At 43.4% G+C, this 57671-nt stretch carries 59 protein-coding genes (1 of these 59 running past the window's edge); 39 read left to right on the top strand and 20 right to left on the bottom strand.

What is annotated here, in order from left to right:
• The first annotated feature begins 154 nt into the window (after nt 1-154).
• Nucleotides 155-463, top strand: a complete 309-nt coding sequence (locus tag LQ227_RS18135) for a hypothetical protein (protein WP_230150337.1) — start codon at nt 155-157, stop codon at nt 461-463.
• 57 nt (nt 464-520) lie between these two features.
• Here the strand turns inward: LQ227_RS18135 and LQ227_RS18130 are convergent, their stop codons facing one another.
• Together LQ227_RS18130 and LQ227_RS18125 are read right to left on the bottom strand one after the other, a co-directional pair.
• On the bottom strand, nt 521-1987 hold the full coding sequence (locus LQ227_RS18130) for a GntR family transcriptional regulator (RefSeq protein WP_230150335.1): 1467 nt from the start codon (nt 1985-1987) through the stop codon (nt 521-523).
• Between the two features lie 361 nt (nt 1988-2348).
• On the bottom strand, nt 2349-2771 hold the full coding sequence (locus tag LQ227_RS18125) for a hypothetical protein (RefSeq protein ID WP_230150333.1): 423 nt from the start codon (nt 2769-2771) through the stop codon (nt 2349-2351).
• Between the two features lie 55 nt (nt 2772-2826).
• On the opposite strand from LQ227_RS18125, the gene istA reads away from it, so the two are divergent.
• From istA to LQ227_RS18105, 4 genes are all read left to right on the top strand, one after another.
• Nucleotides 2827-4371, top strand: coding sequence for an IS21 family transposase (gene istA / locus LQ227_RS18120; protein ID WP_230150329.1), 1545 nt, complete (start codon nt 2827-2829; stop codon nt 4369-4371).
• A gap of 15 nt (nt 4372-4386) precedes the next feature.
• Entirely contained in the window at nt 4387-5148 is a 762-nt protein-coding gene (istB, locus tag LQ227_RS18115; RefSeq protein WP_230150327.1) for an IS21-like element helper ATPase IstB, read from the top strand.
• A 688-nt stretch (nt 5149-5836) separates the two neighbouring features.
• The gene (locus LQ227_RS18110; RefSeq protein WP_230150325.1) at nt 5837-6220 is read left to right on the top strand and encodes a hypothetical protein; all 384 of its coding nucleotides are present in this window, start codon (nt 5837-5839) and stop codon (nt 6218-6220) included.
• 23 nt (nt 6221-6243) lie between these two features.
• Entirely contained in the window at nt 6244-6396 is a 153-nt protein-coding gene (locus LQ227_RS18105; RefSeq protein ID WP_230150323.1) for a hypothetical protein, read from the top strand.
• A 40-nt stretch (nt 6397-6436) separates the two neighbouring features.
• Here LQ227_RS18105 and LQ227_RS18100 read toward each other — a convergent pair whose 3' ends face one another.
• Nucleotides 6437-7153, bottom strand: a complete 717-nt coding sequence (locus LQ227_RS18100) for a hypothetical protein (RefSeq protein WP_230150320.1) — start codon at nt 7151-7153, stop codon at nt 6437-6439.
• A gap of 42 nt (nt 7154-7195) precedes the next feature.
• Nucleotides 7196-7609 carry a hypothetical protein gene (locus tag LQ227_RS18095; protein WP_230150318.1) on the bottom strand — a complete coding sequence of 138 codons (414 nt, stop codon included), beginning with the start codon at nt 7607-7609 and terminating at the stop codon, nt 7196-7198.
• A 113-nt stretch (nt 7610-7722) separates the two neighbouring features.
• Here LQ227_RS18095 and LQ227_RS18090 point away from each other — a divergent pair, with 113 nt between their 5' ends.
• From LQ227_RS18090 to LQ227_RS18030, 13 genes are all read left to right on the top strand, one after another.
• Nucleotides 7723-8322 (top strand): UPF0758 domain-containing protein, encoded by a 600-nt coding sequence (locus LQ227_RS18090; protein WP_230150316.1) that lies wholly within the window; start codon nt 7723-7725, stop codon nt 8320-8322.
• A 280-nt stretch (nt 8323-8602) separates the two neighbouring features.
• Complete coding sequence (locus LQ227_RS18085; RefSeq protein WP_230150314.1) at nt 8603-8995, top strand: single-stranded DNA-binding protein; 393 nt, start codon at nt 8603-8605, stop codon at nt 8993-8995.
• A 19-nt stretch (nt 8996-9014) separates the two neighbouring features.
• A complete protein-coding gene (locus LQ227_RS18080; RefSeq protein WP_230150312.1) occupies nt 9015-9446 on the top strand; it encodes a hypothetical protein in 432 nt (143 codons plus the stop codon).
• Nucleotides 9447-9497: 51 nt separating this feature from the next.
• Nucleotides 9498-9719: a hypothetical protein gene (locus tag LQ227_RS18075; protein ID WP_230150310.1), complete on the top strand. Its 222-nt coding sequence runs from the start codon at nt 9498-9500 to the stop codon at nt 9717-9719.
• On the top strand, nt 9719-10237 hold the full coding sequence (locus tag LQ227_RS18070) for a PRTRC system protein E (protein ID WP_230150308.1): 519 nt from the start codon (nt 9719-9721) through the stop codon (nt 10235-10237). Before LQ227_RS18075 ends, LQ227_RS18070 begins: the two co-directional genes overlap by 1 nt.
• Before the next feature lie 13 nt (nt 10238-10250).
• On the top strand, nt 10251-10469 hold the full coding sequence (locus LQ227_RS18065; protein WP_230150306.1) for a PRTRC system protein C: 219 nt from the start codon (nt 10251-10253) through the stop codon (nt 10467-10469).
• Nucleotides 10466-10651, top strand: coding sequence for a hypothetical protein (locus tag LQ227_RS18060; RefSeq protein WP_230150304.1), 186 nt, complete (start codon nt 10466-10468; stop codon nt 10649-10651). The genes LQ227_RS18065 and LQ227_RS18060 overlap by 4 nt, the downstream gene beginning before the upstream one ends.
• A gap of 146 nt (nt 10652-10797) precedes the next feature.
• Nucleotides 10798-11652 (top strand): hypothetical protein, encoded by an 855-nt coding sequence (locus tag LQ227_RS18055; RefSeq protein ID WP_230150302.1) that lies wholly within the window; start codon nt 10798-10800, stop codon nt 11650-11652.
• A complete protein-coding gene (locus LQ227_RS18050; RefSeq protein WP_230150301.1) occupies nt 11636-12337 on the top strand; it encodes a PRTRC system protein B in 702 nt (233 codons plus the stop codon). The genes LQ227_RS18055 and LQ227_RS18050 overlap by 17 nt, the downstream gene beginning before the upstream one ends.
• Nucleotides 12334-13128, top strand: coding sequence for a PRTRC system ThiF family protein (locus LQ227_RS18045; RefSeq protein WP_256450306.1), 795 nt, complete (start codon nt 12334-12336; stop codon nt 13126-13128). Before LQ227_RS18050 ends, LQ227_RS18045 begins: the two co-directional genes overlap by 4 nt.
• Before the next feature lie 158 nt (nt 13129-13286).
• A complete protein-coding gene (locus LQ227_RS18040; protein WP_230150298.1) occupies nt 13287-13895 on the top strand; it encodes a bifunctional 2-polyprenyl-6-hydroxyphenol methylase/3-demethylubiquinol 3-O-methyltransferase UbiG in 609 nt (202 codons plus the stop codon).
• Nucleotides 13896-14180: 285 nt separating this feature from the next.
• Nucleotides 14181-14864 carry a hypothetical protein gene (locus tag LQ227_RS18035; RefSeq protein ID WP_230150296.1) on the top strand — a complete coding sequence of 228 codons (684 nt, stop codon included), beginning with the start codon at nt 14181-14183 and terminating at the stop codon, nt 14862-14864.
• Nucleotides 14865-15030: 166 nt separating this feature from the next.
• Entirely contained in the window at nt 15031-20070 is a 5040-nt protein-coding gene (locus LQ227_RS18030; RefSeq protein WP_230150294.1) for a hypothetical protein, read from the top strand.
• 28 nt (nt 20071-20098) lie between these two features.
• Here the strand turns inward: LQ227_RS18030 and LQ227_RS18025 are convergent, their stop codons facing one another.
• Nucleotides 20099-20812 (bottom strand): hypothetical protein, encoded by a 714-nt coding sequence (locus LQ227_RS18025; RefSeq protein WP_230150292.1) that lies wholly within the window; start codon nt 20810-20812, stop codon nt 20099-20101.
• Nucleotides 20813-21235: 423 nt separating this feature from the next.
• Between LQ227_RS18025 and LQ227_RS18020 the strand changes: the two genes are divergently transcribed.
• The 4 genes from LQ227_RS18020 (at nt 21236) to LQ227_RS18005 (ending at nt 26532) form a co-directional block, all read left to right on the top strand.
• Nucleotides 21236-21835, top strand: a complete 600-nt coding sequence (locus tag LQ227_RS18020) for an RNA polymerase sigma factor (protein WP_051691706.1) — start codon at nt 21236-21238, stop codon at nt 21833-21835.
• Between the two features lie 74 nt (nt 21836-21909).
• On the top strand, nt 21910-22902 hold the full coding sequence (locus tag LQ227_RS18015; RefSeq protein ID WP_230150290.1) for a FecR family protein: 993 nt from the start codon (nt 21910-21912) through the stop codon (nt 22900-22902).
• Between the two features lie 188 nt (nt 22903-23090).
• Nucleotides 23091-25736, top strand: a complete 2646-nt coding sequence (locus tag LQ227_RS18010) for a TonB-dependent receptor (protein WP_230150288.1) — start codon at nt 23091-23093, stop codon at nt 25734-25736.
• 4 nt (nt 25737-25740) lie between these two features.
• A complete protein-coding gene (locus LQ227_RS18005; RefSeq protein ID WP_230150286.1) occupies nt 25741-26532 on the top strand; it encodes a DUF4249 domain-containing protein in 792 nt (263 codons plus the stop codon).
• An 89-nt stretch (nt 26533-26621) separates the two neighbouring features.
• On the opposite strand, the gene LQ227_RS18000 is transcribed toward LQ227_RS18005, so the two are convergent.
• Nucleotides 26622-26744 (bottom strand): hypothetical protein, encoded by a 123-nt coding sequence (locus tag LQ227_RS18000; RefSeq protein ID WP_371824748.1) that lies wholly within the window; start codon nt 26742-26744, stop codon nt 26622-26624.
• A gap of 1434 nt (nt 26745-28178) precedes the next feature.
• Here LQ227_RS18000 and LQ227_RS17995 point away from each other — a divergent pair.
• The 8 genes from LQ227_RS17995 (at nt 28179) to LQ227_RS17965 (ending at nt 38493) form a co-directional block, all read left to right on the top strand.
• Complete coding sequence (locus LQ227_RS17995) at nt 28179-31517, top strand: hypothetical protein (protein ID WP_230150284.1); 3339 nt, start codon at nt 28179-28181, stop codon at nt 31515-31517.
• 39 nt (nt 31518-31556) lie between these two features.
• Nucleotides 31557-35006, top strand: coding sequence for a DUF6443 domain-containing protein (locus LQ227_RS17990; RefSeq protein WP_230150282.1), 3450 nt, complete (start codon nt 31557-31559; stop codon nt 35004-35006).
• 372 nt (nt 35007-35378) lie between these two features.
• Nucleotides 35379-35453 carry a hypothetical protein gene (locus LQ227_RS17985; protein WP_230150573.1) on the top strand — a complete coding sequence of 25 codons (75 nt, stop codon included), beginning with the start codon at nt 35379-35381 and terminating at the stop codon, nt 35451-35453.
• Nucleotides 35454-35774: 321 nt separating this feature from the next.
• Complete coding sequence (locus LQ227_RS25660; protein ID WP_371824747.1) at nt 35775-36161, top strand: peptidoglycan recognition family protein; 387 nt, start codon at nt 35775-35777, stop codon at nt 36159-36161.
• A 1032-nt stretch (nt 36162-37193) separates the two neighbouring features.
• Nucleotides 37194-37490, top strand: a complete 297-nt coding sequence (locus LQ227_RS17980) for a hypothetical protein (protein ID WP_230140073.1) — start codon at nt 37194-37196, stop codon at nt 37488-37490.
• A 92-nt stretch (nt 37491-37582) separates the two neighbouring features.
• On the top strand, nt 37583-37849 hold the full coding sequence (locus LQ227_RS17975) for a hypothetical protein (RefSeq protein ID WP_230140075.1): 267 nt from the start codon (nt 37583-37585) through the stop codon (nt 37847-37849).
• A gap of 155 nt (nt 37850-38004) precedes the next feature.
• Nucleotides 38005-38217: a hypothetical protein gene (locus tag LQ227_RS17970; protein ID WP_230140077.1), complete on the top strand. Its 213-nt coding sequence runs from the start codon at nt 38005-38007 to the stop codon at nt 38215-38217.
• Between the two features lie 63 nt (nt 38218-38280).
• On the top strand, nt 38281-38493 hold the full coding sequence (locus LQ227_RS17965) for a hypothetical protein (RefSeq protein WP_230140079.1): 213 nt from the start codon (nt 38281-38283) through the stop codon (nt 38491-38493).
• A gap of 112 nt (nt 38494-38605) precedes the next feature.
• On the opposite strand, the gene LQ227_RS17960 is transcribed toward LQ227_RS17965, so the two are convergent.
• The 9 genes from LQ227_RS17960 to LQ227_RS17920 form a co-directional block, all read right to left on the bottom strand.
• A complete protein-coding gene (locus tag LQ227_RS17960; RefSeq protein ID WP_230140081.1) occupies nt 38606-39088 on the bottom strand; it encodes a hypothetical protein in 483 nt (160 codons plus the stop codon).
• A gap of 304 nt (nt 39089-39392) precedes the next feature.
• On the bottom strand, nt 39393-40244 hold the full coding sequence (locus LQ227_RS17955) for an alcohol dehydrogenase catalytic domain-containing protein (protein WP_230150280.1): 852 nt from the start codon (nt 40242-40244) through the stop codon (nt 39393-39395).
• 231 nt (nt 40245-40475) lie between these two features.
• Nucleotides 40476-41303: a cyanophycinase gene (locus LQ227_RS17950; protein ID WP_230140091.1), complete on the bottom strand. Its 828-nt coding sequence runs from the start codon at nt 41301-41303 to the stop codon at nt 40476-40478.
• A 105-nt stretch (nt 41304-41408) separates the two neighbouring features.
• Nucleotides 41409-41606, bottom strand: a complete 198-nt coding sequence (locus LQ227_RS17945; protein WP_230150278.1) for a hypothetical protein — start codon at nt 41604-41606, stop codon at nt 41409-41411.
• A gap of 188 nt (nt 41607-41794) precedes the next feature.
• Nucleotides 41795-42643: a manganese catalase family protein gene (locus LQ227_RS17940; protein ID WP_230150276.1), complete on the bottom strand. Its 849-nt coding sequence runs from the start codon at nt 42641-42643 to the stop codon at nt 41795-41797.
• A 77-nt stretch (nt 42644-42720) separates the two neighbouring features.
• Entirely contained in the window at nt 42721-42912 is a 192-nt protein-coding gene (locus LQ227_RS17935) for a hypothetical protein (protein ID WP_230150274.1), read from the bottom strand.
• Nucleotides 42913-42961: 49 nt separating this feature from the next.
• Nucleotides 42962-43483, bottom strand: a complete 522-nt coding sequence (locus LQ227_RS17930; RefSeq protein ID WP_230150272.1) for a DUF4142 domain-containing protein — start codon at nt 43481-43483, stop codon at nt 42962-42964.
• 225 nt (nt 43484-43708) lie between these two features.
• Entirely contained in the window at nt 43709-44413 is a 705-nt protein-coding gene (locus LQ227_RS17925) for a DUF421 domain-containing protein (protein ID WP_230150270.1), read from the bottom strand.
• 2 nt (nt 44414-44415) lie between these two features.
• Nucleotides 44416-45198, bottom strand: a complete 783-nt coding sequence (locus tag LQ227_RS17920) for a DUF421 domain-containing protein (RefSeq protein ID WP_230150268.1) — start codon at nt 45196-45198, stop codon at nt 44416-44418.
• Between the two features lie 402 nt (nt 45199-45600).
• Between LQ227_RS17920 and LQ227_RS17915 the strand changes: the two genes are divergently transcribed.
• From LQ227_RS17915 to LQ227_RS17905, 3 genes are read left to right on the top strand one after another with little or no spacing between them, the layout of a single operon-like run.
• The gene (locus tag LQ227_RS17915; protein ID WP_230150265.1) at nt 45601-46356 is read left to right on the top strand and encodes an SDR family oxidoreductase; all 756 of its coding nucleotides are present in this window, start codon (nt 45601-45603) and stop codon (nt 46354-46356) included.
• Nucleotides 46357-46374: 18 nt separating this feature from the next.
• Nucleotides 46375-47460 (top strand): lactonase family protein, encoded by a 1086-nt coding sequence (locus tag LQ227_RS17910; protein WP_230150263.1) that lies wholly within the window; start codon nt 46375-46377, stop codon nt 47458-47460.
• 29 nt (nt 47461-47489) lie between these two features.
• On the top strand, nt 47490-48554 hold the full coding sequence (locus LQ227_RS17905) for a zinc-binding dehydrogenase (RefSeq protein ID WP_230150261.1): 1065 nt from the start codon (nt 47490-47492) through the stop codon (nt 48552-48554).
• 83 nt (nt 48555-48637) lie between these two features.
• Here the strand turns inward: LQ227_RS17905 and LQ227_RS17900 are convergent, their stop codons facing one another.
• The 4 genes from LQ227_RS17900 to LQ227_RS17885 form a co-directional block, all read right to left on the bottom strand.
• On the bottom strand, nt 48638-50818 hold the full coding sequence (locus LQ227_RS17900; RefSeq protein WP_230140123.1) for a hypothetical protein: 2181 nt from the start codon (nt 50816-50818) through the stop codon (nt 48638-48640).
• Between the two features lie 235 nt (nt 50819-51053).
• The gene (locus LQ227_RS17895) at nt 51054-51413 is read right to left on the bottom strand and encodes an SPW repeat protein (protein WP_230150259.1); all 360 of its coding nucleotides are present in this window, start codon (nt 51411-51413) and stop codon (nt 51054-51056) included.
• Between the two features lie 329 nt (nt 51414-51742).
• The gene (locus LQ227_RS17890) at nt 51743-52381 is read right to left on the bottom strand and encodes an MgtC/SapB family protein (RefSeq protein ID WP_230140126.1); all 639 of its coding nucleotides are present in this window, start codon (nt 52379-52381) and stop codon (nt 51743-51745) included.
• Nucleotides 52382-52569: 188 nt separating this feature from the next.
• Nucleotides 52570-53700, bottom strand: coding sequence for a Gfo/Idh/MocA family protein (locus tag LQ227_RS17885; protein ID WP_230140128.1), 1131 nt, complete (start codon nt 53698-53700; stop codon nt 52570-52572).
• A 183-nt stretch (nt 53701-53883) separates the two neighbouring features.
• Here LQ227_RS17885 and LQ227_RS17880 point away from each other — a divergent pair, with 183 nt between their 5' ends.
• The 6 genes from LQ227_RS17880 to LQ227_RS17855 all read left to right on the top strand — a co-directional run bounded on the left by LQ227_RS17880 (nt 53884) and on the right by LQ227_RS17855 (nt 57343).
• Nucleotides 53884-54333, top strand: a complete 450-nt coding sequence (locus tag LQ227_RS17880; protein WP_230140138.1) for a BLUF domain-containing protein — start codon at nt 53884-53886, stop codon at nt 54331-54333.
• Nucleotides 54334-54531: 198 nt separating this feature from the next.
• A complete protein-coding gene (locus LQ227_RS17875; protein WP_230150257.1) occupies nt 54532-55053 on the top strand; it encodes a ferritin-like domain-containing protein in 522 nt (173 codons plus the stop codon).
• Between the two features lie 96 nt (nt 55054-55149).
• Nucleotides 55150-55986, top strand: a complete 837-nt coding sequence (locus tag LQ227_RS17870; protein ID WP_230150254.1) for a transporter — start codon at nt 55150-55152, stop codon at nt 55984-55986.
• Between the two features lie 139 nt (nt 55987-56125).
• Nucleotides 56126-56326, top strand: a complete 201-nt coding sequence (locus LQ227_RS17865; protein WP_230150252.1) for a hypothetical protein — start codon at nt 56126-56128, stop codon at nt 56324-56326.
• Nucleotides 56327-56480: 154 nt separating this feature from the next.
• The gene (locus LQ227_RS17860) at nt 56481-56771 is read left to right on the top strand and encodes a hypothetical protein (protein ID WP_230150250.1); all 291 of its coding nucleotides are present in this window, start codon (nt 56481-56483) and stop codon (nt 56769-56771) included.
• Nucleotides 56772-56851: 80 nt separating this feature from the next.
• Nucleotides 56852-57343, top strand: a complete 492-nt coding sequence (locus LQ227_RS17855) for a hypothetical protein (RefSeq protein ID WP_230150248.1) — start codon at nt 56852-56854, stop codon at nt 57341-57343.
• Nucleotides 57344-57481: 138 nt separating this feature from the next.
• On the opposite strand, the gene LQ227_RS17850 is transcribed toward LQ227_RS17855, so the two are convergent.
• On the bottom strand, nt 57482-57671 hold the 3' portion of the coding sequence (locus tag LQ227_RS17850; protein ID WP_230150246.1) for a hypothetical protein. It continues 149 nt past the right edge of the window; only the last 190 of its 339 coding nucleotides appear in the window; the start codon falls outside the window, past its right edge; its stop codon occupies nt 57482-57484.

Raw genomic sequence — 57671 nt, 5'->3', positions numbered from 1 at the left:
GATGCTCTGGCTAGTGGTCAGGGCATTTTTTGTTTTCCGCGCAAGAAGGTTATACAACCACAGGTGCTACAAGAGCCTAAAATTATTTACGCTCATTTCCAGTGTATTGGGAGCGGAGGCTTGCAGTAATCACGGAGGCTGATATATTTGTAATATGACGGTAACCGTATTAGCGATCCTCGAAACCGATTTTGTGCCTGCCAAGAACCTGGCGAAGGTGATGAATGACCGACTTGAAAGGGCGGCAATGGAACTAAGGAACAATCACCTCAAAGCACTATATGGCCGTGGTTTTTCCTGCGAAGACCTTGTAATTTATATCAGTTATAACAGTAAATACAAAATCCGTTATCGGATTGTGAACGATGTGCCAGCGGATATCGAATATTTTGTGGCCGAAACTTGCGGCAGACTGGGTTATATCCTTTGGAGGTCAGTTTCGGTTGAGATTCTGCCTGGATAACCGTTAAGTTTAGCCTGAAGATCAGGCGCATACCATCTACACTTTTTGGTGCCGCTATTATCTGATTCGCTTTTTCAATATGCTGCGCAACTTTATGGCCACCTTCTTGCAGTCACGGAGATCAAACCTGCCGAAATCTAGCCTCATGTGGTAAATAGGCTGTTCGGATTTCACCCTGCTAATTACCGAACGGATCACTTGTCCATCACTTTTTAATAGCTCAATAAGGGTTACCAGATCGGTTTTGGCTGGAAACCGGATCCAGAGTGCTGTACCGGATTCAGGAAGATCGTAGCTAATATATTCACCCAACTGGAGCTGGAGTAATTCGTGCAGGTTTTTAAGGTCTTTCTGCTTTGCGGCCTTGGCCTGTCTGGAGAACCAGAGCAGCTCACTGTTCACCAAAAAACGGGAGATTGCCTTTTCCTCAGAGAAATCCCGGTAGCCATAATGGGCATTTGGTATTGATTTAAGTATTTCGATGAGCTGTGCCGGTGCGACAACGGTCCTAAGATTCTGCATGTACGGGCTTACCCGGCTTAACGCCGCGCTGTGGATAACAAATCCCCCGTGCGCATAATGTGCCAATGGCATAAAGGGATATTTCCCCCACCAGAATTCATGATCATCATCTTCTTCTATGATGTAAAATTGGTGTTTTTTGGCCAACTCGACCAATCTGGAGCAACTGGCCTCATCCAGGTTCCTGCATTCGGGATAACTGCAGTTGGGCCTGATATAGACTGCCATTATTCTCTTCCTTATAATGATTTCCTCTAATTGCGATATAAAATCGTTCTGGACTGCGTTGAGCGCAATCATGTTAATCCCACATTCCTGCAGGACGGAATTGATCAGCGGATCAGATGGAGAGGTGTTGATTACGGTATCGGAGGATGCGCAAAGTGCCTTAAAAATAGCCCTCATGCATTCACTTCTTCCGCGTATCACCAGTAAGTGGTCTATTCTGATGTTAAAACTTCTTAGGTTGAGCTGCTGCAGGATTGCCGCCTGTATCGATTGGGAATGGATACCGTGCTGTTTTTGAGGAGTAGCTAAACCGGTATTGGACCGGGAAAATTCACGGACATATTTGGAGACTATCCTTTCCGGCCAGTAAACCTTATCGATAAAGGGAAGGCCAACGGAAATGAAACCCCGCCCACTATCCTTTTCCGCGCGCTCATCATTATGCCCATTTAATCCGGGTGCAAGCGGTAACATCTCCGGCATCGATGATGGCCTGCTTTTACGCGAGTCACCGGGTAAAGGATCGGCGACACAGGCTTTGCTGCCTTTGTTATGGGTGAGCCACCCGGTTGCGATCAGTTTGGTATAAGCGCGCAGGGCAGTATTTCGGTTTACTTTGTTCAGCCGGGCCAGTGTGCGGTGCGATGGGATACCTTCATGTGGCTGGACGGTTCTGTTCTGAATCCGCTCGATTATAAATTCCTCTATCTGTAAAGAGTTTGGTTTTTTTGCGGTAACTGGCATTACCCATACCGACAAATCGTATTGACGCATAACACGGTAGTTGATTACAAATCAAAAATTTAAAGGTGCGAATGTATGCTATTTCTTTTCAATGAGAAAAACCACCAACTGCCCTAGTTGAGAATGCAATAACTGCCCTAGCAGGGAATGGCTTTAAAGGCGATACATATTTGGCAATATGTGGCGATTTTTAGAAAATTAGCATGAAATGAAAAATTTTCCATTGATAATCAAACCCTTAAGAGTGCCATAGCCGGCATATCAAAAACTGGCCTAAGCAATTGCATCCGATTGTCTTCAAATTTGGCCAGCCCGATGTAGCGGCCTTAAAATCAGGCGTATTAGGGGGCAGATAGGAAATGGAGGTATTATGTATTAAAAGTTCATCAGATTAATTGGGACATCTTGAAAGTTCCAATTCCAATTCTAACCAAAAAAACAAATGATGTTCATCCGGATCCAGCATTTTTTGAATCTGATGCGCAGAATAGCGCGGATGAGGACAATTATTTACTGGGATAACGGGCATGAGAACTGCAATTGTTGACGTGACGGGTTTTTCGGCGATGGCCGCAAAACAGGCACAAGGTTTTCCCAAGAGTGGTATGAAAAGACTGGCGAAAAAAGTATTGACAGTGGCTGGATAGTCAGATAAAAAAACATTGTTTTTTGGTGTATGGATATTATGCTGATCGTGGCCATCGTTAAGCGCCCGAAGCTGAACACCCGTTTTCGGGGCAAAGTGGTCACAGATATTTACACCAAAATGTTCAGTCTGACCAGATCCTGACCCTGATGCTTTTAGCAGTAGCAACCATCTTGGAAAAAATTAATAATTCAATTAATTAATGGCCAATATTACTATTAGCATGAATAAAATTAGAAAAATCCTAAGGCTGTATGACCAGGGTAAAGGAAAGCTCACGATCGCGGGCTATTTAGACCTGTCTCGTACAACAGTCAGGAAGTACATTACCGCGTTTGATACCTGTGGGCTTTCGCTGAAGGAAGTTGATTCCCTGGGAGACGCGGAACTGGAAGAGCTTTTCGGAAAGGTCCAAGAAAAAAGGCCCTCTTTGGGCAGCCAGCGCATGCAGACACTCCAGCGCTGTTTTCCAAAGATTGAAAGGGAACTTAAACGGACAGGGGTCACCAGGATGCTGCTCTGGGAAGATTACATGAAGGAGTTTCCTGACGGATATCAGTATACCCAGTTCTGTAGGTACTTCAATGACTGGCTTGCCAAGGTTAACCCCACGATGCACCGCACGCATAAAGTCGGAGATAAACTCTTTGTTGATTATGCCGGCGAGAAACTGAGCTATATCAATAAAAAAACGGGGGAAGTAGTTTCTGTAGAGGTTTTTGTGGCCATCCTTGGGGCAAGCCAGCTCACCTATGTTGAAGCGGTACGCAGCCAGCAAAAGGAAGACTTTATTTCCGCCTGCGAAAATACCCTGCATTTCCTTGGTGGGGTGCCCTCAGCGATAGTCCCGGATAACCTGCGGGCTGCCGTCACCCGGAGCCATAGGTATGAGCCTACCGTTAATGAAACTTTTGAAGATTTTGCGTTGCATTACGATACCTGTGTACTGCCTACAAGGGCTTACAAGCCAAGGGATAAAGCACTGGTTGAAGGTGCTGTGCGGATTATCTATACCAGGCTTTATGTTCCCATAAGGCAAAAGGAATACTTCTCCCTTTCGGAGCTGAACGTTGCGATATGGGAATATCTTGCCAAACACAACAATCAGCTGCTCAAAGGCAGGACCTACAGCCGCCGTATGCAGTTTGAAGAAATTGAAAGAAAAGAACTTAAACCCCTGCCAGTAGACCGCTTTGAGCTTAAGCAGTCCTTCCATGCCAAGGTGAACAAGGATAGCCATATCCTTTTGGGGACCGACAAACATTATTACAGCGTTCCTGTGCGGTTCCTGAGCAAGAAGGTCAAGATCATCTATTCGGCTTCGGTGGTTGAAATCTTTTCCAAGTTCGAAAGGATTGCTATCCATAAGCGAAGCAAAGTCCCGCATGCCTATACCACCAATAACAGCCACCTGTCCAGTACCCATAGGTATTCAGCTGAACGCACACCGGAAACATTTGTGGAGCGTGCTGAGGCCATCCATAGCGATGTGCTGACAGTGATCAAATCAATACTGGAAAGCCGTCGCCATGAAGACCAGAAGATAAAGACCTGTGAAGGGATCCTGGGGCTGGAGCGTAAATTCGGCCGTGATCGGTTGGCAGGGGCGTGCAGACGGGCCATGGACTATGGCATTGATGTCCGTGTTTTCAAGACCATACAGTCGATCCTGGAAAATAATATGGACAGCCAGCGTGAAAATGTCTTTTCACAGGACCTGCCGATGCCTTCCCATGAAAACATCCGCGGCGAGGAATATTATAAATAACCTATAACCAATAAAATGAATAACTCAGATACATTAGATAAACTCAGATCCCTAAAGCTCTATGGCATGTTCCATGCCTTTAAAACAAACCTGGAAACCGGTAGTGTTGAGGGATATACTCCCGATCAGTTGCTTGCAGAACTTGTTGATGCGGAATACGAAGACCGTATGAACAGAAAGATCAACAGGCTCATTGACGGCGCAAAGTTCCGCTACAAAGCTTCCATTGAACTGATCAACTTTAACAGGGACCGTAACATTGACCGCTCACAGATCCTCAGGCTTGCTGAATGTGCATTCATTGAAAACCATGACAATATACTCATTACCGGTCCCACAGGGATAGGTAAGAGCTATATAGCTTCAGCAATAGGACACCAGGCCTGCGCAAAAGGCTTTCGGGTAGTTTATTGGAGCGCACCAAAACTCTTTGCCAGGCTTAAGCAGGCCAAAGCTGATAACAGTTATTTCAAAGAGGTCGCAAAGATCCTCAGGGCAGAACTGTTGATCCTGGATGACTTTGGATTGCATCCACTGGACAACCAGAGCAGGCTTATGCTGATGGAGATAGTAGAGGATCTGCATGGCAAGACCTCCATGATCTTTACCTCCCAGCTTCCGGTAAGTGCATGGTTCGAGATGATTGGAGAGAAGACCATTGCAGATGCAGTGCTGGATAGGATCGTTCATGATGCCCACAGGATCGAAGCCCTTGGAGAATCGATGCGGAAAGTGAGACCGAAAAAATTAGAGGATCTCGAGAACACGTTTCAATAATAGGCGCTGAACAGGGCGTTTTACCGCCTTCATGTTTTTTTATGTGGGGGTTCCGCTAAAAGTGGCCACTGGTTTTCATCCATCGTGGCCATCTTTTTCGGCCTATATTGTTCACTAGATTTCGCTTGAAAGTGGCCACTCGGCTCATTTTAAGCGGTTTTAAGCTTCTGAAAAGCGGGGGTGGATTCAATGATTGTTTCGCCTAGAGAAATCGAAACGGAGATGTTCTAATAGCCTTAAAATCAAAAATTATATTTCTTATTCTAATGTGTTTTTAAAAGCGGGTTGATTTGCTGTAAATCTTGTTCTGGAAGGCCGTTTTTGTTGCAAAACCATCTTCTGTGGAGGATTGGTTGATCAAATGCAGGAAAGATAGATTGGAAAATGAAGGGAAGGAATCTGGGAGGATTTAATATATTTGGCTCAGTCTTTACGATTCCATCAAGACCGGATGGTAAAAAGCGGGGTGTACAGTTTGGAATGAAAACTGGTGCACACTTTTAGCGAAATCCCCAACACTTAAAAACAGTGATTTTTTTGCTCTTATATTCTGTTTAACTAATTGATTTACTGTGTATTACGTGTTTAATTCTTATTTTGTAGTTTAGTTTACAACTCCACTTTAATTTTATTCTGGAAGAAGGAATTTATTTAAAGTTCCTTCATCCAATTATTCTACAGCATTGTGATGAAAATAATCTTGGAAGATTTAACTGAAAGAATGGAATCATTACTCAAAAAGGTAAGCATAATAGAAAAAAAGCTGGAAATGAAAAATTCCAGAAGGCTAACAGGTACCGTGCTAGAACTTCCACTAAATGATCTACTTGCATTTAAAATCGAGCTTGAGGAAATCAGACACAGCTTGGCCTCGCTAAATCAGCAGGTAAATGAGATAACAATATTTGAGACGTTGAAGCAGATAGAGGCCACAACCAATGAGATTAAAGAATCGAGCGGATTTCTGAAAAATATCTTTGTCCGGGAAAAGGTTAAATCGATGAAGGAGAAAGTGCCCAAACAAGATGCCGTAAATGACTTCATAAAGAAGTATATGAACTCAATGAAGTAATCAACATTGAAACCTTTGAACATATGTTCACCAAGTTCATATCGGGTATGTTAAAGGATGAATGGCATGTAAATTTCCGAGTATACAATAGTGGCTTTAGCAGCGATTTTATGCTGGAGGCTAAGGGTAAAAGGGAAAAGCTGAGTGATGATCCCATCAGTAGATGGCAGCTTTAGAAAGGTTATGGTACTCCCGGCTTCGCAAGCTATATTATGATCAGGGATTAAGTTTAATCAATTTAAGGATCCGTTCAACATCATCATGGAGTACCGTTTCATTCCTATAGTAGGTTATGATGAATCTGCCTCCGTTTTCTATGAAACGATAACCATGATCAATATACCACTGTATTTTTTTCTCCGCATAAATCTCATATGAGGGATCCTCAATCATCCCGAAATGTTCCCAGTGGTAAACAGTTCTGCTCTGGAGAGCTATTATAGTGAAATCGGGAATCTTGTTATATCCCTTTATATCAAATGGCCTTTCGTAGTAAAACTTTAAACCATTTTCTTCCAGCAACCTGTTATATATGTATTGTTCTTGATAGGACCTTACTGCCCCGCCATCGTTGGTGGCTATGTTCCGCTCGGATTTAAAATATATAGCTGAAGGTCTTACCGATTCCGAATTCAGTTCCGTCGGTATTTTAGCTTCCTTTCTGAAAAACCTCCATTGATAGAAGTTGGGATTGGCTACGTCCACATTACAGTTGCTGATAATCTGGCGCAGTATGCCATCCTGCTCCATCTTTCTCAGAAAACGGCTGAAGTCCCTTCCGGTAGGAAATTCCTTTCTGATCACTTCTTTACGACGGGCGAAATCATATACATCTGTCGAACGGGCAACCGTAATTTGACTTGTGGTGTTGAAAAATTCATCAATTTCCCCGGATATGATTCTCAACAAACTGATTGCTTTTGGTAGGTCCATAGACCTAATGTTGCGAGGGTGATTGAACATAAATCAGCTGTATTAGAGATCTATCTGCCGTTCATTTTTGACAAGTAGGATTTTCCCATTTTCTACCTCCAGCCAACCGTAGTCGTAGCAGAAACGGTAAATATTCATCTCCTTGCTGAATACACTTGTACAATACCCGAAATGGAAACCTGCCTCGATCAGGTCAGCTTTACTGATGATGAGTTTGGTTTCATCGCCCAGTCTTTCCTTTAATATCTGCCTGTTGTGGCGCAGCATGCGGTGGATCTTTTCGACAAAGGCTGGTTCCTGCCAACCACTTATCCGCTGAACCTGTCTTTTGTTAGCATTCCTGCAGGCATCGCTGCAGAAGCGCTTATCCGAGCGGCCCTCGAATGAGAGCCCGCATACCTCGCATTTGCGGTATCCGGTATCTGATCCGTTATTTTTCTGTGTCTGTTCTGTCATGAATTATCCGGTTTTTATCCGGTAACCATGCCTGTTACGGCTGGCAACCGAATATTGGTTTCGTCCATTCCCAACTTTGTCCTGCACTAAAGCATAAAGTTATGAAAAATAGGATGATAGCAACAGAGTCATTCCGTTCAGGAAAGGACATTTATTTTTTTGATTACCTGGAAGCAGTGAACGGCAGGCATTACCTGCGCATCGCCAGGATGGAAACCTGCTCCGATGGTCCGGTAAAGCGGACCAAGGTGGTGATTTTTGAAGACGTGATACAGCCGATGATATCCGCTTTTGCCTACCTGCTGCATTCGGGCGCATACTCGGAAAACCAGGAGGAGACGCCCAGGGATATCCGTGAAAAGGTACAGGAGATCAGGGCGATCCGGGAAAGCATGGATCCTGATATGCCCCTTCGCGAGCGGCTTGGCCTTTATGGTGCAGGAACACTTACCGAGCATGAACTGGTTTCGTTGCTGTTAGGCCTTGGAACTACCTCGGATGATGCCACTCACATGGCGGATGAACTGCTAGGCCACCTTGGTGGTAATATCGCAAAACTGATCGGCATGACCCAGGCAGACCTTTGCAGGATGCCGGGTATCGGGATGGCAAAATGTTCGGTGATACTCGCAGCCATGGAACTGGGCCGGCGCTCCTTTCTTGCCGCGCCCATTACCGGTAGCCCTGCTGATTTCCGGTACTCCCGGAATTGAAGATGCTGTCTTTACCTGCGCCTTTTTTTAAGAGCGTGATTTGTCACCCGGAGAAAAAAATAAAATAAAATGATGCAAATATTGTGACCTCCGCCCAGCTGCGCACGCATAATGGTCCCGCTGCGCGGTCCCACCCTCCGGGACTTATAGTGCTGCGCTGGGCTTATAAGGTCACGGCCGGGATCCGGCATCTTTTATTCCATTTTTCCTCAGGGAAACAAATTTTTTGGAAACGGACGAAAGGATGAATTAATTAAATTTTAACTAAAAAACTTTAATCATGGAGATTACAGGAAGATTGACCGCAGATGCCGTAACAAGGATGGTAAGCGGAGACAGAAAAGTTACCGGTTTCAGACTGGTAGTAAATGACAGCTATATGAGCGGAGGGGAGAAAAAAGAAGTGGCAACATTCGTAGAATGTTCCTATTGGCTCGGGACAGGCATTGCGCCTTATCTAAAAAAAGGGGGTGTTGTGCAGGTTTGTGGCCGTATCGGCGTGAATGCATGGATTTCAAATGATGGGGAGGCAAAGGCTAGTATTACCATGCATGTATCGGACATCAAAATGTTTTCGGCTTCTGCGCCTGCCAGTGCTACTGCACCTACCAGTGGTTCACGGCCTTTGATGGTGGTGGATAAAGGGGATGAAAACGGGGATTTGCCATTTTAAATTCTAGGAGGAAATAGGGATGGAAAATCTGGAAAGGGAAATCGGGGAATTTAGGGAGGCTTTCTGTCCCTATGGATACCTTGATATTAAAATGGCCGTGGAGAATGCATTATCGGCAGGCCATGATTCGGGTTGGGCTTATGAGCAGGTCGAAGCATTTGCCGATGAATGTTGCATGAAAATCAGTGACATCGATCCGTGTTACGTGGTGATGGATTCCATCATGCAGGAAGCAAGGAATGAAATTGAGGGGCTTACGGGCTTTGACTTGCAGAACGATGCAGGATTCGAGGTTTACGGCAACTATATGTGTACCTGCTACGATTGGAGGGATGAAGATATCGAAGGCTTAAAACAGGCACTAAAAGAAAACGAGGTAACCTCCGATGACCTGTCCGATGCCACAATGCATTGGTTGGGAATGATTGATGTCAATATTGAGGAGTTATAACTAGGTACAAACAGGGGGGCGGTTATCCGCTCCCCATTAAAAGAAAATATTATGGGTATTATATCAGATAAAACAGAGCGTAAAGCCTTACTGGAGATTGCAAAGGCACTTCGATTTTTTCAAAGTCTGGAATTTCTGTGCATTTCGGCAGGGGACAGCGTGCGCATCGCGCATGCCGAGCATATCATCAGGGATGTGATCGCCAACAACGGTTACGGGGTAAGGTTCACTGGAAAACGGGGGACAAGGATCAATAAAATAAATATAAGGTAATGGGCGGATTTTTTAGCAATATCAAAAGCCTGCCGAGCGCAGGCGGATGGAAGATCAATATCGCTTTCGATGGCGATGAACAGATGGTGGTATCGGTACTTTTGGAGACAGACGGTAAGGGCAGGCCACTGCCGCCCATGCTCTTGAAAGGCACGGCCGAGGAACTGGACAATGCATTTTTTGAGGTCATTGCCACGCCAGTGGCCAATACCGTGGAACTTTTTGCCAACCGTGACAGCTTTGCAAAAGAACTCGATAAGGCAAGGGAAGAAGTCAAAAAGAAAGCAGGGGAATCCAAGAGTGCAAAAGTGGCATCGGAAAAAACGGATATTGAACAGGAGCCAAAACGGAAGTTTGAGGATGTGATGAAAAAAATAAGCGAACTGAATGCCATCTGTAGGTATGCGGATGCACTGGATATACTGCCTCCAAATTCCGAGTTTCCCGAAAAAAAAGAGGAACTGGAAAAACTGCGCAGGGAACTGGAATGGAAAAGAAACCAATTGACTTTATTATAAAAAAGGAGGGAATATGTTACAGAGCGATATACTGCCGCGTGCTTTTTATTTTAAGCAGGGTGGCGAGGAAACAAGGTTGGCTGATCCCAATACAGATTGGACGGCAGAACAGGTCATGGGTTTCTATTCGGGGACTTATCCGATTCTGACCAATGCCAAGATCGAAGGGCCCGAAATCAAGGGGGACGAGGTACGCTATAGTTTTATGACCACACTGGGCACAAAGGGATGAAAAAAACAAGGCAGGTGCGGAAAATCCGCACCGCAAAAAACACAGTAAATTTACAATTATGGAACTTACATCAACATATCGGACGCTTTGCACAACACCTTTCAAAAGCAAACGACCTTGCAGAGATCAGCTCGGACAGGCATGGAACTGCCCCGATCAGTCTTTTGGCACTGCTTTTTTAAGGCAGTCCCATCAACCGCTCTTTCGGTCTAGGGATAGCGCAATTAAGGATTACCGCAGGATAGAATGCAGGTTTTACCATTCGCTCGAAAACTTGTGCAGGCTTTACGGCTTGGAAAAGCCCCAAAAAAACACAGCCATTTTTCCAATGAACATAGTGGCAGACTTTGGTCGGATAAAAGCGGAACTGACTTTGGTTGACGATAGCCTTGAACTTATATTAAACAGGTACGAGGACAGTAAGGTAAGCCTTGCAACGGTCAAAACCTTTGGAACAGGCAATACGCTTTTTTACCTGCCCGTTGCGCCACTGTACGACCTGCTGACTGGTGAGGGCAATAAAGCCCTTGCAGGACTTTTACTTTCTGTAATGGCTTATCTGCACCAGATTACGGGCATTCCCCACTTTAGGGAGGATTATGTCTACCTGGAAAGCATATACGCAATGATTGAAGAATATACTGCTGATGGTGGGTATTGGGAAGATAAAGACGAAGAAAAATATATACTTGATCATTTTGAAATGATCCATGTAAAAGGGGATTATACGCTAAAGCGGATGTCCGATAAAAAAGCCGCTGATTGCCTTGGTAAAAGAACAGAAAGGTTTAAGGGTAGAAATGGGACAGATAAGGAATTATTGGCCTGCGCCAAAAAACTGGCGGCACTTCATATCGACTATCCCTACAGGTCGGTCATGGATGGGATGCAAACGCCCAATGAAACAGATTATGATGATGGCTATATCAGGGCAGAACAGTATCTCTGTTTTTATTGGAGCAGTGTCGACTGCCTGCAGGATCAGCTATTAGAAACGGTTAACGCAGAACTGAATGAATACGGCGCAATCGAAGAGCCTCTCAGCATCCAGTATTTTGACAGGGTACAGGAAATGCCTTTACACGATATGGATTATGAACGCAGGTTGTTTGAAATCCTGCATGAACTTAGTGATATATTATACGATTTGGAACATGGAAAACTTAATGGAAAAGATCAATGATCTATATATCCCCTTTAAGGCGCTGATGGTCTACAGGGCGGAGAGCAATAACAGTTATTATGTGGAAAGCCACGACCTTGACAGTAAAGGAGTGGCCATAAATGCACATCCGCTTTCCGTAAAGGAAAGCCAGTCTTTGGCAGAGGCACTTGATTCTTCGCAGAGGCAGGCAGAAAACTTCCTGCACCACAAAGGGCTGATGGCTGGAAATGTATTGCAACTCGAAACGGGCAGGAACGGCAGTGCAGTGTGGTTTACAGAAATGGTGAAGAAGGAATTACATTTTGTAAAGGGGCTTAATATTCCCGATGGAATGGCTTACGTTCCCCCGATGATATGGAAAGCGGATAGAAAACAACTCTCGGTGTGGGCTATGGATATAACTGGAAGACCGAATGAAAGAACGCCTTTGTACCATGCACCTTTTTATAATGTATATGAAAATGGCTTGGTATGTTTTGGGAACGTAAAGATCGAAATACCGATTGATTGTTCTTTGTCTGCATTTACAGGTTCTTGGGAGCATTATTTCTTTGGCAGTTCCTTTAGCCATTTAATCGGTGGCGAAGTTCCGATAAGGGGAATTTTAAATGATACATGGAAACGGCAAATCGCCACTGGTCGGAAATTTCCACTCATAGCCATGAAGAAAACAGGTAGAAATTTAGCGGAGGTTTTGTTATGAAAATTAAAGAAAACATCCATATCGTTCCACACTATCTTTTACAGCCTACCAATCCGATCTCTGTCAATCTCATTGGCGTGGGTGGTACAGGTAGCGTACTATTGACCGCACTAGCAAGGATCAACCATGCGCTTTTGGCACTTGGCCATGCAGGGCTTATCGTGAGGGCATTTGATTCCGATAACGTGGAAGAAGCCAACATGGGAAGACAGCTTTTTTCTCATGGGGAGGTCGGCATGAATAAAGCGGTAGCGCTCATTAACAGGGTGAACCGTTTTTTCGGGACAGCTTGGAAAGCATTTGACTGTGCTTATGCTGATCATGGCGACAAGGCTAAACCCGAATTTATGGCCAATATTTCGCTTTCCTGCGTAGATATAGTGAGTTCAAGGTTCGGTATTGCCAGTCTGTTAGAAAGGATTTCTACCCAGGGGAATCATCGGGACAGCCCAATGTACTGGATGGACTTTGGAAACAGCAGGGATTCGGGACAGGTACTGCTGTCTACGCTTGGTGAGATCAAACAGCCCGATTCCAAAAAGTTCTGCACAGTTGGCAGGCTTCCAACAGTAATAGAAGAATACGGAGGCGTGTTAACGGCTGACCAAGAGGACGAAGCGCCGAGCTGTTCTTTGGCACAGGCTTTAGGCAAACAGGATCTGTTTATCAATTCAAGTCTGGCAGATCTTGGTGCATCGCTTTTGTGGTCAATGTTCCGTACAGGGATGCTCTCTTACAGGGGATTCTTTTTGAATCTTTCTGGTTTTAAGACTACGCCTATAAAGATATAACAGATCAAAAATGGGGTTAATCTGGCGAGGTCACCATTTACAGGTGGCCTCGCATCCTAGCGTATGCTCGGCCGGCCTGGATCATGTGAAACCACAGAAAAAATACGGATTCGGGTTATGGGCACCAATGGTGCGGGGAATATCATTATTTTTGTTTTATGAAAGAAAGCCTCCGAGATCAGTTTGGTAATATTGACATCTATTTATTTGACCAGCTGTTAAAAGGTACATACGATGATTGCCATACCATTCTTGATGCTGGATGCGGACAGGGAAGGAACGTGGATTATTTTTTGCGTTCGGGGTATGAGGTTTACGGCCTGGATTCCTCGGCAGGCAATATCGCCAAGATCAAGCAGCTGGCTGCACCATTTCCTGTTACTTCCCCTTCCGAAAATTTCAGGATTGGATTGGTCGAAGAACTTCCGTTCGAAGATGAAAAGTTTGGCCTGGTGATCAGCAGCGCGGTACTTCATTTTGCAAACAATGTGCAGCATTTCGAGGAAATGTTAAACTCTATGTGGCGCGTAATCCGCCCCGGAGGCTATCTGTTCTGCCGCCTGGCGTCGGATATCGGTATTGAAAACCTGGTCCGCTCGATCGGTAACGGGAGATATATCCTGCCGGATGAATCTGAGCGCTTTTTGGTCAATCAGGAAATGCTGTTGAGGTTTACGGCAAAACTTGCAGCTACACTGCATGAGCCTATTAAAACAACCAATGTCCAGAATCTGCGGTCAATGACTACATGGTGTTTAAGGAAATAGAGTAGATCGTCAATTTCAAACGTACGGGTGCTGCTCAATTAAAAACTGCGGGACAAAAAAACAGGGGAACAGCTTTCACCGTTGCCCCTGTATCTAAATTAACGCTCTCAGGACAAATGTAGTAAAAGCAATATTATTCTTGGCATTTGAGAGGTATGTTCTAGAAAACTTTATCTGTTACCATTAGGTTGGAAATCTAAGGAACAAAGGAGACTGAAAGTTTTAAACATCCATTGCTTTGCTCATGATTTGAAGTAAATTCGGCTAAATACAAAACGCTTCTCTATGATGGACTGGTTTAAGACTATTACACCTTTTATTACCCTGATCATTGGTTTTTTCCTTTCTTCTCTAACTGGTTTTTTCCAAGGAAGAAAACAGGATCGCCGTAAGGTCAAAAAACTGCTTTATCATCTGCTCGAACTCCGCCATCAACTTCAGCAGGAGACTAGCATTACACAGGGCCTGCTCGGGATTAGGCCGAGACTGATCCAAATGCTTGAGAGTGAAACCGGAGAGGAAATCAACATAAACGAGGACGAATTTTTGTCCATGATAATACCTATGTTCAAGGATGGAAAGACCGAGGATCGTCTAGAGCAGTTAAGTAAGACTGTAGATATGGTGCTACAGGAGCTTGCTGAAATAGAACCGCTATTAGCTTACGAACTCACTGGGAAGTATAGTATAAAGGATAGGTTGTCCCATCTTGGAAATCTGGGAGATTTCGGAGAAATGCCTTTTGATATTGGAGCCTGGATGAAGCCATTGCTTAAAGACGATCTTGGAAAGGAACTTGACAGAACCATTTTGCTTATCTCAAGAAAGGTATCCAAAAAGACATGGAAATCAACCCGCGTTCAGCTTGAAACGGTCCAAGAGGTGGATGACGAAAAATTAAAAGACCTCGTTGCTAGAATCATCAAGAAAATGCACCAGGTTCTAGGGGAATCGGAGCCAGTCGGATAAACACAGGACAGGATAAAGATGCAACCGTATGGAGATATCTGTTTTTCTTTCTTGTCTTTAGTTTAGCCCATTTGCTGCAATCTGCATAACAGGATTTAGGCTTCCATTCCCAGCGGAGTTTAAAATTAGATTTAATAATATTTTAAGTATAGAAAAGACATAAGGGATGTCCAAAAATAGCAATATATATTCCCAAGGCGGCGGAGGAAGCAGCTTTGAAACTGAGGTTCAGACCGCTTTCCTGTTTAGTTTCCTCTTGCGGCTGCACCTCCCCGGTGGAGCTGGCGTTATTTCTGGTTTTAGGCAACAATCTTCTTCTCTTGGTTATTACACCGATGACCTGTATCTGGAAAGCCAGGTTGGGGATGGAGTTTCTAGGATTCTCTGCCAGGTCAAGCACAACTTGACTATATCCACAAATGGAGAAGAGTTCAAGCAGGTGATCATAAATGCTTGGAAGGATTTTAATAACAGTGAAGGCTTTAACGAAAGCCGTGACCGTATATTTATCATTAAGAGCGACCTGATCCTAGATGAGAAAAACCATCTGAACGTGATGCTTGATTGGGCCAGACGCAAAAGTTCTTTCGTCGATTTTTTTGGAGAGGTAAACCGGATCAAGGCAAAAAAACGATATCTGGATATATTCAGGTCAATAGTATCTGGCGAATGCATTGATCTAACAGACGAGAGCCTTTTTAATTTTCTGAAGGTCATATATGTCCTTGAAATGGACTTTGGTAGTTCAACAAGCTTACAGAAGGCCGCCATTCTTTCCCTGATCGCCCGTTACAAGACCAACACCGCGCACTCTGCATCCGAAATTTGGGCAGTTGGCTATGAACTTGTAAGTACTGGAAATTATAATGGGCAGCAGATCAGTGATAACATGCTCCCCCCTGAATTGAAAGGGTACTTTGGCGTCACCTCTACAGCCGAGCAGGTCAGTGAGATCGAGCGGCTGGGTAGACAGAATAATGAGATCATCGGCAATATGGAAGATACTATTGGCGGGTATTTTTACCCCAGAACAGGACTCTTTGATGCTTTCTCTAGTACTCTGGAGGTAGGGCGGGGGTTGCTCGTCTATGGAAATCCCGGAGCGGGGAAGTCTGCGCTGGTTAAACATATGCTATTGAACGGCCCATTTAACAACAGCGGCCTTACGCTCAGTTTTAAGGCAGACGAGCTCGGTGAAGGTAATCTTAGGGACTATTTCGCGGATAAGGGAATATATCTCACGCTAGAAGAAATCTTTGGGTATTTCGCACTCTGTGATAGCAATATCATTTACATAGATGCGATGGAGAAATTACTGGAAGGTACAGGTACGGCCTTTTCTCAGTTATTATCGGCCTCCAGAAAGCTGCCACGCACGAAATTTATCATTTCGGTAAGAAACTCAGACCTTGCACTCCTGGAAATGAAATATCCTGATATAGTGGATTTTGGTCGGCTTGAAGTACCAATCCTTGAAGATTTTGAGCTGGAATCTATTGCAGAACATCTTCCCGAGCTTAAAGCGGCGATAGCAAATCCTAAGCTACGTAAGCTGTTACGAATACCTAAATACCTCGATTTTGCCTTAAGGGCAGCTAGATCATGGCCGACAATTGGTGAAAATATCGATGAGACAGTATTTCGGCAAATTCTCTGGGATTGTATAATAGAGAATAAATTAAATGGGTCTACAAAGGGTTTTCCACAAAAAAGAAGGGAAGCTTTTATTGGCCTTGCTGTTTCGAGAGCAAGATCAATGAGACCATATGTGCGCTCTGTTGCAGATCCCGAGATTTTGGAAGTACTGGTCAAAGAACAGGTGATTGTTGAAGGCCGCGAAAATGGAAATTTTGCCCCTGCACATGATATCCTGGAGGACTGGGCCCTGATCAGGTATGTCGATGGAATATTTGATATCCATGGATCTTCGGCGGGTTTCTTTGATGAGTTAGGCACTGCCCCTGCCATAAGGAGGGCATACAGGCTATGGGTCAATTTTATACTTAAGGAAGAATACCGTAATAGGATAAACCTTGTTACCGATACGGTTATCAAAAATACAGGCAAAGGGGGAGGTTATTGGCGTGATGAAAGCATAATAGGGATACTTCAGTCGGATTACTGTGCCGCTTTTTTTGCACGTCATGACGCCGATCTCAAAAAAGACTCGTTCTCCCTTCTATGGCGTATCATACACATCATGCGGATGGCGTGTAGAGAAAGTCGTGGTGAAATCGATCAACGGAATTATGTGCCAATTGGCCAGGGATGGGCATCGGTAATTACCTTTTTGCGGCAAAACATTGCCATGCTCCCCCAAGAGAAGTCTGCCCTTATATTTACCGTTGTGCAGGAATGGGCAAAACTGGTTGCATATGATGAAATACTTCCAGCGCCCACACGGGATGCTGGGCTAATTGTGATCGCTCTATTAAAAAGTCACTATAAGCCAACCTATTCGAATAAAAATGAGGTAGATCTTGTCGTAAAGGTGCTCTGTTCGTTGGTAGGAGGCGTAACTGAAGAGATAAGGGCACTTTTAGAGGACCCGGCAGAAGAAGATGATGATGACGATTGGGATGATGACACAATTAGAGGGAGACTGATCGGGCATGCGTTGTCGGGAAAATATTCTGAAGAGATTTCTAAATATCTCCCAGACATTGTTATCGGCCTGGCTGAAAAAAAATGGTTACGGCTGAGCTGTGAAGTGGATTACCCCGATGAGAATTCCCATATGCCTTTATCGCGCATGTTGGGTGGCAGGAGGGAAACCGAGGTCGAAGGTCATTTTGGGCTGATAGAACACTATAGAAGATCCTACTTTCCACCAAGCAGCCTTCAAACCCCTCTACGTTGGCTGCTAAGGTACCACGAAGAGAAAGCCATGACTTTTATTATCAGGCTGCTTAACTGGAGTGCCGAGAATTATTTTCTTTCAGATTTTTCCGACGATGACGATTGTGGATACATTGAATTGATACTACCTGATGGATCAAAAGTAAACCAATTAGCCAGTAACCCACTTTGGGAACTTTTTCGGGGAGGACAGAAAGTATCCCCTTATCTTTTACAGAGTGTTCTGATGGCGCTCGAGGCATATCTACTGGATCTGTGCTCCACAGGCATAGAAAACCGTGAAAAGATTGATCAGATCGTTCAGCGGTTAATCAGGGAGAGTATAACGGTATCTACTACCGCGGTCGTGGCCAGTTTATATATGGCCTATCCGGAATTTGCAGGCGAGTACCTTGCCACGCTTTATTCCCACCGTCGGTTGATGAAACTGGATACGGAACGTTACCTTGGGGATATGACCAAGTTTGAGTTAGGTTCAGAGGATGCAGAGTTGGATAGGGAAAGGCATTTATCCAATAGGCTTACCCACAGAAAGCGTTACAATCCAGGGCTCCGTGGTTTTATAAATGAATACTGCTTCAGCTACGGCTATGCCAATAACAAAATCTTCGAAATGATTGATATGCATCGGGCAGCGGCGGACAGTTCCGATTTTGCCTGGCTTAGGATACTGGATGAAATTGACAACAGGACATGGAGGGTAACGGAGAAAGTCGACTTGGGTGATTCCTTGAGACTGCAGATTGCCCCTACATACAAGGACGAAATTGCCCCTTATGTTGATAAAATTAAAAAAGAGGCCCAGGCGCGTGACATTGACTCAGAATATAGATGGTGGTTGATACAGGGAAAAAAGCATGAGATTTCGGTAGCGGTGGAGAAATGGCGTGAGGTGTTCCAATATTACAATGGGATGCCTGAATATTCGCCCATGCTGCATAATCCAGGAATGCTTGCCCATCTTGGGATCAGGGATCTCTGGGAACAGCTTTCGCAAGAGGAAAGGATATGGGTGGAAGAAACAATATTCCGGATCTTTGAAGCAAAGATCAAAAGATTTTTTACCCCCTACGACTGGGAAACAAAAATATCTGTCCATGACACTGATGCGGTAATGGAAGCTTACCTTTTATTGGCATTAAAAAAAGATATCCAAAATCATAGTGAGCATACCCTGAACGTAATCGCATTCCTAACTTCACCGTTCCAGGAAAATGATCCGGATGCTGGGATATTCATGGCGTCATTTTCGAAGTTCATATGGAAAGATGACCCGGAGTTTGGAAAAAAAGCGGTACGGTGCATATTGCGCTACTCGCAGTTCAGTATGAAAAACTCTTTTTTCCGAGTTAGGGAAAAAGGACAAGGGGCCGTTGATGAATACTGGATGGCTTATGATGCCGTCGTTTCGAAGGCACTGGAGGAAGAGGAAAGCAGTGAAATCACAATGGAAGCATTTGATATTGAATCGGATAATTTTGATATCCTTCTTAGGGTGATCCATATACTGCCACGGGATACGGGGGAACAATGGGTATTTGACCTTTTGAAAAATCTCTATGATTTAATCGTTGCCGAACTTTTTAAAGAGGGGAAACGCAGCTACCGCGGTCGGCAGGAGGTTCACTCACTGCGGTACGCCCTTTCCAAGAAAATTTCGGAAACAGTATTCTGGAACGAAGGAAATAACGCCCAATCGTTTTTTACGTTGATATTGGAAACTGGGTCATTATCCATGCGTACTGCTTTCACTGAGAAACGCAGGGACTTTTATGAGGTCTTTAACTTTCATAAGGATATTCTGGTCAAGATTATTCTCCTCGCTGATAATAATCTGCCGGCGGATAATGAAGAGGAAGTTGAAGCTACTGCCAGACGTTTCTTTGTTGCGTGGACCACGTTAAGGAACTTTACACTTATAAATAATTTTCCGCTGTTCGGAAAGTTTCTCTTTTTGGACATTTCATGGCAACAGACGGCAACTGACTGGCCTCCATTGGAAGGGAGGGAAAAATTTTTCCTTGATATGATGGAGGTGGCCGGAGATCTGCACATGCGGTCACTGATCAATCTGGCAGCCTTTATCGGCGATCAGCGGATGCTCGTGGATATTTTGATATGGCTTATCCCAAGGCTTATATCCCCAGAGGCTGCCGAACTTTTGCCTGCGTTGGAAAATTTGGATAGGCTTGTGTTGAGGGCGTATAAAAACCATCTTAGTGAAATCATGGATGACAGGGTATTACAGTATGATTTTCTTGCCCTGCTGGATGTTCTGGTAGAAAACGGGTCATCAGATGCATACTGGATCAGGGAATTTATGATCTCGTTTTCTAACCCATTATGACTATAAGGTGGAATGATAACTGGGCCCGTCAGGTGCTACATGCGCAGCACCTGGCTGTTTTGTTCTGGTAATACTGTCTGGCATGTTGGTCATAAAGGAGATCGGTCGGATGGCTATGGCCGATTATACAGTCAGCACCCAATGAAGGCTCAATAATAATTGTGTAGTTCGAAAAGATATGCAGGCGCCGCTGTTCCATGCTTCCGTTTGAGCTCACGATCTGTTGATATAGACTAACAAGCTCACAGTCGGATATCCTTGCAAGTGGCACTTTAAGATGGAATATTGTCGGGATACCAGTGTTTCTCAGTCGCGTTTTTATTGTGGGCGAAACATTTTCGGCAAGTGAAAGCATGGTTTCACTTCCATAAATTATATAGTGGGGAGCCCTATCTATAAAATCTTCGTCGTCGAGTATTACATAAACAAATCTGTTGGTTTTTCCCTGATAGGTTTCCAAAACATGGGAAACATCATAAGGGAAATGATAACCGGTATCATCGAGCAGCTGTTCAAACGCCTGCATTGTTTCGGGGAAATTCGATGGGAAGAACCCCTTCCTATAGTATTCGCTTACATCTTTAGGCCTGCAGCCATGATAGCAGATTATGAAGTCATATTGGCTGCGGAACCAGCGGACAAACTCCCGTTTTTTAATGTTTTTTTTAATGAAATGAAGTTCTTTCCATTTAAGCGTGTATTTGGAAAATGTTTTATGGTCTGCATAGTTTAGGCCGGACATTGGGAGCAAGTTAGTTTTTTTGCCAAACACTAAACTGGTGCGTTAGCAAAGAGCTAAAGGCATCTGAAAGTTATTTGGTTTGGATTATATTTTATTTAAGATATTAAAATTTATTCCATTTTTTCCAAGCACCTAAAGGTTTTTTATTCCATTTTAAGTATTGATAATAATTTGGTAGTCAGTCCTTATATGCATGTACTTTTATTTTAATGTGGTTTGGATTCTGAAAGCCCGCTGTGTCTAAAAGTTGCGTTGATAAGTGTGGGTATTTCAGGGGAAATGGCCGCTCGTTCCGTTTTCAAACCGACGCTCCATTCCGCTTTAACTTTCACCGGAATATACAGTCTATTACCAGTATTGACCATTAACTAAAATGCAATCCCAATATTATGAATTTGATATATATATATGTCAACCAAATATATGAATCCAGTTCCAGCCAAAGACATCGAATTATTGCTCCAGCTTAGAAACGGAGATGAGTCTGCCTTTGCCGAAATCTATAACCAATACCGGAGCAAAATTTTTGTTTACGCTGCCAGTTTATGCAAATCAACAGACCTTGCCCAGGAGATCGTACAGGAAGTATTCATCAGGATCTGGCAAAAGCGGGAACAGATCAATACCGACCTGCACTTTGGAGCCTACATCAAAAAGATCACACTTAACCATGTGCTCAACCACCTGAAAAAAGTGGCCAGGGAGAAAGTTCTTCAGCAGGAACTCTTCGGTTATATCGAAACGCTCAGGAACAGTACCGAAGAAAGTCTGCTTGAAAAAGAACTGTTAAAGACCTATGATGAGGCGATAGAAAACCTGCCTCCCCAGAAAAAGCTGATTTATCAGATGAGTAGAACCCAGGACCTCACTCATGATGAAATCGCCCAAAAGCTCAACATTTCTAAAAACACCGTAAAAAACCATATGGTTGAAGCAACCCGCTTTATCCGGAACTACGTGGCTAAAAATGACAGCGTCATCTGTTTTTTAATTGCAGCTTCAAATTATTTTCATTCCAACTAGTCCCATCGCTTTCCGCAGTTGTATTAGGTACAAACAAGCCGGGCAAGGCAGCCCGTTTTGGCTATTGAAACATTGTGAAAGAAAAGCAGCAGTTAAAAGACCTTTACCAATTGTACCTCAGTAACGAGTGCAGCAGGGAAGAATTCGAACTTTTTTTTAAGGCACTAAACGATCAGCAGCAGGACAATGAAATTTTAGATCTCATGTCGGCCAGCTGGGACAATACCCACACCGTGCCAGATGTCGGACTCAGACCCGATTTTCTGCCGTTGGAGGCCAAACAGGTTAAACTCAAAGAACGCACATCCCCCGCTGTACCGCTACGCAAATGGATCTCGGTCGCTGCGGCAATCGTTGTATTTACCATGGGCCTATACTTTTTCAGGTCTTCCTTGCTCCATTTTATTGACCCAGTTCACCAGCAGCAAGCCTGGAGCGCAGCGGGTGAGCGAAAAAAAATACAGCTTGCAGATGGTTCCCTTGTATGGCTCAGCCCTAACAGTAAGCTAAGTTATCCAGATCAGTTTAACGACAAACAAAGAAGCGTTAGCCTGGATGGTGAAGCGTTTTTCGAAGTTGCCCATGATGTGGAGCACCCCTTTATCATCAAAACAGGCAAGGTCAATACCGTTGTACTGGGTACAAGTTTCAATATTTCTGCTTATCCCAAACAGAAAACAATCAGCGTGACCCTGGTAAGCGGAAAAGTGGCAGTAGCACTTCATACCAAAAATAGCACCCATACCGAGATGATAATGCCCAACCAGCAGGTCATTGTTGATAAGAACGATGAAAAACTCAGGAAAATAGACTACCCGGATGCCGCTTCTTTTTTGGACAGGAGGCTGGGTAAATATGAATATAAGGGCAGCACCTTACAACAGGTTGTCCAGGACATCGAATCTCAGTATAACGTGCGGATCAACCTGGATGGCAGTTTATCGGATAAAACTTTTTACGGCAACCTGGATATGAACGCTCAGTTAAGCCAGGTCCTAAACAAACTATGTCTAATTATGGAACTTAAATATGAAAAGAAAGGGGAGGGCTATGTTATCATAAAATAAATGCCTGCCTCTGTAGAACAGAACCAGGCAAATATCCAATCAATTAAAAATGTCCGAGCCTTGAGAACTTTGGGACATTAGAAATTAATATTAACCATAAAGTTATGAAACGCTTCGCGCTTATCGTCAATAATTGGAAATAATTCCAATAGCAAAAAGCGATAAGTCATAACAGCAAAATAAAAATAATGAAAAAAAAAGCATCTGTAAAGATCCTGACCCTAACCGCACTGATCCTGTTTTTAATGGCATTGGTACAAACACGGGCATATGCCCAGGATCCCCTGGATAAAAAACTGAATATAAACTTAGCTGACGAACAGCTTAAAAATGCCCTGGATAAGATCACAAAAGCATCCGGCGTTAAATTCACTTATAACGAGCAGGTCGCCACCAGTAAAACCAGGATAAGTGTTCAGGCAACAAACAAAACTTTAAGAGAAATCCTATCTGCTGCATTTTCAGATAAATCCATACAGTTCAGTGTACTGGATAAAGAGGTCTTTGTCCGCATCAATACCCAGGCCGTAAAAAAGCAGGGAGCCGGTCCGGCGGCAGATCCCGGTCAGAACAAAGAAAAGTATACCCTGAGCGGAACCATTAAATCCAAAGGTTCCGGTGAAATATTGATAGCCGCCTCGGTAAAGGTTGCCGGCACTAACCTGGCTACAATGACCAATGAGTATGGTTTTTATTCCATCACGCTAAACAAAGGAACCTATACGGTTGAAGTAAAGGGCGTTGGTTTTAAAACCTATAACACACAGGTAGAGCTAAACCAGGATGTAAAGCTCAACGCTGCACTGGAAGATGAAAACAATCAACTGGAAACCGTTACCATCAAAGGCAGCTCCAATAACCAGGACATCAAAAGCACGCAGATGGGGATGGAACGTTTCAGTATCCGCGAAACCAAAGAAGTACCCGTGTTATTGGGCGAACCGGACATCATCAAAACACTGCAGTTATTGCCGGGCGTAAAAACAGCCGGAGAAGGCAACGGCGGGATGTTTGTGCGTGGAGGCAGCTCCGACCAGAACGTCATCCTGCTCGATGAGGCGCCGGTATACAATGCCACCCACCTACTGGGATTCTTTTCCACTTTCAATTCAGATGCGATCAAAAACGTTACCCTTTATAAAAGCGGTATGCCCGCCCAGTATGGAGGAGGCCTTTCATCGGTCCTGGATGTAAAAATGAACGATGGAAACAACCAGAAACTAGGCGTTAGCGGTGGGGTTGGACTCATTTCAGCCAGGGTAAATGTTGAAGGCCCCATCCAAAAAGATAAATCCTCTTTCCTGATTTCGGCCAGAAGAACTTATGCCGATATGTTCCTAAAGCTCTCCAGCGATAGCTCGGTCCGCAACACCCAGTTATATTTTTATGATATCAACCTTAAGGCAAACTATATCCTTGGAGAAAAAGACCGCCTCTACGTTTCGGGCTACTTTGGAAAAGACGTGCTGGCCTCTGAAAACCTATCGGGCATCAACTGGGGGAACGCCACCTCGACGCTGCGCTGGAACCATGTTTTTAACAACAAACTGTTTTCCAATACCTCGCTTATTTTCAGCAATTACAACTATAACGTCAAATCAAACAGCGATGAAAACTCACTAAGCCTCTTCTCCCAGATCAGGGACTGGAGTTTTAAAGAGAATATGCAATGGTACCTTAATGAAAAGAATACCGTTACTTTCGGCTTGAGCGCGACCTATCACAATATCAAACCAGGAGAAGTACAGGCCTCTGGCGATTCAGGTTTTCTTTCCCAGCAGTTCCAGAATAGGTTTTCACTGGAAAATGCGGTATACGCCAGCAATACCTGGAAAGCAAGTGATGCCCTGAACATTACCTATGGATTGAGGTTATCTGCCTTTAGCATATTTGGAAAGGGAGACTTTTATGACCTGGATAACAATGGAAATGTAACAGGAACCACAAACTATAAAAGCGGTGAAATGGTGAAGACCTATATCAACCCTGAGCCGCGTCTTGCCCTGGCCTTGCAACTGAGTGAACAGTCTTCCCTTAAGGCCTCATATGTGCGCAATGTTCAGAACCTGCACCTGATTTCCAACTCCAATGCATCGTCACCGACAGATAGATGGGTGGCATCGACCAATATCATCAAACCAGAATTAAGTGATCAGTACTCCATAGGTTATTATAAAAACTTCAGCGGGAATGCATACGAGTTTTCGGCAGAAACCTATTACAAAAGCCTGCAGAACCAGATCGATTACCGGAATGGTGCTGATATCTTTACCAGCAAACCCATAGAGACCCAGTTGCTCTTCGGCAAGGGCCGCGCTTATGGTCTGGAACTGCTGATCAAGAAAAAAACCGGAAGGTTTACCGGATGGCTGGGTTATACGCTGTCTAAAACAGAGCGAAAAATAGACGGCATCAACAACGATGAATGGTATAATGCCCGTCAGGATAAAACCCACGATATCTCTTTTGTCGGGATGTATAAACTGAGCCCACGATGGACAGTTTCTGCCAACTGGGTATACTCGACCGGAAACGCGGTTACTTATCCAAGGGGGAAATATACCATGATGGGCAAAAGCTATTTTTATTTTTCAGACCGCAATGGCGACCGTATGCCAGCCTACCACAGGCTTGACCTGGGTGCCACACGCCTGTTAAAGCAGACCAAACGCTTTTCATCTGAACTTAACTTTAGCCTGTACAACGCCTATGGAAGAAAAAACCCTTTCCGTATCACGTTCAGCGACAATGAAACCGACCCAAGCAAAACCGAAGCCATCAGGACAACATTATTCCAGTTTGTTCCTTCCATATCTTATAATTTTAAATTTTAAGCAGATGAAACCTATAATTTATTTAATTTTCATGCTCCTGTTTTTATCTTCATGCGATGATGTGATAGAGCTAAACCTGAAAGATCCGCAGATCAAGTATGTAATCGAGGGCATGATCACCAACCAGCCTGGGGTTTGCAGGGTAAAAATCAGCCAGACCAAGGATTTCAATGAAAACAACCAGTTCAACGGGGTTAGCGGCGCACTGGTTCAAGTAGAAAGCAATGGCGTAACAGTTACATTATCCGAAAACACAACAGGAATCTACCAGACCGATAAAATAAACGGTGCGCCTGGTGTGACTTATCGACTTACGGTTAAAATCAATAATGAAGTGTTTACGGCAAGCAGCACCATGCCAGATCCTGTTCCGCTTTTGGATTTTACGCTTAAACCAGGGGACTATGAACCTACAAGGGCAACTCCAAAAATCAAGTTTAAGGATGTCGCTACAGCCACAAATTACTACTGGTTCCAGCAGTACATCAATGATGTGATCCAGCCCCAGTATAAAGTTTTCAGTGATGAATTTACCTCAGGTCAGGAAATTAACGAATACCTTGTCTTTGAAAACAGGACAAAGGACATCAGTAAAGACATGGTTAGGGGGGACAGGCTGACTGTAGAAATGCATAGCATTGAAGCCCCGGTATATACCTATTTATCCAGTCTTTTCAATGCCAACGGCTCAGCCGACGGCGCGGCTCCTGCCAATCCGGTAAGTAATATTAATGGAGGAGCAATTGGCTTTTTTAGTGCCCATACCGTAGAGCGCAAGACCATTGTGATCCCATAAAAGCCCGTCAGAAAAGAATAACAAACTAAAAAAATAGCCCTGCTCCAAATGAAGCAGGGCTATCATTTCCCAAAACAGTTTACCTGTTTTTATTTACTTTCTTTGTTTTTAAGCTCGGTTACTTCAGCTCTTCCAGCCTGGGCCAAAACTTTGATTTCCTGATAAGCCTTGCGAAAACGCGTTCCAGCCGCTTTGTTTCCCTTTTTGGGTATTTCAGCAAAAGTGAGGAAGAAACAGTTTCATTGAAATATGCAATTATCCCATTGTCTTTAAACCAAGTTTTTGTCTTATTAAGATTTAAAAAAACGGATAAAATATTTAGCTCAAAATGTATTATTTTGATTAACTTTACCTCAGTTAAAACAGTTTTAGACTTGGGAAAATGCCCTGGTAAAAATGCGGTTTTGCATGCTGAAAAGTGGGCCAAAAATGGCAATCCCTTATTATGGCACCACTAACAAAATATAGGTTTAAAATACTGATAATCAATTTATTATATGGGAGTTTTTCGTCCTGCCATCCCGACTATAAAACAGAGAGCCTTTAGATCGTTAGATTTAAAGGCTTTTTTGTGCACGCACGGATCAAGCGGAAAAGGGATCAAGCGGAAAAGTTGGGGGGAATTAAATAATTTCGGATCAAGCGGAAAAGTTGGGGGGAAGTAAATAATTTCTTTCTTTTGTAGTTTACAACAATTACGAATCCCCTTGAATCAAGCCGAACAGACCCTTATCCGTTTTTTTCCTAACTATAAATAGTTATCGTACCCTTCGGGCTCCCTTATTTAAATACATTCATTATACATTTTTAGACAAACCAACTAACGAATTAGGTTTTTTGGCGGTAATTTTGGATTAGATGCATTGCACCTTTTAATAATATAGGCTATCGGCATCAGTGATATATATATCATTAGGTTTTTTATTTCTTTAATCTCAACATTATAACCAATGAAAAAGACTAAAATTAGCAATCTCATCGCTGTAGTCTATCTGGGAACAAATTTGCGTTCTCAGCAAATGACAAAAACATTAATACACAATCGGTATCTATCGTTGTTTTTTTGCGCTGCCAGCTATGCACTTTGATGTATTTACCCGTCTAGAAACTCTAGACTATCTTATCAGGCTCAAGTGCACCGGCACCCCCAAGTTATTAGCCCGACGACTGTCAATTTCCGAACGATCGCTATACAATTTTTTGGATTTGATGCGCAGTTTGGGCGCTCCGATCGTGTATTGTAAAGTTCGAAAGTCGTATTATTATGCAGAAGAAGGTATGCTCAATGTCCGCTTTACGCGTAAGGAACGGAAATAATTACGAAATTCCATGTCAAGCAGTCAGCCTGTTATACCAAGGGTGGGTAAGAAAAACTTAATGCTTAAATTATTTTTTGCATTTAACGCACGACTGCAGTGTTGTTGCAGTGGCACAATTTAGATTTGATTTTAGGCAGGCAATGAATTGGAATACCTTGAAATAGTCAATGTGTCTATGGAACTGATCATGCCAAGGCCAAATAATGTATATTATCCATCTTAATCTCTCAAACAATTATGAACGGGACGACACTCACCCTAACGAAGAGATATCTGTTCTGCTTTCTCTCATTGATCCACATCGCCAGCATGCTGAAAGCCCAAGACATGCAGTCCCTCGTGCCACAAATTCCAACATCTCCCCAAGCTGAAGCTTTTAAGTTATACGGGGACTATGCGATCAACTATTCAAACGGTACACCTGATATATCAGTTCCACTCTACGAGATCAATCACAGGGGCTTTAAGCTTCCGTTAAGTTTAAAGTATAATGCCCAACCGCTAAGGCAGGGTTATAATTACGATGTTTTTGGCGCGGGTTGGGGTCTATCGATAAGTTCTTCGATATCAAGAACCGTTGAGTATGTGCCCGATGAAGCCAGAGACTTTAACCTCGACCTTCCATCAACAAATCAATATCTCCCATATTGTGCCCTTTGCTTAAAGGACTACAACTACGCGCGTGACAAATTTAATGCGGTGCTACCGGACGGCTCCTCATTTGATTTCTTTATTGAGAATGTAAATAATGTGCCAAAAGCCGTTGTTAGCAACCGGCAGATGGTGGTCAATGTGGCGGCTTCCAACGCAGAGATACACTGGTTCACAGTGTTAGATGGAAAAGGCATTAAATACACTTTTTCACCTGCTGATTTTACTTATAGTGGACCCTATACTACGTATGGTAATGTTTACGTTTCTTGGCAGCTCACACGCATCGATCTGCCTAACAGCACCGACCCGATCCTCTTTTCTTACGATTACCTGATACAACCGCCTTCCGGCACCTGTGCAGAACCGAGCGTTACTATATCACATTCATATGTACATGATAGTTATGCAAACAATTTTGTAGACACGAAAACGGCGACAAGAGGAACAAATTATGTGCCTCACTACTATAAAATGAAACTGTTGTCGCAAATTAGCTACGGTACATCGGGAGACAACGTTATACAATTTTCTTATCAAAACGCTTCAGGTGCCCAGTATAATTATATCGATAAGATCAAGGTATTTGAGAAAAACGCACTATTGAGAGAAATAGAGCTAGAGTTAGATGTACAAACCTTGACCAATTCCTGCAATTCTACCCAGCGCGGCAGATTAGACCAGATCCTGATTAAGGGGGCTGATGCGTTAACGGTCCAAAAATACGAATGTACCTATGAATCTGCCTACGGCCTGAACGGCACGGACCATTGGGGCTATCTTACACAGTACCCATCAGATATGCCTAACTTTTCCATTTTTACCGAGTGGAATCTGGCTGCTACGGGACATACTTATAGTGCGGCGATGTTTACCGCTGCACGGACTTCGCTTGACGTAAATTCTTTCTACAAGTTTAAATTTTCGAATTATCCTGTGAATGCGCGCCAGCCATCAGGCCCCGATCACCACGGCATACTCAAAAAGATAAAATATCCCACAGGTGGTTATACTGAATTTGTATACGAGAACCACAAGTTCTTGAGTTCCACTGACACTAATGGCGACTACATTCCAGATGGTCAGCCCAAAACACCTACCGCCGCCGCTGGATTTAGGATCAAAACTATTACCAATTATGCTACCGATGGAATCATCGCCGGTCAAAAGCATTATCGGTACGGTAAAACGAATCATGAATATTATGGGGCGAGCTACGCCGGAAACAATGCCTATACTGGCCTTGGCATAGCTGTTGTGGATCCGAACGTACTAACATATATGAATTTTGCCGAGCGGGTAAATTTCTTCTCCGTTAAGAATTTAGTAGTGGGGCTAGATGGATATGGACAACGTACAGCATTTCTGAATCCCTACGAAAACAACCCTTATTCAGAGTGGGCATATGAGTCTACCTTCAGTCCCGCCAACTTTCAAAGGCTCCTCGACGGCAGGCAGCCGGTGGTATATGCCGAAGTAACAGAATTTGAAGGACCGTTAGACGAATATGCCAATGTGTATCCAAATGGAAAGACCATTTATAGATATGATCTTGGGGAGAATGAATATCCTGGAGGTTTTTTCGAGCCACTAATGTACTACGGAAATAGGCTCGGAGCAGAAAGTAAGAAATATAAATACAACCGGCTTAAGGAAAAGGCCGATTACACTTTCGATACGCAGCTGCAAGAGTTTAAACTGATAAAAAAACAGCAGAATAAATGGTCTGAGTATGTCGCCTCTTCAATAGATTTTCAGTTTATGAATCTTCACCCTGTTGCATACACCCCCCAATATTTTACCGTTGCCAGTCTATTTACCAACAAATACCAACTTATTGGGCAGGCAACACTGAGCAGCCAAGTCACTACCGAATATATGCCTACGGGCGAAACGAGCTCTACAATTGAAGAATTTAAATACAATAATAGGGAGCAACTATCAGCTAAGAGGATAAAAACCAACGATTACAAATGGATGGATGAAACATACATCTATCCTGGATTTTCCGCCAACGTCGGCACCTCAGTCGTAGAGCAGGATATGATGACAAAAAACATCATTTCACCCATTATAGAGAAACATACTACGGTAGTAGATTCGGCGATGCAAACGCAGACTTTCGTGAGGTCGGTGAAAACAGACTTTGCTAAGTTTGGAGCAGCACAGACCATCCTTCCATCGAAAATGTATGAGTTGGAAGTTACACCAACGGGATCTCAATATGTGACGAGAAACGAAATAACGAAATATTCGGTCAACGGTAATCCGCAAGAAGTTTTGGCGCGCAACGCGGTAAAGACGGCTTATCTGTGGGGCTATGATGATCGGTATATGATCGCCGAAGTAAGGAATGCTTCGCAAAATGAAGTTTTTCTAGCGAATTTTGAAGCGCTCGGAGAGTGGGATGGCGGTTTGACTACGTACGATAGCGCTACAAAACGTACCGGTAAAGCCAGCGGCAGAATCGATAAGCCAGACGCTGGAGAACAGGTTTCTCACAGTAATACCTGGTTAAATATATCACTCGCTGGAACTAAAAAATTCAGGTATTCAGGCTGGATCTATAGCAATGGGCCATCCGCTCAAATTTTTCTTTTCATGAAAAGGACTGGCGAAACAGGTTATTTTTCTTATATAGACAATGTCTCTACCGATGTAACTGGAAAATGGATTTATCTTGAAAAGGAGTTTGAGGTGCCTGCTGACGTTGTGCAGCTGGGCATCAGAGTTGACAATAATGGTGGGGGCTCTGTCTGGTTCGATGATATCAGGTTACATCCGGCAGAGGCATTAATGAGCAGCTATACGTATGATCCCCTGGTTGGAGTAACTAGCCAAAGCGATGCCAATGGACGACCAAGCATTTATGAGTATGACAGTTTCCAGCGGCTAAAAGTAGTGCGGGACCAGAACGGAGATATCGTGAAAAGTTACTGCTACAACTATGCAGGACAGTTAACGGATTGCAACGGTTATAATACTAGTGTGGCTCCGACTGCCAGTTCACATTGACCGTTTCTTGATGATCTATTAACCTCTTAAGCACATCCAATGAAAAGACCTCTTCTTTATATATATACGCTATGCTTCCTGCATCTTGGGGCAAAAGCACAGGCGCCGACGTCATCGCGTAACTACGTGGTGGAAACGATTGTAAAAACTGCCGGCAAAAAAACTGTAACATCACTTTCGAGCCTTCCCGTTGAGAGTGCCAATCGTAATATTAGGTATATGGACGGTCTCGGTAGACCAATCCAAACTATTGGATGGCAGGCTAGTCCAACTAAAAAAGACGTCATCAGCTTCCAAGTATACGATAATATGGGCCGCGAAACGCAAAAGTATCTGCCTTATGCAGAACAAAGCGGAAACGATGGTAGCTACAGGTCTACGGCATCAACGAATCAAGCTGCATTTTACAGTACCTCTGGTTGGGATCCGAATGTTATTAAAACCGCTTATCCTTACAACAGTACAATAGTTGAGGCATCTCCATTAGAAAGAATTTTAGAGCAGGGCGGTACAGGTGGCGTATGGCAACCACAAACTTTTGGCCCTACCGGATCTGGACATACGGTGAAGTTGGAGTATAGTGCCAATACTGCTGATGATAATATACGTACGTGGGGGTTTTCGCCCGATGGTTCGGTTATCGGAGTAGGAGCTAGCCTTTCGCCCGGGGCGGCGATCAAAACAAGCTCGAAGGACGAGAACTGGGTGTCGGGGAAAGCAGGTACGATTGATGAATTTAAAGATAAGCTAGGTCGGGTGTTCTTAAAGCGAGTATGGGAGACGGAGAGCAAAAAGTTAGATACGTATTACTGTTATGACGATCGAGGGCGGTTGCGATATGTGATGCCGCCCGCAGTGAACGAGTCTGGCCTACATTTCAAAAACTTCTTCTATTTAGTAGATACTGAGCCCAATGTCGATCTGATCTATATCTATGAGTATGACCAGCGCGACCGGATCATCCGAAAGAAAATTCCCGGCAAGGGCTGGGAGGAAGTAATCTACAATCCGCTGGATCAAGTTGTTTTTACTCAGGATGCCGTGCAGCGGGACGGCGCGACCAGGAGCTTCATCAAGTATGATGTACTGGGCCGAACGGTGATGACGGGCATAGAGATCGGCGAACATGGAACACGTGCCGAAGTGCAGACCACAGTGAACACCCTCGTTCCATACTGGGAGACACGAGACAATACGGCGGCAAATTACCATGGGTATAATAACCTGAGCTGCCCATCATTTTTGCCTAACCTTCAGCCCCATTTGGTAAATTACTACGACGACTACAATATCCCGGGCATTCCCTACCAGCCATCGGGCTATAGCACGATGCTGCGCGGGATGCCGACCGCAACAAAGATAAAAGTGCTTGGTAGTACCGATAAATGGCTGTGGACAGTTTTTTGTTATGACGACATGGGCAGGATTGTGCATACATGGACACAGAACAATGTCGATGGCATAGACATCATTGATAATGCCTATAATTTTGCAGGAGAACTTACAGCAGTTACCAGAACACACGTTGACGGTGCGCTAACGCCTCATACTACTATTATTGAGAATACCTTTACCAACGATCATATCGGCAGGAAATTGACAACCACTTCGAATATCAATAAACAAGGAGCAGTAGTGTTGAACAAACTTGAGTACAATGAGATTGGGCAGCTTAAGAAAAAGAGCCTGCATGGCAGTGTCGCCCCAAGCGATGCGAATGTGGTTCTAGGCAGTACAGATGCCTTGTCTGGTGGCCAGTCTCGCACTATAACGGCCTCGACCAGCATTACCTTATCGGAGGGCTTTGCTGCGGCCCAAGGAAGCACCTTCGTCGCTCAGATCTCGTCCGGGTCGTTCATGCAGGAGACAACATTTGGATACAACGAACGGGGATGGCTCAGAACCAGCAGTTCCAACGAATTTAACTTAGAACTGAAGTATGAAGATGGAACATATCCGCAATATAACGGCAACATCAGCAACCAGCGTTGGGGCAGTGGCCTCGCCAATGTTTTTACCTACCAATACGACAAGCTGAACAGATTGGTAAACGGTTCAACAACAGCTGGATCGTTTACCATGAGCGAAATCGTTAGCTATGATGAGATGGGCAATATTGCCAGCCTGACCAGGACTGATGGAGCCTTGACAAAGACGGGAACATATAATTATAATGGGTACCAGCTGGTGAATATCTCTGGCGGGCAGCTTGCCACAGGGCAATATGCATACGATGTGAACGGCAATGCGACCACCGACGGGCGTACGGGAGCGGGACTAAGCTACAACTACCTTAACCTTCCGCAAACGGCCACGATCGGCAGCACCGTGGTTGCCTATACCTATAACTCCATGGGGCAGAAGCTTAAGAAGGTGAGCACAGCCACCGGAACTACAGATTATGTGGGCGGTATACACTATACCAACGGGACGATAGATTTTATCCAGACTGAGGAGGGCAGGGCGCTGAACAACGGCGGCACCTACAGCTACCAGTACGATCTGACCGACCACCTTGGAAATGTGCGATATAGTTTCGATATTTATGCAGGAGCCGTAAGGAAACTGCAGGAAGACAACTATTTTGCTTTTGGAAAAAGGAGCCCTGCTTACGGAGGTGGTAATAAATATCTTTTTAACGGCAAAGAGGAACAGGAGGAACTAGATGCTTACGACTACGGTGCAAGGTTCTATGATCCGGTAATAGGAAGGTGGAGTGCGGTGGATCCGCTTGCCGAACTGGGCAGGAGATGGTCTCCGTACGTTTACGCGATGAACAATCCCATCCGCTATATCGACCCTGACGGAATGTGGGCAGTCGATACTAAAGGGCATGAGGTGATTACCGATCCAGACGAGATTGAGGCCGTATTGAGGCCGCTGAAGATTGCCGCAGCTGTGGAGGGGGATGAGGACGACGAAGGAGGTTCAGAAAATAGATGGGCTTCAAAAGGAGGCTTCTTTGTTCATCAAACAGCTAATAAAAATGCTGTCTATAGAAAAGGAAGGCCAAAAAATATCAACGAAGCGAAAGCAAATGTTTGGGCATTAGAGGCACTTGACAGAGCAACTGTTTACGCAGATGGTGATGAGTTTCAGACAGGTGCATACTCTTATAGGCATGGCATGAGAAATAACGGGGAAACTATTGAACAAGCGATGGCAAAAGCCGATAATTTTGTTAGGTCCCAGTTTACAAAGGCAAAGACCTTGCTCAAAGAAGGAAAGATAGCGGAAGCTTATTTTGAGTTCGGTGTCGGCCTGCACACGTTACAAGATGCTACGTCCCCAGCTCATGGCGGGTTTCAGCAGTGGGATGGAAAAGAAACTGTCTGGCAACAAGTTACTCATGTACAAAAAGAATTGATATATCCTGGAAAGCAAAGTAATCTTCAAAATATAACAAATATTTATTTAGCATGGTTTCAGAACAGTAACTCTCCCCTTCCCAAAACCAATTTATTTAAAAACATAAGAACTGATAAATGAAAGAGATAATTATACTAATTGGATTGTACCTAGTCTTTTTAATCCTGTCGGTTTTTTTTAAAAAAGTCTTACTAAAAATAAACATTTTATGGTCTATTTTATGTCTTCCAGCCTATCTGATAGGCATCTATTTTTATATCGAAGGGTTGATTAATATTCATCAAATTCTCCGAGAGAAACATATTCATCTTGAGTTTGGGCATGCCGAAATATTATTGTTGGAATTGGGGCTCGCCTGTTACGCTACTGCAATATTTATTATAATTAATGTTTTGTATGGCAAATATAGGATGAGAAAAAAAACTAGCTGATTGTTTATTACTCAGATACGGAGCAAGGTTCTACGATCCGGTAATTGGCAGGTGGAGCGCCGTGGATCCGCTTGCGGAATTGGGCAGGAGATGGTTGCCGTACGTGTACGCATTGAACAACCCGTTCGTTTTATAGATCCAGAAGGAATGTGGTCGATTGATGCAAACGGGCATGATGTGATCACCGATCCAGATGCGATTAAGGCCATATTGAGATCGCTGAAAATTGCTGCGGCTGCACAGGATGATGACAAACCGGATAAGCCTAAAATTATAAGTAGGAAAGCTTTGGGGTGCAAAAGCACCAATTACTACGGGAGGTCGTAAATGGGAAAAAGTAAATGAAAATCTATCAGTTTATTACGATCAGATTAGAGTACTTCATTCAGGAAACGGGAACAATTTCATGAACATAAAAGATCTTTAAGATAAAGAATAGGGAGATAAGTATGCCGATATTCCCTACCATTTTGCCATCGACAAGGATCGAAAAATATATGAGGGACGTCCAATAAACATCAAGGGCTCTCATGTAGAGAATGGCAATACTGGGAATATTGGTATTGTGTTAATGGCCGATTTAGACACGCAAGAGGCGGGGCTGTCGCTAGTCAAACGTTATGTGGAAAAGTTCATGGGAGATGGGGAGGCAACTGATCCAATGATAGAATCATTATTTCAGCTATCCAGGTATCTCAAATCAGAATATGGCATCAAATATCTTGGTGGCCATCAAGAGTTTTTGCCCGCTAGGCCATGCCCTGGGAACATTGGGATGGAATGGGTAGAGAAAATCAGACAAACGCTGAAAATGCAAAAGCCGACCGAAATCAAATTAAAATGAATGCAATTTCTTACTTCTTAAATATTTGCGTGTTATTAATAATTTTTTTAACACCAAGATATTTTCATAATGACTACACTAGATTAGTAGATTATGTTACCATTTTTTTTATGCTATTCAACTATCTTGTACTAAGATATGCTAAAGTCACATTGGGCAAATTATACTTATGGGTCAGCATTGCTCAATTACTCAGTTGTTTGTTGACGATTACCTCAAATGAGGAGATCGGGTTTAAAACAACAAGGATTCAATATCTGATTACCAATCAACTTCATGACAACTTGAATGATTTCACGGAAGGTGTCTTGTCAATAGCGATTTTAATTTATTTTGCACTACAGATTCTATATATATTCAGGTTAGTGAAAGCAATGGGGCCAGCAAAGTTGATATAATTCTTTGGTGAAAGCCAGGCAGTTTGATCTTTTTTAAAAAAACAGATCAAACCTAAATACCAACGGAATAAAAGTAATCAACCCGGATGGCATACCCTTCACTTTAAAATACAGCTTTGAATATAATTCGCTATCGAATAATGATTGATCTGTATTGTTCAGCTTATTAAGGTTCGCCTGCTCCTTGGGCTGTAATGCAATTGGTATAGTCCATCCTTTTGCCGCTGCGAGAGACTTCATTTCGTTTCCGACGGCGGTATTTGAAGTTTTCCACCGCTTTTAAATCTCGTAATTTTGTTTGCTTGTTTTGTCACGGTGATTTTTGTTTTTTATTGGGATTAGTTTGGGATCAAGAATATTAACCATTTTTAAGCTAAATCCTAAAGAACCTCATTAAATAACATTTTGATATAACCTGGGATTTATGTCTGTAGGAACATTCAAGAACTATTATTCAACAGAACAGTCAACCATTTCCATCTCCCACAATGGGATTAGCTCCAGGTACGCCAATTTTAATCTTTCTTTGAAATTTTTGAATTCAATTGCACGGTAACATACCGGATGTTTTTTTACGGGAACTAATAGAATAAATACTTCGTCAAGCCTGCGGTTAACCCCCGTTTTATAAGCTTTGCATCCGAAAAAAAAACTTTTTGATCAGGTAAAGGATTTTTACTATAACAATTTATCAGATATGAAAAAGCAGATTTTATTACTCGCAGCCGCATTAACTTCAATAGTAATGGCCTGTAACTCCGAAAATCGCTCATCAAGCAGCGATTCAACTTCCAGTGATACTTCAATGAGCTCAATGAGTGCTACAGACCCTATGCAGGACAGCACAAGCCGTGATAGCACGAGTACAAGCACCACCACCGATTCCACTGCTCAGAATGGAAGTACAGGTACTCAACAGCAAAGACAATAGGCTAGCTGGGTTGCCAACCAGGTAGACCATACCGGGCTGTTGTTCTGCCCTTCACTAAACATTGGCATATTTTAAACTTAAATCACAAAAAAATGGAACAGGAAGATCAATCTACATCGCAAGAGACAGAAATCGGACAAGACGGTGGTACAGACCAAAATTCTGGACAGGATATTGGCAATGAAGAAACCCAGGAAAACAATACCCTTGGAGGAGATTCAGATAACGAACAGTCCCCAGAACAGTCATCAGGGGACACAGAAAATGTTGAGGGCACGGACGGATCATCCGAGGATGAACAGCCTGACCCCAGTGAGCTTGACATCGATGAAAGCACGGGAAATCCAGGGCTCGGTTAACCGGGCCAGAATGGTAATCAAAACCGATATCTCAGGTGGATGACATCACATCAGAAAGCAGAATTCTGCTTTCTGATGTTTTTATTGTTATGTACTTCAGCTCAAATTGAATTGTGAGGTATCAGGAGATTCATTGTTGTCTTAATTAATAATTTATGAGAAAATATATTTTTGCTATAGCAACAGCTGCAGTGATGGCCAGTATGGGCTGCCACGCTGATCGAACAGAAAACGATCGCAAGTCGACAGGTGCAGATTCTAGTCTTCAGGATAGCAGCAGGCTCGATTCTTTTGGAGGTGATGGTACTGCAAAAAGCAGGAAAGGAACCACCAAGGATAGTACGGTGATGGGCACCCCTCCAGATTAAAAATTATTTGGCCGCAAGCTAGTATTAATTATGCCCACAACGATGTAGAAATGAATAAAAATTATGGAAAAGCGTAAAGATGATCATCTAAAAGAAGCATCCGAAAACGGATCACTTACACCAGTGAGGCCACCCGCAGAAGATATAATCAAAGGAGCGGGAGAGGATGATGCAATTACTGAACTGAGGAATAACCGTTCGGATAAAGACGTAGATAAGGAAGAACAGCGCGGTACTGACCCTCGGGCTTATCCGGGTCCGCGTGATGGGCAGTAACATTTTGAATGCTTTTATCGGGACCGACCAAATTATAGCATAAGGAAATATAACGGTGAAGAAATCGGACCTGCCTTGGGCACCTTTAGTCCCAGGGCAGGTTCTTTTTTTATTATTTTCTTTTGCAAAGATACTTGATCATCAGGCCACCTACGGCGAGGGTAATTGCCGCCTTGCCTATCATATTGACAGGATTATACCTGAATTCTGATTTCCAGCCCCTTTCTTTTACAATATTCGGGATTGTGCCTTTTTTAAAGTCATCAATGATGCCTTCCCAGGCATTTATCCTGTCTGCGAGGATTAATGGTATCCAGTGGCGGTATCTGTCCTCGCTATGCTTAAAAGCATATCTGCGTATCGCACCGCTGAGTCCTGAAGGGGGAACGGAGGTTCCGAACACTGCGCTGGGCCGTGGCCGCTCATTAGACTTAAGAAGCTCAATATTTACAGGCTGTTGTTCAGCTTTTTCATAATTGCTCCGGTTGTGGTCGTCTCCGGTATAGTTTTTAATCGGATAGGTGGGTTCATTGTCTGGATCAATATCCATACCCCATCCGGGAATATTTTTGAAGTCTTGATTTTGATTGTTCATAATATTAAGGTTTAGTTGATGGAATAAGTACAGTTTTAATGCATTCATCCAGTTTGGAAGAAAAGATCCGGTAAGCCTCCGAAATTTCCTCCAATGGAACCCTATGGGTGATAAGGCCCTTTGGATTAAGCCTGCCAGATTGAACATGATCGATCAGGCGTGGTAGAAGCCTTTTAACTGATGCCTGGTTTGCTCTCAGTGTGATACCTTTATTGAGTATATTGCCAATAGGAACGTAATTAAACGGTGGACCATAAACGCCAACTACCGAAACGATTCCACCTTTTTTTACTGAGTTTATAGCCTATTGAAGCGCAGTTGCCGCTCCGGCCTGCATCAGGGTCACTTTACCGGTAAAAGTTTGGAGTGCATTTCCTTCGGCTTCGCAACCTACGCAATCAATACACACATCTGCCCCATACCAGTCGGTTGTTTTTTTTAGGAAAACTACAGGATCATCCATAGATTTAAAATTGTAGGCTTCGCACTTTGCATAATTTTTTGCAAACTCAAGCCGGTAGTCAACATGGTCGATAATGATCACCCTGGAAGGGCCAAAAAACCAGGCGCACCTGGCGGCCATTATTCCTATTGGGCCTGCGCCGAACACAACCACCGTATCGCCTTCTTTTATGCCACCCATTTCGGCTGCCTGGTAACCTGTTGGCACCACATCTGTCAATAGCACTGCATCATCTGGATCCATATCAGGCGGGATGACCGTTGGACCAACATTTGCGTAGGGCACCCGAACATATTCTGCCTGCCCGCCATCAAAGCCACCTGCAGTGTGCGAATACCCGAAAATGCCACCCACAGCGGTGGCCATTGTATTGGATTCGTGGCAGTTTCCGTAAAGTCCCTGCTTGCAAAAATTACACTTTCCGCAGGCGATATTGAAAGGTACAAGTACATGGTCGCCGACTTTGACATTGGTTACTAAGGGGCCAACTTCTTCCACAACTCCGGTAAACTCGTGGCCGAATGTAGACCCAACACGTGTATCGGGTACCATCCCATGGTAAAGATGGAGATCCGACCCACAGATACAAGTCCTTGTAACCCGCACAATCGCATCTTCGGGATGTAGGATTTCAGGCATTGGCCGCTCAACGGTACGTACCCTGTAAGGTCCGCGATAGTTCATTGCTAACATAATTTCAAAATTTAATATATAAGTAAATGATAGTTTTCTGTTGGTTCCTTATTCCATTTATGATTTTTTTGGTCAGCGTTAATATGTAAATAATTGTTCCTGATGTAGTTATGTGTAAAAGAATCTACCTTAACCGCTATATGCCAGTAATGCTTTTCTGTTAACGCCATTTTCCTGGAAAGAAGAAAGCAGGTAAGGAGAATCGATTTCCTTTTACGGAGACCGGTTGGCTCAAAGGTGAGGGATATTCCTGCATGGAATAACAAACTTTTCACCCATCGACATAACTGATACTTTCAAATCACGGATGGTGATTTTTAGATCATCGTCGAACGAGGTGATATTCGAGCCGTTGCTTCCTTCGCCATCCAACAATATCACAACTCCATTACCAATTACCTCGCAATTAAAAGCCTCGGTAACTATAATTGCCGTATTCTCTTCAATACCTATGCCTATCGAGGCTGGGTTGGTAGCAATCACCTGGGCCATCCGTACAAAACGTCCGCGGTGAACAAAATGTGTATCTACACAAACATCTCTTAGAAACTCGAATCCAGTGGTAACTTTTACCCCTGCAGCCACCATCTCGTTCTTGCCTGTGCCGTCAAAAATCATTGGGGTAGACATCGCCATTGCGCCTGCGCTTGTTCCTGCAACGATCAGTCCGCTATAGATATACCTGTTTTTTATCTGCCCCATTATTTCAGTTCCTCCATATATCGCGGTGAGTTTAAGCTGGTCGCCCCCGGTAAAGAAAATGCCGTTCGCCTTGTCAATACGTTCGGCCAGATCAGCATCCAACGGACGGTTCTCATGGTGGATATGGCCAGTTGCGCTAGCACCAAGCGCACTGAAGCAGGTTGCATATATGTTATAGGTATCGTTAACTTCTTCCAAGCCTGCCGTGGTAATAATTTCAATAACAGGAGATTTGCCACACAGTTCAATAAAGGCTGACAGAACAGATTTATCGGTCAGTTCGGTAGGTGATTTATTTTCAGCGCCTCCGATGAGCATAAGTTTACCATTAGGAAGGGGACAGTTTTGTTTTTTCATTATTCGCATCATTAAGTAATCTGCTGTATCCGAGGTAAATAAGATGTATTGGCTGCAAGAAAGCAATCCTGTTTTTGTAAGCAGGATTGCTAATATAGCTGGGTATTATGGCCAGGAAACCGACCGCTCGTCAAATCCCATTGATCCCTTGTTTTTGCTTCCGCTTTGATCTATTTGTTCTGCTCCGCTTTTAATTCGCTCATTTTTTTCCTCAAGTGCTTTAACAATCTCCTCCTCAAGCGAAAGGTCACTGTTCTCCTCTTCCTGTTTTTTGTGGTCTTTATTTTTGCTGTTATCTTTCATGGTAATATTATATCATTGATTTTTAATACGTCACCGATCAAGCCTGGTCTAATACACCAGGTTTGTATCGGTTCAGTATTTGCCATGTCAAATGGATGTTAATCCAGTATTATAATCGCTCCATGTTGCGGTTCCTTCAGGTTCTGAAGATTTGACTTCCAGACTCCGGATTTCGCCCAACTGAATACTCAATGCATTTGCTTCCTCAATTTCTGTATTGAGATTGACATCCTCAGCGCTGAGGCCTGATGTTGTTTTAACATAAGCTGCCGGATCGGGTATGTATTCCCACTCTTTATCCATCTTAGGCATATTTCCCTCGTTCCATGGCCCCCTGGAGCTTGTTGGCGTAGAAAGGTTAAAGTATTGCTGGGTAAACCTTGGATCTGATTGTAAAACTCCTGGGGGGAAGTTGGGCTGTATCGTTTCCAGGGCGGCCTCAACATTTTGTAATGTGCAATTTCCCTTGTCATTAAAAAGGAAAGCGTATCTTTTACATAAGGGTCTGTTGTAAACTTCATGAGGTGTTCATACACCAGCTTAGCCCTCGATTCTGACGCGAGGTTGCTTCTAAGGTCTACGGTTAAATCGCCATTAGAATGAATATAAGAGGCACACCATGGAATACCCTGGCTGTTGCGAAGTGTTGGCCCCCCTCCGGTAATGACTGGGAACTGTGGGTTTGCTGTGAGGGCACTATGGATAATATCTTCCATTGCGGCTTTACCTTCCAGTACCTGCATGATTTCAGAAGAGTCTGCAGCTCTTTTCAATTCTCCGTTAACACCCTTAAGCAGCATCTGAATAGTTGCACCCACTATTTCAAGGTGTGAAAACTCCTCTGTTGCAATATCCATAAGCATGTCGTATTTATCCGGATAGGCCTGTTTGGCATTGAATGCCTGTGTAAAATATTGCATAGCAGCTGCGAGTTCTCCATTTTCGCCACCGAACTGTTCTAGCAGGATGTTTGCAAATGCAGGATCGGGTTTGGATACCCTTGCATTAAATTGTAGGTCTTTTGAATGATGGAACATAATTGATTTTATTAGTTGTTTAATACTTGCGGATCTGCGTCTATAATCTGCTAATTGATCGCAGCCCATATTATTTGTTATTCGCCCAGCTCTTTTTTCCAATCGGATGGGTTACGGCTGGTATCTGTATTTGGATGATCCCCTTTTGGGATTTCCAAATCGGCGGGCCGCTTGTCTTCAAATGATTTAGGCCCGTCTTCGGCTTTCTGATCTTCATTGCCAAGAGGCTCATCTTCCAGCCCGTGTTTCGTTTTTTCGCTCTCTTTCATCTTTAGATTAATATATTTTTGTTGTTAAACAAGCAGTTGATTGGTCTGGCTATTTGATCTGGGTCTGTAGGTTCACCGCTTCTTCGAGATGGGTTTTAAGTGAAGGCAGCTTTGCCCCGGCAAATGACCTTAAGTCTGCATCATAAACACCCATATCACCGGCTGCGTTAGAAAACAGCGTAATCGCGTCCTGATGGGAGGCAACCATTATCTTCATAAACTCCCTGTCAAATAATGATGGATCTGTGTTGTTCAGCTTATCAAGGTTTGCCTGCTCCTTGGGCTGTAATGTAGTTGGTATAGTCCATCCTTTTCCCGCCGCAAGCGATTTCATTTCGTTTCCTACGGCGGTATGATCTGTTGTCATGTGCTCACCATAATGTTTTACCGCAGCGTTTTGTGCTTTTTGTGTAGCGATTGCGCCTGCCTGTATCTCGAAACTGTTACTGCTCGAGGCTTGAGTTACAAAAGACTGGTTATCCATCGCGTAATTTTCATCGTTGTCCTTTTTACAAGCCTGTAGGCATAATATGGTAAAGGTTACCATCATCAGTGTTTTTAGTGTTTTCATAACTTTTTATCTTTTGTTCTATTGATAACCTTTTTTTTAACGCGCTGGTTTAGGGGTGAAATACCCGAAAGAAGCTGAAAAATCCCTGAATTTGCTCCGTATTTATTCGTATGGATGACAGGTTTACAATGAATCCTCTCGACCGGAGCAATGCGTAGATCGAGAGGACGCCGAGCGTTATGGCTTAATAAATACCGCTTAGGTTAACTGCTTTTTTACATGCAGTCAGCTTTGCTGATTGTTGAGGTTGCTTACCGCGTAAACCCAGCTATCCTTTCCGCAGTTTTCGCATTTATTGGCCTTTGCCCCGGTATGGTAATTGCCACAGAATTTACAGACTTTCTGTGTACTTTGCTGATGGATGTTAGCTGACATTTCCCGGTCCCATTCAGGGATTGAGGAGAGCCTGGGCACTGGTTCTGATTGCTGTAGTAGGCTAAAGGTCCCCCCGGCTTCAAAGTACAGGCGCTTCACCATTCCAAGGTGACTAATTCCCTGCGACCTTAGTTGTGCGAGCACCCTGTCTCTGGTAATACGGGTAAGTACCATAGCTTTATAGTTGAGCACCCCGTCTTTAACCAACATATTGTATTTATCCTGTGTTAATGATTCGAATTTTGTATTCTTTGTAGCAATTTTGGCAATTAGCATCTGAAGCGTGATGATCACCATTGCTATAACTACCGCGGGTAGCAGGCCTCTGTCGGGATTCATCAATGGCACGCCTATAGCAGCGGCAAGCGATGCTACCGCGGCCATCTCGTTACGACTGAGTTGAGAAGACATCCGTTTACCCATCAGTCTCATCGATACCATCAGGATCAGGTATATAACGGCAGTACGGAGGATAACCTCAATAAAAAAATGAAATGGAACTTCACCCAGGAGGATGCGTTGAATGTCGGATAGTTTAATTTCGTATTCTTTCATAATTATTTTGCGATAACAGCCTGGCCCCAGTGGTCTGAATGGCAGTTTCTACATTCTTTTTCTTTACTCGATTGTTCAGGGGCAGGATTTCCACACTCGAGGCAGATTATGGATTCTCCAACTATATTAAATTCTTGCTCAGCGTTACCATCAGCAGGGGGAAGCAGGCTTAAGCCGGGTTTCGCCTGATCGTATTTAAAAACAGAGAAAATACCACAAGCCTCCAGGTAAACCCTATGTACTTCACCCAAGTTGTATATGTTCTGATTTCTCAGCACAGCACGCAATTGCTCACGAGAGATTTTCATGCTGTCGAGTTTGCTAGCGAGCATTACTCCATCCTTAATCAATAACGATTCGCTTCCCTCGGTAAAGAGCTCTATTTTATGGTTTTTGGCGGCCAGGTAGGTAATACCACGTTGAAAGGCAAATGCACAAAAGAGTACCAGAATTCCCTGTAGTAGTCCTTTATCCGGTATTTGCATGGGCACCGATACGATCGCACCCAAAGTAAGCATCACCGCCAGCTCCGAAATCGTCAGCTGTCCGCCCATTCTCTTGCCCATCAGCCTGAGGGTTACGAGCAGAAACAGATAAATGATAATTGTCCTGATCAGCACTTCAAATAAAAATTCTGTGGGTGCGGTGCCCATGAGGATGCGGTGCCAATCACCCCAATGTATTTCTTCTTTTTTCATGTTTTTATGATTGATCCTGCTATAACCTTTGTTCGAGCTGATTAAATGCTCAACACCTCTTCTGGAATTTCGGTTTGATAGAAGCACAAAATGCGTATTTGCAACAGAAAAGCCCCCGTATTTCAACGTGCAGAATAAGCTTTTTTGTAAAAACGGATGATACAAAGGGTTAAAGTGTTAAGCCAGTTACAGAAGTTACGGTATTAACCACATACAAAACAGGTAGTTTCTGCCTCAACAAACCTAGCTTCGGGCAGGTTAATAGTATAGAGAGGCAATGAGGGTAAAAATATACAGACGCTGATGGGTTTTAGATAAAAAAAGCTGAATGACCGACAAGACCGGAAACAATCTATAGATTATCCTTTGGGGAATTGGTTGCCTCCTGAGTGCTTGGAAGTGTTTCCCATATCGGTTTTAAGAAATACCCTGGGTAGTATCCTTCAGCAAATCTCTGATAAAGTAATTGTTAACAATTAAATAAAAACTATGGAAGATTTTAATTCTTATTTCAGCAGTGCCTTTCTAGGTAAAAAAATTATGATCACCGGTGGCAGCACAGGCATTGGAAGGGCAACAGCGATTTTACTCGGTTCGTTAGGTGCCCAGTGTATTATTTGTGGTCGTCATCAGGAGCAGATAGATGAAACGTTGCAGGCGATTGCGGCGAAAAACAGATTAAACAGTTTTGGTATAGCTGTTGATCTTTCTAGTGAAGAAGGCGTTGAGCGGCTCTTTAAAGCAGCCGATCAACAGCTTTGCGGACTGGATATATTGATCAACAACGCCGCCCTGGGATATGGAAGTATACTTGACGGAGGATACGAAGACTGGCAGTATATTTTGGATACCAATTTATTGGCTTACATGGCCTGTAGCAAAGAGGCGATTGTAAGGTTTAAAGAACAGGGCTTCGGCCAGATTATCAATATCGGCTCAATGAGTGCTGACGTAAGAGAAGAGAGTAGCGCTGTTTATGTTGCCACCAAGGCAGCAATCCAGGGATTTTCAGAGTCGCTGCGTAAAGAAGTTAATCCGATGGGTATTAAGATTTCCCTTATTGAACCTGGTGCAGTTGATACCGATATGCAGGAGGCCAGTATGGAGGAAAAGCAAGAACAGATCAGCAATCAGGAAATGCTCCGGGCAGAAGATATTGCTTGGGCCATAGCCTTCTGTATCGCTCAGCCACCGGCATGTGATGTGGTTAATTTGAAAATCCGTCCAAGTTTGCAGATTATTTAAATATTTAATCAACCAGGTATGGGAAGCAAGGTAGAAACTCATCTTCTAATTGGTAGCTACGCTGCGGCAGATCAGGAATCCATTTTTCGGTATGCTTTTAACAACACTGATGGTACACTGAGTTTGTTGGATTCGGTTTGTGGGATAGAAAATCCCTCCTTCATTGTTCCAAATGAAAATGGGCAGTTTTTGTTTGCCATTAGTGAAACTAAAAAGGGCGATTATTCGGCTATGGTCACTTTCCAAACGATTCCCGGGGCGAAGCCGATCTTACTTAGCAAAGTATTATACAAAGGTCCTGGAGCCTGCCATATAACAGTAGACTGGGCGGGCAAATTTGCTGTTTCGGCCAACTATGTGGGTGGAAGTTTGGCCGTGCTGCCCTTTACGGATGGGGGGAAACTGTTTGGGCCTTTTCAGCTCGTTGAATTTAGCGGCTCCGGGCGGGTTCAGGATCGGCAGGAAGCATCGCATGTTCATAGTTCGCTTTTGTTATCAGAGCAGCGGATACTTCTTATAGCCGATTTGGGCACCGATAGGGTTTATGTCTGCCGTTACGATCCCTCAGCCAGACAGCCGCTTATATTTGCAAAACATCCTTTTATTTCGCTGCCTGGTGGCTCTGGACCGAGGGTTATGGCTTTACATCCAACCGGATTGTGGTTCTACGTGATCTGCGAACTCAGCGCAGATATTTTCGTGTTTGAAAAAGAGAAGCTGGATAAATGGATCTTCAGGTATACGGTAGCGAATAATCTGGTACCAAACGGACGCGAAGCTGCTGATATAAAAATCGATCGTAGCGGCAGGTATCTTTATGCCAGCAACCGTGGCGATGCAGATGAGATTATCATTTTTGCGATCAATGAACATACTGGCGCCTTAAAGGAAATTCAGAGAATACCTTCCGGTGCCAAAGGGCCCCGCTACCTCGCAATCGATCCTTCCGGAAGCTATCTTTTTGCTGCCAATGAGAAGGGAAATTCAGTTACCTCTTTTGAGATCTCTCCTCAAAACGGAAAACTAAGCTATCGCGGGGTGGCCGCTCAGGTAGGTGCACCTACCTGCCTGCAGTTTGTGCAGCTATCGACAGATAACAATTAGCTAACGTATCTAAAATATAATTTGACAGAATGAGCAATAAAATGAAAGCGGCGTTAAAAAAGCCAGATGGAACCTTTCAGGTTCAGGAAGTAGGCCGGGTAGAAATACCTGCGCCAGACTGGGTGCTGGCACGAATTAAAGTTTCGGGAATATGTGGAACGGATCTGCGGCATTGGAAAAAACATGAACCCGACCTGGAATGTAAAATTATGGGCCATGAACTTGCCGCCGAGGTAGTGGAAGTAGGGCCGGCTGTGAAAAACGTAAAACCAGGCGATAGGGTTGTAGTTGAAACCCTTTTGGGTGATGGCGATTGTGAATGGTGCCGCATTCAGCAGTACAACCTGTGTCCAAACTTATATAAAGTGAGGATAGAAACCATATCAAGAGCCTTTGCCGAATACCTTATTGGTCCCGCAACAAAGTTTCATATTCTGCCCGATCATGTGAGCGATGAAGAGGCAACGCTTCTTGATACTTTCGCAGTCAGTTTGCATGCGCAGCAGTTAAGCGGATTGCATATCAACGACAAAGTGGCCGTTATAGGCGGTGGACCGATAGGACTGGCACAATTGCAGCTTGCAAAAGCATCGGGTGCAGATGTGATCCTTTTTGATATTGTTCCCAGTGCACTGCAACTGGCCAGGGATCTTGGCGCCGATGAAGTGGTGAACACAGAAGTTGAAGATGGGCTTGAGCGCCTGAAAGCTTTTACAGATGGGAGGGGAGCAGATATTACCTTTGAATGTGCCGGAGGGCCTTCAATGTCAACTACGCTTCCTCAGGCAGTTTCTTTCACCCGCATTGGGGGAAAGGTAATCATTGTCGGTGGTTTTGAATCTGGCAGCACCAGTATAGAAATGGATTGGCAGCAGTTGCAAAAGTCAGGCATTACAATTATTCCGAGCGCGAGTTATGGCTTTTGGGATATCTACCCTGAAATGGCGATATGCCTGGATCTTCTGGCCAAAGGAAAAATCAATGCGAAAAAAATGATTACCCACGCCTTTCCACTCGATCAGATCAACGAAGCCTTCGAAACCGCTCAGCATAAAAAAGAAACCGGTGCGGTATTTGTCGCGCTGAAAATATAATGCTTTTCATAGCGATCTTATTATTATTCCAGTTGGACAGCACGCAGTGATGATTGATCAGCGTACTGCAGCCATCTCTTAGCCTACCAATTAATAGTCACTTTTTGGTTTCCTGCAATGCTATACTCCAACAGATCTGGGTTGTTTTTCACTGGATTGTGCTTTTCTTTTTTCTGGCCGGATTTTACTTCTAAATTTTTAGGTCTTTCTCCGCCCTGAAATAAAATAATCATCCTGCAGTTCAGCCGTTCGTCGCCGCCAGTGGTTAATGACACCGCATTTGCCCGGCATCGGAAATTGAATATGGGATAATCGAAAAAAACGATAAAAGATTCATTTTTAACCCTAAAATACTGATTCGGGATTACGCCGAATGCGATTCCTGCCCCATAAACTTCCTGTCCAACTTCGCCAGACTGCTCCCAACCATCGTGCAGATCTTCCAGCGCAATCCAGAGCCTGCGATCGATTTCACCGGTCTTGCTTTCTTCAGCCATCACCTCTTCTTTCAGCATTGGCGGATAATAGTGCGCCACACGGCCTACCATGTGCCTGATGAACTCTGCAATCAACAACCTTACCGACGGAAGGATTTCCACGCCTTCTGCTTCTGCAAGGTAATCATGAAGGGCTGAATATACCTCCTGCTCTTCGTAAGCTGCAGTATAAGGCGCATCTCTCAGTGGGAAAACCCCAAAAAATGTCGGAAAGTTCTTTGCGTTCCCATAATCACATTCCCATAGTTGAACGTTGTCAAAAATTGCCGCCAAACATACATAACTCAGTTCCAGAAACGTTTTATCTTGAGTTTCTTTATACAACCGGAGCATGGCTCCTGCAGAAAATGCGGTGTTGTTTGCCTGGTAAAACACTTCAAAGCTCAGGCCTTTTAATTTGGATGCTGCTTTTTTGGCTTCCTCAAAAAAACTTTTCTCTCCGGTTATTTTCCACATCCTCAGCATTAAGTCTGCATAAGTACCTGGAACATCTTTTTCACCACCTTCTCCTTCTGCGGTTTCTGCTTTTATAATATCAAGGGTATCCATTTGATAAAATACAGGCCACTCGTAATTGAATTTATGGGCCACCCTAATTGCATAATCAATGGAATCAAGCAGGATTTTTTTTGCGCCTTCGTCACCACGTGTGCTCAGGCGGGCCAGGTTCATTAATGGATGGTGCAGATACCAGGCGTCCATTACCTGAGGTTTTTTCTGCTCTTCAGAATGGTCCAGGTTCTTTTCGGCCGATGGGAGCCATCTCACAATTGTTCCCGTATCTTGCTTGTAGAATGCCCCGAGCCCTGCCCTTAGTTCAGTTACCAACTGATGGGTGGTTTCCCCTTTCCAATCCAGGTAATCAAGCATGGGAAGCAATACAGCAAGCTGAACCATTACTTCAGGAGGCGTTTTATAATCAGCTACGTAAGCGTTGAGATAACTATGGCCTCCCGCAAATGTCCAACAGCCTTTATGGTAAGTCAAATCCGCTAGGCCTTTCTCCACGGTGTCAAGCCAGTCATGGTAAAAACGCTCTGGTCGTGGAAGTTTAATATAAGTTGCCGCTAACTGATCTAAATACAACATTGCGGTTTCGGCAGGGGCAGAAGGAAGCTGATCCGATAGGCGTACAAAACCGTCACTAAGGCAATAGCTTACGCCTTTTTTTAAAGGTGCCTTAGTCGCTGGTAAAGAAAAGCCGATTTCAGGCCATTCTCCTCCAACAGCACCACCTGCACTGCATTGTGCAGTTTCGCAATAATCATTAAGGGCTGTTAGGTTTTGGAAATAAAATACGGAGCCAGAATCACCATCATTAAAAAAAAGGACTCCAGAGCGGGTTCCCCTTTGCTGGGTGTGGATTTTGCCCTGTTGTTTTATTTTGCCTTTTTCATCGAAACAGATAATGTCTCTTGGCCAATAAGGGATATGCAGTGGTACCTTCGGCGTTGCCATTACGGTATAACGGAAAAAATCATTTCCTGCTTCATGTTGTACGGTTACCTGGTAAACAATTGTTGAGCAGGCGAGGCTCACTGTCATTTCTCCTTCTTCGTGATGGATTTTTTTAACTTCTAGTTTTCCGGATGGTGAAAATGCGGTACGGAACGCAATACGACTCCCGTCAGGCCGTTCTTTTACCAGCCAAAGTGTATCACTTGACAAATAAGCATAAAGCTGAAGCGATTTGGAAATTTCGGCAACAGGTGCTAGTGGTTTAAGCTCTGTTTGGGCATTTGCTGCCCAGATGGTAATAGGTTTCATAGTGAATGGAATAAAAAACTGTTTTTTTTAAAGGCTCAAAAAAGGTAATAGGAACTCCTATTCATTGTCCAAAAGATTGTCGGAGATATCTCTCTAATCAATTTTGTACGCTTCGTTGGAGTTAATACTTCGTAATCATCCTTGTTCCCTGTATCAACTTTATGGAGCGTACAGGGCTAGTATTGGTATCGCCAGTATAGTATTTTAAATAGCAACACTTTATCTTTTTCCGCCCTCAACCGTCTTTAATCATCGAATTAGCGTTTGAGGTTAATCCGGCCACAATGGAAAAGGCACCCATGACGATATGTGGCAAAAAAATCTGGTTATAAAATCCAAAAAGCCAGGGCGAAATAACCAGGATAAATCCTAAAACTATATCCATGTCGAGATGGAATGCCATTGGCAACCTCTTCCATACGCCAAGTTCATAGTTTGTAAAAAGAGATAGCAGAAAAACACTAAGGGCAGCAATAAAAAAACAGGCAGCAGCTGGGATAATGGTGGTAAAACCTAAGAAAAACGGTGCTGAAATCATAATTGCAGCCCACAGGTAGTCAATTATTCCATGTGTTTTTCTCGATATTTTTTTCATGTGTTAAGTCTTTTTATTTTCTTCCAAAAGGTTAATTTTGATTTGAGCATGCCTTTAATTCTAACAGCGCCAGCGTACAAAACTTTTCAATCTTTTGAGCTGATATACCCATAACATCGTTCTTTCAAGAAAACCCTGTTTATTGGCTGCGTGTTTTATGGAACGGTATAAAGCGTATTTATCCTTCTTTTATTAAGTATTTTACTTCAAGCTAAGGAGATATTAATTTTATGCCTGCCATATCTTTTTTCCTTATCTTCAGGTATGTATTTCTTTTGAGGCTGTTTCATTCGATATTCTATTTTGAGGTTTATCCATTAAATGTTCAGTTAAGAGAAACTAGCCACCTCCTCAGCCATAGCCAATAATGTGGTGAGTTCATTTACGGCCGCCTTTTTACCCCTTATCAGGTACACTACATTTATCCGTCCTTCTTCTTTGGAAAGTTCCATACGCTCAATCTTGGCTTCGGTACTATTTAGGCGTTTTTCGAGCAAAAGCACGCTGGAAAACGAATTGTCGACGAAAGTTATCGTAACCATCCTTTCCTTTTTTAGGTCTGATATGATTTTTTCAACATAACTAACCATTACCAATACGCAAAGGGTGCTGATGGTGAGCACAAATGCAAGCGCGTGATAACCTACGCCAGCGGTCATGCCGATTGCAGCGGATGTCCAGATAACGGCGGCAGTGGTTAGCCCTCTTACCGATATGCGGTCTTTAAAAATTACACCGGCACCGATAAAACCTATGCCGGTTATAATATTTGCCGAAATGCGGTCGTCGGTACCCGTTCCATGCCAGGAAACAATTGTAAAAATCGTCGATCCAAGGCTGATCAATATGATGGTCCGGAACCCTGCAGACTTGTTCCTGTATTCCCGCTCAAACCCGATGATGCCGCCACATATGACCGAAACCAACATGGCAATGATATCGCGTATGTCTATGGTTAGATCAATCATTCTTTTTCATTATCTATAAATATGTTCATGATTCAATTTTTAGGATAGCTAAACAATAATTGCGCAAATACATTTTCTAATATCATACATCATATTTATTCTTTTAATCATCGCAGCGCAGAACGCATGCATAATATGTTATCATATTGAGTTTGTTGGAGTGCAATTTCTCTTATAGGCTTAATTGCTTACTGAGAAGCGAGAATAGCTGTTTTTAGGCTTTCGAAGGCATCCTCTATCGTTATAGTTAGTTGATGGTCTTTATTTTCTATTTTTTTAATGATGTCTGACAAAATCGACTGAACACATTTTCCGTAAACCTCTCCCTTGGTTTGATGGATTTCAAAATTGCCGGAAAGCATTTCATCTACCTGGTAAGTTATTCCGCCGGCATTTACGGCTTGATTTTCGGCCGGTAGATCTTCACTGCCCCAACCCTCGGGTCTGGAAACGTCTCTCAAAGTATTTAATTCGCCGTGTACGGTAATGGTCCAGCCCGGCAGGCTTTCCAGCTGTACTTTGCCCTGGCTGTTTACCAGTGCTTTCACCGTTCCTTTCATAGGCATCCAGCCTTCAATTTCTATACGGGCGAGATCGTAGGCAAGGTGTATCGTTGTTTGTTCAAATAAGCCAGGCCCGGAAAAAGCATGGTAGTAGCTGGCAATTAAACCTTCGTTATATAACACCATCGCAGCCATACGGTCGCGCTGGTTTTCATTTCTACTATCAGTGCAACCATACACCTCAATGTATTCCTGATTGCCAATGGCATTCACAATATCGAAAAAGTGTACCCCATGTTCGATGAATATTCCACCAGACATTTCTGTTTTCCAGAACCAGTGATCCTGAGGCAAAGCCTCATCTTGCGCATAGTTGTTTACAACAACATGCCTTAGCTTGCCAAAAGTACCTGCCTGTCCTAATTTGATGAGATTTTGAATAATGGGGTTATAACGGATCATATGATCTACTGTTATCACGCTACCGGTCTGCTTTTGCGTTTCTATAATCTCCCGCGCGCCTTCTTCACTTATTGCCACGGGTTTTTCGAGCAGGACATGTTTGCCGGCCTTCATCGCTGCGCAGGCCATTTCGGCGTGTAAACTTGGTGGCGTTACAATACTTACAATGTCTATATTTTTGTCCTGTATCAATTCTTTCCAATCGCGATATACCACGAAATTTTCTTCGGATTGAAAATTTTTGTGCGGATCTGCAATTGCAACAATTTCTACATTGGGCAGCTTTTCCCACCAATAATGAAGGAATTTACCAAAACCCCCGTAACCGATTATTCCTATTTTATATTTTTTCATCTGTTTTACTATTTACCTGTGGCCGATAGACTGTCGATTATGTTAAACACTAAAAAAACAATTTCTCTAAACAGAAGGTTTTGGAAATAGGTGCATTTTTGCGCAGCTTATTCTTTCGCGTTAAAATTGGCTGATTAGAATAAATTCATAATTTGAAACAGTTTTTTACTTAACTAATTTATCTTGTTATTTCACTTAATCTATTTTAGCAAAGCCCGGACGTTAATGCCGGTGGATGGTCTTACCAGCTTACTCAACAAATCCAGAGTAGATAACCTGGCAAATGACATTACAGGTATGCTTTTATATATGGAAGGAAGATATTTTTCGGAATATGAAGGGCGTTTTATGCAGGTGCTGGAAGGTAGTGAAAGTAGTGTGAAAAAACTTTTCGAAAAGATAGCAAAAGACGAACGGCATCAGGGGGTACTGGTATTAAGGGAGTCATTTCTAAAAGAACGCAATTTCCCGGATTGGACCATGGGTTTTAAATCAATAAAACACGAAGAATACCAAAAACTGCCTGGCTTTTTCCCCCTCGGGGACGATTTTCTATTAAAAGAAGATGCTCAAAAGGGTAACGCTGCCCTTGACTTTTTAAAGTCTTTTTATGATATATCCAGCAAATTGTGATGTCTGTAGCTAAAGGAAATCTTACAGGATCGTTTCTACTTGGCTTGTTTCCCTTAAAAAAACTTCGCACCCGCTTACCAATATTTCTTTTATTAGATAAACCTATAAAATGCCTGAAAGGAAGAACTCAAAGTTTAAATTTTTTAAACTTTTTTTTGTTAGGCACTGTTCTTATGATGAACATTAAACTATAAAAACATGGCAAATAAAAAAAATGATGTACAGATGCCAAATGCGCATCTTCATGAACTTTTTGTGGATGAACTAAGAGATATACTTGGTGCGGAGAAGCAGTTGCTTAAAGGCCTTAAAAAACTTTCAGAAGCTGCCGGCAGTGAAAAACTGAAAAATGCTTTTGAAACCCATTATGCCCAAACCGAAGGGCAGATTGACCGACTGAAAGAGGTTTTTAACTCAATAGGTCTCACTGCGAGGGGTAAAAAGTGTAAGGCAATGGAAGGTCTCCTGGAAGAGGCAGACGAAATTATCGAAAGCTTTGGCGGTGAGCCACAGGTACTTGATGCTGCATTAATCACCGCGGCACAAAAAGTTGAGCACTACGAGATAGCAAGTTATGGAACCCTTGTAACCTTTGCAAAGCTGATGGAGCATGCTGAGGCCGAAGAGTTACTGGCTGCTACACTTGCGGAAGAAAAAGATACCGACAGCCTGTTGACAGAAATCGCTTTAACTGAAGCAAATACAGGCGTTACAGCCTAGAATACCTGCAAAACGCCACACTACCCAGTGTGGCGTTTTTAATCTCTTCAGGTTTAAATCGCTGGAAAGGCAATTGAAACCTGACCCCAGAACCAAATGAAAACACTATACAATATTATTTTAATTCTCGCGCTGTTAAGCGTTGTCAATATTGGGGCTTTCGGCCAGCAAAAAACCTGCTATCATTTATTCAGGCCAGTTCCGGGTGATAGTTTGAGGGAAATGGAAACCGATCGGCCAGATGTAACCGAAAGCCCGCAAACCATTGATGCCGGGCATTTTCAGTTTGAGACCGATCTTGTTCGCTTTCAGCGCGAAAACCGCAATGCGGGAAGGAGCGACGAGTATCTTTTCAACCTGGCCAATATAAAGCTTGGGTTAACAAATTCGACAGCCATCCAGCTTACCTTTGAAAGTTTTGTGGTAAAAAAGGATTTTAATACCGAAAGCAGTTTTGATCGGAACAGTGGATCTGGTGACCTTACCCTCAGGTTGAAACAAAATCTGCTGGGCAATGATAAAGGGAAATTCGCTATTGCGCTGCTCCCATATGTGAAGTTTCCGACTTCCCGTGCAGACAGAGAGAGCCAATATGAAGGGGGGATCATCATTCCAATGAGTATTAAATTTGGAAATGACTGGAAATTAGGCTTTCAGGTTGAAGCAGACCGGCTACAGGAGGAGGAAGGCTCCGGACATCACAACCAGATTTTGCAGACGCTTACCGTATCACATCCGCTTACTAAAAAGCTTGACGGTATCATTGAAACCTATTATACCTATGAATTTAAAGATAACCATTTAAAAAACTTTCTGAATGCTGCGCTGCAATATGAGCTGTCTAAGGATTTGCTTATTGATGGTGGCCTTAATTATGGCGTTCAGCATGATGCAAGGAAAAGCTATTTTGTGGGGCTTTCTTTCAGGCTATGATCCAGAACTGGTATTCCCCGCAAAATCACAGAAGAAATTCTGTTAGAAAAACGTAAAGATTATAAAACCTTTTTTTTGGGGTAAAGGTTCTTTTTTAACAGCCATCTTCAATGGAGTAATAGATTAATCTATACACATTATGGAAAACAACCTATCGGGAAAAATTCCCCAGACCAGTTTGCCCAAAGAAACCGAGCTTCCAGAAAATACCGATTACCGTGAAATTGCCGGAAAAGGAAATCTCATCAATGATCCGAAGACTCCGGAACACAGCCAGGCATCCAGCGAGGAAGATAATAACAAAGAAACGGATAACAACCCATTGATCCGGGGCATTTAAACTTTTGCTTAACAAAACATACCTAAGAACAGGACAGCTGTAGCTCACCTAGCTGGGTACTAAAGTTGACTCCTATTTCATGCTCAATTGCTTTGCAAAGAACAATCCTTTGTAACAGCTGTTATTAATCTTGGTACATCTAAACAACAGAAAAATGGCAAGAATTAACGAAACAAACAATCCTTTAACCACAGAGGAAGCTAACAGGTTCGAATCTGGTGTGATAGAAACAGTTTGGAGTGAAACAGGAGAACCCCATTACATTGTCAAGGATGGCCTTAATGTTAAAGAATATGCCGCTTTGGCAAAAAAATACCTTGAAAATGAACGGATCATAGCCCATGATTTTACCAGCTATGTAATTAACAGATCAGGTGAGCGCGTTGATTTTGAATATAAATCAGGATGGTTCCTCGAAGGTTTAGCCGAACAGGAAATGGAATAAGCTCTTTATTCTTTTCTCTTTTTTAATTTAAAAATGTGGTCGGAAAACTTGAATTTGTTTAAATTTAACTAGTACCAGATATGATAAATCCGCTCGTTAAAACTGTGGGCTGTAGTATTGCCGGAACAACGATGATGACAGCATCAAGTGCATTAATGTCATTAATAGGCCAAGACTTTAGAGAATCTGAGCGCTTAAATGGCTTGATTAGCAGGGTATTGCCTTTTCTTCCAAAACGTGTCAGATCCGTTTCAGCGTGGGCTGCACATTACGCAATGGGATCTGCGTTTTCTGCTGTATATGTTAAGTTATGGGATTCAAAGACCTTGAAACCTACAGGAACCTGTGGGGTGTGTCTGGGCGCAGTGAGCGGCCTGATCGGAATTGCTATCTGGAAAGCAACATTTGCCGTCCATCCGTTAAGCCCACTTATGAATTATAAACGGTTCTATTTACAACGTATTCCAGCCCACATTGTATTTGCAATCTTTGCAACAATTGCTTACCGTGCCATGCAAAAAAGTATTGATAGCACAAATGGCGCAGAACAAGAAGAAGCATTGGGTAGGTAGAAACGCACCCCTTAATCTTTCTGTGCGTTCAGTCGTGATAGCTACTCCAATAAATTATAGTTAGCATTCACATTACCAGTGGCAAGTACTGCTAACTGTTTCCTATTGAATTGGTTCAGTTCACAGTGGTCTGATTGATTAGGATCCGTTCGGGGATGCGCTGGTGAATAGCTTTGGAAGCTGTTTTTCTTTAATATTTTCCTTTAGTATGATATTTCGGTCGGTTATAACCGCCCATGATTCGGGATGTGTTGCCAGGAGACTATCTGCCAGTTGTTTCAAATCAAAATCTTGACCGATAGTTAGTGGTCTTATAACCGCTTGATTG

Origin of the sequence: Pedobacter sp. Bi27 (assembly GCF_918698255.1) — a bacterium.
Classification (GTDB): domain Bacteria; phylum Bacteroidota; class Bacteroidia; order Sphingobacteriales; family Sphingobacteriaceae; genus Pedobacter.
This window is presented reverse-complemented; position numbering and strand designations above follow the sequence as displayed.

Excerpts from the sequence above, each read along its gene's own strand:
- LQ227_RS17875 (WP_230150257.1), top strand. The coding sequence starts at position 54,532 with ATGGCAAATAAAAAAAATGATGTACAGATGCCAAATGCGCATCTTCAT.
- LQ227_RS17925 (WP_230150270.1), bottom strand. The coding sequence starts at position 44,413 with ATGAAAGAATACGAAATTAAACTATCCGACATTCAACGCATCCTCCTG.
- LQ227_RS17930 (WP_230150272.1), bottom strand. The coding sequence starts at position 43,483 with ATGAAAACACTAAAAACACTGATGATGGTAACCTTTACCATATTATGC.
- LQ227_RS18010 (WP_230150288.1), top strand. The coding sequence starts at position 23,091 with ATGAAAAAAAAAGCATCTGTAAAGATCCTGACCCTAACCGCACTGATC.
- LQ227_RS18025 (WP_230150292.1), bottom strand. The coding sequence starts at position 20,812 with ATGTCCGGCCTAAACTATGCAGACCATAAAACATTTTCCAAATACACG.
- LQ227_RS17965 (WP_230140079.1), top strand. The coding sequence starts at position 38,281 with ATGGAAAAGCGTAAAGATGATCATCTAAAAGAAGCATCCGAAAACGGA.
- LQ227_RS18105 (WP_230150323.1), top strand. The coding sequence starts at position 6,244 with ATGTTCACCAAGTTCATATCGGGTATGTTAAAGGATGAATGGCATGTA.
- LQ227_RS18030 (WP_230150294.1), top strand. The coding sequence starts at position 15,031 with ATGTCCAAAAATAGCAATATATATTCCCAAGGCGGCGGAGGAAGCAGC.
- LQ227_RS17870 (WP_230150254.1), top strand. The coding sequence starts at position 55,150 with ATGAAAACACTATACAATATTATTTTAATTCTCGCGCTGTTAAGCGTT.
- LQ227_RS18035 (WP_230150296.1), top strand. The coding sequence starts at position 14,181 with ATGATGGACTGGTTTAAGACTATTACACCTTTTATTACCCTGATCATT.
- LQ227_RS17960 (WP_230140081.1), bottom strand. The coding sequence starts at position 39,088 with ATGAACAATCAAAATCAAGACTTCAAAAATATTCCCGGATGGGGTATG.
- LQ227_RS18055 (WP_230150302.1), top strand. The coding sequence starts at position 10,798 with ATGAACATAGTGGCAGACTTTGGTCGGATAAAAGCGGAACTGACTTTG.
- LQ227_RS18075 (WP_230150310.1), top strand. The coding sequence starts at position 9,498 with ATGGGTATTATATCAGATAAAACAGAGCGTAAAGCCTTACTGGAGATT.
- LQ227_RS18020 (WP_051691706.1), top strand. The coding sequence starts at position 21,236 with ATGAATCCAGTTCCAGCCAAAGACATCGAATTATTGCTCCAGCTTAGA.
- LQ227_RS18100 (WP_230150320.1), bottom strand. The coding sequence starts at position 7,153 with ATGGACCTACCAAAAGCAATCAGTTTGTTGAGAATCATATCCGGGGAA.
- LQ227_RS17955 (WP_230150280.1), bottom strand. The coding sequence starts at position 40,244 with ATGTTAGCAATGAACTATCGCGGACCTTACAGGGTACGTACCGTTGAG.
- LQ227_RS18040 (WP_230150298.1), top strand. The coding sequence starts at position 13,287 with ATGAAAGAAAGCCTCCGAGATCAGTTTGGTAATATTGACATCTATTTA.
- LQ227_RS17950 (WP_230140091.1), bottom strand. The coding sequence starts at position 41,303 with ATGAAAAAACAAAACTGTCCCCTTCCTAATGGTAAACTTATGCTCATC.
- LQ227_RS18090 (WP_230150316.1), top strand. The coding sequence starts at position 7,723 with ATGATAGCAACAGAGTCATTCCGTTCAGGAAAGGACATTTATTTTTTT.
- LQ227_RS17995 (WP_230150284.1), top strand. The coding sequence starts at position 28,179 with ATGCAGTCCCTCGTGCCACAAATTCCAACATCTCCCCAAGCTGAAGCT.
- LQ227_RS17860 (WP_230150250.1), top strand. The coding sequence starts at position 56,481 with ATGGCAAGAATTAACGAAACAAACAATCCTTTAACCACAGAGGAAGCT.
- LQ227_RS17865 (WP_230150252.1), top strand. The coding sequence starts at position 56,126 with ATGGAAAACAACCTATCGGGAAAAATTCCCCAGACCAGTTTGCCCAAA.
- LQ227_RS18080 (WP_230150312.1), top strand. The coding sequence starts at position 9,015 with ATGGAAAATCTGGAAAGGGAAATCGGGGAATTTAGGGAGGCTTTCTGT.
- LQ227_RS18045 (WP_256450306.1), top strand. The coding sequence starts at position 12,334 with ATGAAAATTAAAGAAAACATCCATATCGTTCCACACTATCTTTTACAG.
- LQ227_RS17945 (WP_230150278.1), bottom strand. The coding sequence starts at position 41,606 with ATGAAAGATAACAGCAAAAATAAAGACCACAAAAAACAGGAAGAGGAG.
- LQ227_RS18005 (WP_230150286.1), top strand. The coding sequence starts at position 25,741 with ATGAAACCTATAATTTATTTAATTTTCATGCTCCTGTTTTTATCTTCA.
- LQ227_RS17975 (WP_230140075.1), top strand. The coding sequence starts at position 37,583 with ATGGAACAGGAAGATCAATCTACATCGCAAGAGACAGAAATCGGACAA.
- istA (WP_230150329.1), top strand. The coding sequence starts at position 2,827 with ATGAATAAAATTAGAAAAATCCTAAGGCTGTATGACCAGGGTAAAGGA.
- LQ227_RS18060 (WP_230150304.1), top strand. The coding sequence starts at position 10,466 with ATGAAAAAAACAAGGCAGGTGCGGAAAATCCGCACCGCAAAAAACACA.
- LQ227_RS17885 (WP_230140128.1), bottom strand. The coding sequence starts at position 53,700 with ATGAAAAAATATAAAATAGGAATAATCGGTTACGGGGGTTTTGGTAAA.
- LQ227_RS17905 (WP_230150261.1), top strand. The coding sequence starts at position 47,490 with ATGAGCAATAAAATGAAAGCGGCGTTAAAAAAGCCAGATGGAACCTTT.
- LQ227_RS17890 (WP_230140126.1), bottom strand. The coding sequence starts at position 52,381 with ATGATTGATCTAACCATAGACATACGCGATATCATTGCCATGTTGGTT.
- LQ227_RS18070 (WP_230150308.1), top strand. The coding sequence starts at position 9,719 with ATGGGCGGATTTTTTAGCAATATCAAAAGCCTGCCGAGCGCAGGCGGA.
- LQ227_RS17900 (WP_230140123.1), bottom strand. The coding sequence starts at position 50,818 with ATGAAACCTATTACCATCTGGGCAGCAAATGCCCAAACAGAGCTTAAA.
- LQ227_RS17940 (WP_230150276.1), bottom strand. The coding sequence starts at position 42,643 with ATGTTCCATCATTCAAAAGACCTACAATTTAATGCAAGGGTATCCAAA.
- LQ227_RS18085 (WP_230150314.1), top strand. The coding sequence starts at position 8,603 with ATGGAGATTACAGGAAGATTGACCGCAGATGCCGTAACAAGGATGGTA.
- LQ227_RS18095 (WP_230150318.1), bottom strand. The coding sequence starts at position 7,609 with ATGACAGAACAGACACAGAAAAATAACGGATCAGATACCGGATACCGC.
- istB (WP_230150327.1), top strand. The coding sequence starts at position 4,387 with ATGAATAACTCAGATACATTAGATAAACTCAGATCCCTAAAGCTCTAT.
- LQ227_RS18135 (WP_230150337.1), top strand. The coding sequence starts at position 155 with ATGACGGTAACCGTATTAGCGATCCTCGAAACCGATTTTGTGCCTGCC.
- LQ227_RS17895 (WP_230150259.1), bottom strand. The coding sequence starts at position 51,413 with ATGAAAAAAATATCGAGAAAAACACATGGAATAATTGACTACCTGTGG.
- LQ227_RS18130 (WP_230150335.1), bottom strand. The coding sequence starts at position 1,987 with ATGCGTCAATACGATTTGTCGGTATGGGTAATGCCAGTTACCGCAAAA.
- LQ227_RS17915 (WP_230150265.1), top strand. The coding sequence starts at position 45,601 with ATGGAAGATTTTAATTCTTATTTCAGCAGTGCCTTTCTAGGTAAAAAA.
- LQ227_RS17910 (WP_230150263.1), top strand. The coding sequence starts at position 46,375 with ATGGGAAGCAAGGTAGAAACTCATCTTCTAATTGGTAGCTACGCTGCG.
- LQ227_RS17990 (WP_230150282.1), top strand. The coding sequence starts at position 31,557 with ATGAAAAGACCTCTTCTTTATATATATACGCTATGCTTCCTGCATCTT.
- LQ227_RS18050 (WP_230150301.1), top strand. The coding sequence starts at position 11,636 with ATGGAAAAGATCAATGATCTATATATCCCCTTTAAGGCGCTGATGGTC.
- LQ227_RS18065 (WP_230150306.1), top strand. The coding sequence starts at position 10,251 with ATGTTACAGAGCGATATACTGCCGCGTGCTTTTTATTTTAAGCAGGGT.
- LQ227_RS17970 (WP_230140077.1), top strand. The coding sequence starts at position 38,005 with ATGAGAAAATATATTTTTGCTATAGCAACAGCTGCAGTGATGGCCAGT.
- LQ227_RS17855 (WP_230150248.1), top strand. The coding sequence starts at position 56,852 with ATGATAAATCCGCTCGTTAAAACTGTGGGCTGTAGTATTGCCGGAACA.
- LQ227_RS18110 (WP_230150325.1), top strand. The coding sequence starts at position 5,837 with ATGAAAATAATCTTGGAAGATTTAACTGAAAGAATGGAATCATTACTC.
- LQ227_RS17935 (WP_230150274.1), bottom strand. The coding sequence starts at position 42,912 with ATGAAAGAGAGCGAAAAAACGAAACACGGGCTGGAAGATGAGCCTCTT.